General features: G+C 53.5%; 42 protein-coding genes and 1 pseudogene (1 of these 43 running past the window's edge). 15 read left to right on the top strand and 28 right to left on the bottom strand.

Annotation, left to right across the window (positions count from 1 at the left end):
• The 9 genes from tuf to fkpA all read right to left on the bottom strand — a co-directional run.
• The coding region (gene tuf, locus ABVN44_RS16320; protein WP_020979321.1) for an elongation factor Tu at positions 1-1,178 on the bottom strand (1,178 nt) is incomplete at its 3' end.
• A 71-nt stretch (positions 1,179-1,249) separates the two neighbouring features.
• Complete coding sequence (gene fusA, locus ABVN44_RS16315; RefSeq protein ID WP_000124693.1) at positions 1,250-3,364, bottom strand: elongation factor G; 2,115 nt, start codon at positions 3,362-3,364, stop codon at positions 1,250-1,252.
• A gap of 96 nt (positions 3,365-3,460) precedes the next feature.
• On the bottom strand, positions 3,461-3,931 hold the full coding sequence (gene rpsG / locus ABVN44_RS16310) for a 30S ribosomal protein S7 (protein ID WP_001138043.1): 471 nt from the start codon (positions 3,929-3,931) through the stop codon (positions 3,461-3,463).
• 95 nt (positions 3,932-4,026) lie between these two features.
• On the bottom strand, positions 4,027-4,401 hold the full coding sequence (gene rpsL / locus ABVN44_RS16305) for a 30S ribosomal protein S12 (protein ID WP_000246815.1): 375 nt from the start codon (positions 4,399-4,401) through the stop codon (positions 4,027-4,029).
• Positions 4,402-4,526: 125 nt separating this feature from the next.
• Positions 4,527-4,814, bottom strand: a complete 288-nt coding sequence (gene tusB / locus ABVN44_RS16300; RefSeq protein ID WP_000903400.1) for a sulfurtransferase complex subunit TusB — start codon at positions 4,812-4,814, stop codon at positions 4,527-4,529.
• Positions 4,815-4,821: 7 nt separating this feature from the next.
• Complete coding sequence (gene tusC / locus ABVN44_RS16295; RefSeq protein WP_000820705.1) at positions 4,822-5,178, bottom strand: sulfurtransferase complex subunit TusC; 357 nt, start codon at positions 5,176-5,178, stop codon at positions 4,822-4,824.
• Positions 5,178-5,564 carry a sulfurtransferase complex subunit TusD gene (gene tusD, locus ABVN44_RS16290; RefSeq protein ID WP_001268011.1) on the bottom strand — a complete coding sequence of 129 codons (387 nt, stop codon included), beginning with the start codon at positions 5,562-5,564 and terminating at the stop codon, positions 5,178-5,180. Before tusD ends, tusC begins: the two co-directional genes overlap by 1 nt.
• On the bottom strand, positions 5,564-6,286 hold the full coding sequence (locus ABVN44_RS16285) for a transcriptional regulator (RefSeq protein WP_000091471.1): 723 nt from the start codon (positions 6,284-6,286) through the stop codon (positions 5,564-5,566). The genes tusD and ABVN44_RS16285 overlap by 1 nt, the downstream gene beginning before the upstream one ends.
• Before the next feature lie 276 nt (positions 6,287-6,562).
• Positions 6,563-7,381, bottom strand: coding sequence for an FKBP-type peptidyl-prolyl cis-trans isomerase (fkpA, locus tag ABVN44_RS16280; protein WP_000838222.1), 819 nt, complete (start codon positions 7,379-7,381; stop codon positions 6,563-6,565).
• A gap of 219 nt (positions 7,382-7,600) precedes the next feature.
• Here fkpA and ABVN44_RS16275 point away from each other — a divergent pair, with 219 nt between their 5' ends.
• Positions 7,601-7,819: a protein SlyX gene (locus ABVN44_RS16275; RefSeq protein WP_001152701.1), complete on the top strand. Its 219-nt coding sequence runs from the start codon at positions 7,601-7,603 to the stop codon at positions 7,817-7,819.
• Between the two features lie 188 nt (positions 7,820-8,007).
• Here the strand turns inward: ABVN44_RS16275 and slyD are convergent, their stop codons facing one another.
• The 4 genes from slyD to kefG all read right to left on the bottom strand — a co-directional run bounded on the left by slyD (position 8,008) and on the right by kefG (position 11,259).
• Positions 8,008-8,598 carry a peptidylprolyl isomerase gene (slyD, locus tag ABVN44_RS16270; RefSeq protein WP_000861341.1) on the bottom strand — a complete coding sequence of 197 codons (591 nt, stop codon included), beginning with the start codon at positions 8,596-8,598 and terminating at the stop codon, positions 8,008-8,010.
• Positions 8,599-8,692: 94 nt separating this feature from the next.
• On the bottom strand, positions 8,693-8,893 hold the full coding sequence (locus ABVN44_RS16265) for a YheV family putative zinc ribbon protein (RefSeq protein ID WP_001007735.1): 201 nt from the start codon (positions 8,891-8,893) through the stop codon (positions 8,693-8,695).
• A gap of 9 nt (positions 8,894-8,902) precedes the next feature.
• The gene (gene kefB / locus ABVN44_RS16260) at positions 8,903-10,708 is read right to left on the bottom strand and encodes a glutathione-regulated potassium-efflux system protein KefB (RefSeq protein ID WP_000398133.1); all 1,806 of its coding nucleotides are present in this window, start codon (positions 10,706-10,708) and stop codon (positions 8,903-8,905) included.
• Positions 10,708-11,259: a glutathione-regulated potassium-efflux system ancillary protein KefG gene (gene kefG, locus ABVN44_RS16255; protein WP_000081820.1), complete on the bottom strand. Its 552-nt coding sequence runs from the start codon at positions 11,257-11,259 to the stop codon at positions 10,708-10,710. Before kefG ends, kefB begins: the two co-directional genes overlap by 1 nt.
• A gap of 265 nt (positions 11,260-11,524) precedes the next feature.
• Between kefG and ABVN44_RS16250 the strand changes: the two genes are divergently transcribed.
• Together ABVN44_RS16250 and ABVN44_RS16245 are read left to right on the top strand one after the other, a co-directional pair.
• Entirely contained in the window at positions 11,525-13,432 is a 1,908-nt protein-coding gene (locus tag ABVN44_RS16250) for an ABC transporter ATP-binding protein (protein ID WP_000634764.1), read from the top strand.
• Between the two features lie 162 nt (positions 13,433-13,594).
• Entirely contained in the window at positions 13,595-13,816 is a 222-nt protein-coding gene (locus ABVN44_RS16245) for a LysR family transcriptional regulator (RefSeq protein ID WP_023231898.1), read from the top strand.
• A gap of 1 nt (position 13,817) precedes the next feature.
• Here ABVN44_RS16245 and ABVN44_RS16240 read toward each other — a convergent pair whose 3' ends face one another.
• The gene (locus tag ABVN44_RS16240) at positions 13,818-14,129 is read right to left on the bottom strand and encodes a monooxygenase (RefSeq protein WP_000047689.1); all 312 of its coding nucleotides are present in this window, start codon (positions 14,127-14,129) and stop codon (positions 13,818-13,820) included.
• 197 nt (positions 14,130-14,326) lie between these two features.
• Here ABVN44_RS16240 and ABVN44_RS16235 point away from each other — a divergent pair, with 197 nt between their 5' ends.
• From ABVN44_RS16235 to ABVN44_RS16225, 3 genes are read left to right on the top strand one after another with little or no spacing between them, the layout of a single operon-like run.
• Positions 14,327-15,394, top strand: coding sequence for a hydrolase (locus tag ABVN44_RS16235; protein ID WP_077248395.1), 1,068 nt, complete (start codon positions 14,327-14,329; stop codon positions 15,392-15,394).
• Positions 15,391-15,609, top strand: a complete 219-nt coding sequence (locus ABVN44_RS16230; protein ID WP_000586568.1) for a YheU family protein — start codon at positions 15,391-15,393, stop codon at positions 15,607-15,609. The genes ABVN44_RS16235 and ABVN44_RS16230 overlap by 4 nt, the downstream gene beginning before the upstream one ends.
• Before the next feature lie 51 nt (positions 15,610-15,660).
• Positions 15,661-16,530 carry a phosphoribulokinase gene (locus ABVN44_RS16225; protein ID WP_001274690.1) on the top strand — a complete coding sequence of 290 codons (870 nt, stop codon included), beginning with the start codon at positions 15,661-15,663 and terminating at the stop codon, positions 16,528-16,530.
• 95 nt (positions 16,531-16,625) lie between these two features.
• Here the strand turns inward: ABVN44_RS16225 and ABVN44_RS16220 are convergent, their stop codons facing one another.
• Positions 16,626-17,030, bottom strand: coding sequence for an OsmC family protein (locus ABVN44_RS16220; RefSeq protein WP_001148919.1), 405 nt, complete (start codon positions 17,028-17,030; stop codon positions 16,626-16,628).
• 307 nt (positions 17,031-17,337) lie between these two features.
• Here ABVN44_RS16220 and crp point away from each other — a divergent pair, with 307 nt between their 5' ends.
• Both crp and ABVN44_RS16210 read left to right on the top strand, forming a co-directional pair.
• The gene (gene crp, locus ABVN44_RS16215; protein WP_000242758.1) at positions 17,338-17,970 is read left to right on the top strand and encodes a cAMP-activated global transcriptional regulator CRP; all 633 of its coding nucleotides are present in this window, start codon (positions 17,338-17,340) and stop codon (positions 17,968-17,970) included.
• Positions 17,971-18,018: 48 nt separating this feature from the next.
• Positions 18,019-20,106 carry a YccS/YhfK family putative transporter gene (locus ABVN44_RS16210; protein WP_000269312.1) on the top strand — a complete coding sequence of 696 codons (2,088 nt, stop codon included), beginning with the start codon at positions 18,019-18,021 and terminating at the stop codon, positions 20,104-20,106.
• A 42-nt stretch (positions 20,107-20,148) separates the two neighbouring features.
• Here the strand turns inward: ABVN44_RS16210 and ABVN44_RS16205 are convergent, their stop codons facing one another.
• From ABVN44_RS16205 to ppiA, 5 genes are all read right to left on the bottom strand, one after another.
• The gene (locus ABVN44_RS16205) at positions 20,149-21,366 is read right to left on the bottom strand and encodes an aspartate aminotransferase family protein (RefSeq protein ID WP_023181213.1); all 1,218 of its coding nucleotides are present in this window, start codon (positions 21,364-21,366) and stop codon (positions 20,149-20,151) included.
• Between the two features lie 85 nt (positions 21,367-21,451).
• Positions 21,452-22,015: an aminodeoxychorismate synthase component 2 gene (gene pabA, locus ABVN44_RS16200; protein WP_000601879.1), complete on the bottom strand. Its 564-nt coding sequence runs from the start codon at positions 22,013-22,015 to the stop codon at positions 21,452-21,454.
• Between the two features lie 31 nt (positions 22,016-22,046).
• Complete coding sequence (locus ABVN44_RS16195; protein ID WP_001280665.1) at positions 22,047-22,649, bottom strand: putative adenosine monophosphate-protein transferase Fic; 603 nt, start codon at positions 22,647-22,649, stop codon at positions 22,047-22,049.
• Complete coding sequence (locus ABVN44_RS16190; protein WP_001519136.1) at positions 22,639-22,806, bottom strand: YhfG family protein; 168 nt, start codon at positions 22,804-22,806, stop codon at positions 22,639-22,641. Before ABVN44_RS16190 ends, ABVN44_RS16195 begins: the two co-directional genes overlap by 11 nt.
• A gap of 108 nt (positions 22,807-22,914) precedes the next feature.
• The gene (gene ppiA / locus ABVN44_RS16185) at positions 22,915-23,487 is read right to left on the bottom strand and encodes a peptidylprolyl isomerase A (protein ID WP_000920478.1); all 573 of its coding nucleotides are present in this window, start codon (positions 23,485-23,487) and stop codon (positions 22,915-22,917) included.
• Positions 23,488-23,763: 276 nt separating this feature from the next.
• Between ppiA and tsgA the strand changes: the two genes are divergently transcribed.
• The 7 genes and pseudogenes from tsgA to ABVN44_RS16150 all read left to right on the top strand — a co-directional run bounded on the left by tsgA (position 23,764) and on the right by ABVN44_RS16150 (position 37,141).
• Positions 23,764-24,945, top strand: a complete 1,182-nt coding sequence (gene tsgA, locus ABVN44_RS16180; RefSeq protein ID WP_023231897.1) for an MFS transporter TsgA — start codon at positions 23,764-23,766, stop codon at positions 24,943-24,945.
• Positions 24,946-25,262: 317 nt separating this feature from the next.
• Positions 25,263-27,806: an NADPH-nitrite reductase large subunit gene (gene nirB / locus ABVN44_RS16175; RefSeq protein WP_023231896.1), complete on the top strand. Its 2,544-nt coding sequence runs from the start codon at positions 25,263-25,265 to the stop codon at positions 27,804-27,806.
• Positions 27,803-28,129, top strand: a complete 327-nt coding sequence (gene nirD / locus ABVN44_RS16170) for a nitrite reductase small subunit NirD (RefSeq protein ID WP_000084817.1) — start codon at positions 27,803-27,805, stop codon at positions 28,127-28,129. The genes nirB and nirD overlap by 4 nt, the downstream gene beginning before the upstream one ends.
• A gap of 265 nt (positions 28,130-28,394) precedes the next feature.
• The gene (gene nirC / locus ABVN44_RS16165) at positions 28,395-29,204 is read left to right on the top strand and encodes a nitrite transporter NirC (protein WP_023231895.1); all 810 of its coding nucleotides are present in this window, start codon (positions 28,395-28,397) and stop codon (positions 29,202-29,204) included.
• Between the two features lie 11 nt (positions 29,205-29,215).
• Positions 29,216-30,589 (top strand): siroheme synthase CysG, encoded by a 1,374-nt coding sequence (gene cysG / locus ABVN44_RS16160; RefSeq protein ID WP_020899313.1) that lies wholly within the window; start codon positions 29,216-29,218, stop codon positions 30,587-30,589.
• Positions 30,590-30,917: 328 nt separating this feature from the next.
• Positions 30,918-36,778 (top strand): annotated as a pseudogene (locus ABVN44_RS16155) (autotransporter adhesin BigA).
• A 192-nt stretch (positions 36,779-36,970) separates the two neighbouring features.
• Complete coding sequence (locus ABVN44_RS16150) at positions 36,971-37,141, top strand: YhfL family protein (protein ID WP_000472323.1); 171 nt, start codon at positions 36,971-36,973, stop codon at positions 37,139-37,141.
• Positions 37,142-37,285: 144 nt separating this feature from the next.
• Here ABVN44_RS16150 and trpS read toward each other — a convergent pair whose 3' ends face one another.
• The 8 genes from trpS to hofQ all read right to left on the bottom strand — a co-directional run.
• Complete coding sequence (trpS, locus tag ABVN44_RS16145; protein WP_198870408.1) at positions 37,286-38,290, bottom strand: tryptophan--tRNA ligase; 1,005 nt, start codon at positions 38,288-38,290, stop codon at positions 37,286-37,288.
• Positions 38,283-39,041 (bottom strand): phosphoglycolate phosphatase, encoded by a 759-nt coding sequence (gene gph, locus ABVN44_RS16140; protein WP_023232578.1) that lies wholly within the window; start codon positions 39,039-39,041, stop codon positions 38,283-38,285. Before gph ends, trpS begins: the two co-directional genes overlap by 8 nt.
• Entirely contained in the window at positions 39,034-39,711 is a 678-nt protein-coding gene (rpe, locus tag ABVN44_RS16135) for a ribulose-phosphate 3-epimerase (RefSeq protein WP_000816286.1), read from the bottom strand. Before rpe ends, gph begins: the two co-directional genes overlap by 8 nt.
• A 17-nt stretch (positions 39,712-39,728) precedes the next feature.
• Positions 39,729-40,565, bottom strand: a complete 837-nt coding sequence (gene dam / locus ABVN44_RS16130) for an adenine-specific DNA-methyltransferase (RefSeq protein ID WP_000742132.1) — start codon at positions 40,563-40,565, stop codon at positions 39,729-39,731.
• Positions 40,566-40,745: 180 nt separating this feature from the next.
• Positions 40,746-42,023, bottom strand: coding sequence for a cell division protein DamX (damX, locus tag ABVN44_RS16125; RefSeq protein ID WP_000343147.1), 1,278 nt, complete (start codon positions 42,021-42,023; stop codon positions 40,746-40,748).
• A gap of 97 nt (positions 42,024-42,120) precedes the next feature.
• The gene (gene aroB, locus ABVN44_RS16120) at positions 42,121-43,209 is read right to left on the bottom strand and encodes a 3-dehydroquinate synthase (protein WP_000439820.1); all 1,089 of its coding nucleotides are present in this window, start codon (positions 43,207-43,209) and stop codon (positions 42,121-42,123) included.
• Between the two features lie 56 nt (positions 43,210-43,265).
• Positions 43,266-43,787: a shikimate kinase AroK gene (aroK, locus tag ABVN44_RS16115; RefSeq protein ID WP_000818621.1), complete on the bottom strand. Its 522-nt coding sequence runs from the start codon at positions 43,785-43,787 to the stop codon at positions 43,266-43,268.
• A gap of 464 nt (positions 43,788-44,251) precedes the next feature.
• A protein-coding gene (gene hofQ / locus ABVN44_RS16110) for a DNA uptake porin HofQ (protein ID WP_023232579.1) crosses the window boundary here: on the bottom strand, positions 44,252-44,961 show its 3' portion. It continues 529 nt past the right edge of the window; only the last 710 of its 1,239 coding nucleotides appear in the window; the start codon falls outside the window, past its right edge; it ends in the stop codon at positions 44,252-44,254.

Here is a 44,961-nt window from a genome sequence, read left to right as displayed (position 1 = left end):
AGAACTTTAGCAACAACGCCCGCGCCAACGGTACGGCCGCCTTCACGGATTGCGAAACGCAGACCGTCGTCCATTGCGATCGGGTGGATCAGGGTAACAACCATTTTGATGTTGTCGCCCGGCATTACCATCTCTACGCCTTCCGGCAGTTCGATGGTACCAGTCACGTCAGTAGTACGGAAGTAGAACTGCGGACGGTAGCCTTTGAAGAACGGAGTATGACGGCCGCCTTCATCTTTGGACAGAATGTACACTTCAGATTCGAACTTGGTGTGCGGCTTGATGGTGCCCGGCTTAGCCAGTACCTGACCACGTTCGATTTCTTCACGTTTGATACCACGCAGCAGAACACCTACGTTCTCACCGGCACGGCCTTCGTCCAGCAGTTTGCGGAACATTTCAACGCCAGTACAGGTAGACTTCTGAGTCTCTTTGATACCAACGATTTCAACTTCTTCGCCCACTTTGATGATACCGCGTTCTACACGACCGGTAACAACGGTACCACGACCGGAGATGGAGAATACGTCTTCGATCGGCAGCAGGAACGGCTTGTCAATCGCACGCTCTGGTTCCGGAATGTAAGAATCCAGGAAGCCAGCCAGTTCGATGATTTTCGCTTCCCACTCTGCGTCGCCTTCCAGCGCTTTCAGAGCAGAACCACGAACGATCGGAGTGTCGTCGCCCGGGAAGTCGTACTGAGACAGAAGTTCACGAACTTCCATTTCAACCAGTTCCAGCAGCTCTTCGTCATCAACCATGTCGCATTTGTTCAGGAACACGATGATGTACGGAACGCCTACCTGACGACCCAGCAGGATGTGCTCACGGGTCTGCGGCATCGGGCCGTCAGTCGCAGCAACAACCAGGATCGCGCCGTCCATCTGAGCAGCACCGGTGATCATGTTTTTAACATAGTCGGCGTGCCCCGGGCAGTCTACGTGTGCGTAGTGGCGGGTCGGGGTATCGTATTCAACGTGAGAAGTGTTGATGGTGATACCACGCGCTTTTTCTTCCGGCGCGTTATCGATCTGGTCGAATGCACGAGCAGCACCGCCGTAGGTTTTAGCCAGTACGGTGGTGATTGCAGCGGTCAGGGTAGTTTTACCGTGGTCAACGTGGCCGATGGTGCCGACGTTAACGTGCGGTTTTGTACGTTCAAATTTTTCTTTAGACACGGCTATATTCCTTACTATAGCGCTCTCCCCTTCAGGAGAGAGCACGGGATTTTGGTTTTTAACCCTGCGGCTTATTTACCACGGGCTTCGATTACGGCCTGAGCAACGTTGTTCGGCGCATCATCATACTTCAGGAATTCCATAGTGTACGATGCGCGACCTTTGGTCAGAGAACGCAGCTGAGTTGCATATCCGAACATTTCAGACAGCGGTACTTCAGCGTGGATCTTAACGCCTGTAACTTCAGATTCCTGACCTTTGAGCATACCACGACGGCGGCTAAGGTCGCCGATAACGTCACCGGTATTCTCTTCAGGTGTTTCTACTTCAACCTTCATGATCGGCTCAAGCAGAACTGGTTTTGCTTTCTTAAAGCCTTCTTTAAAGGCGATAGACGCAGCCAGTTTAAACGCCAGCTCAGAGGAGTCAACGTCATGGTAAGAACCGAAGTGCAGACGCACACCGAGATCAACTACCGGATAACCCGCCAGCGGGCCAGATTTCAGCTGCTCCTGGATGCCTTTATCAACGGCCGGGATGTATTCGCCAGGAATTACACCACCTTTGATGTCGTTGATGAACTCGTAACCTTTCGGGTTAGAGCCCGGCTCCAGCGGGTACATGTCGATAACAACATGACCATACTGACCGCGACCACCAGACTGTTTCGCGTGTTTACCTTCGATGTCGGTAACTTTCGCGCGAATCGCTTCGCGGTAAGCAACCTGAGGTTTACCCACGTTAGCTTCAACGTTGAATTCACGCTTCATACGGTCAACGATGATATCCAGGTGAAGTTCACCCATACCAGCGATGATGGTCTGGTTAGATTCTTCATCAGTCCATACGCGGAATGACGGGTCTTCTTTCGCCAGACGGCCCAGAGCCAGACCCATTTTTTCCTGGTCAGCTTTGGTTTTCGGTTCTACCGCGATGGAGATTACCGGCTCAGGGAATTCCATACGTTCCAGAATGATCGGGTTTTCCGGATCACACAGGGTGTCACCGGTAGTCACGTCTTTCAGGCCGATAGCAGCCGCGATGTCGCCCGCGCGAACTTCTTTGATCTCTTCACGTTTGTTGGCGTGCATCTGAACGATACGACCGAAACGCTCACGTGCGGTTTTCACGGAGTTCAGTACGGTATCACCAGAGTTAACCACACCGGAGTACACACGGAAGAAGGTCAGGTTACCCACAAACGGGTCGGTAGCGATTTTGAACGCCAGCGCAGAGAACGGCTCGTCGTCGCTTGCGTGACGCTCAGCCGGAGTATCTTTACCGTCGTCCAGAATACCGTTGATCGCAGGTACGTCTACCGGGGATGGCAGGTAATCAATTACCGCATCCAGCATCGCCTGAACACCTTTGTTCTTGAATGCAGAACCACAGGTTACCAGGATGATTTCGTTGTTCAGAACGCGCTGACGCAGAGCTTGTTTGATCTCTTCTTCAGTCAGTTCTTCACCACCCAGGTATTTTTCCATCAGCTCTTCAGAAGCTTCTGCGGCGGACTCGATCAGGTTCTGGTGCCATTCGTTAGCCAGGTCCTGCATGTCAGCCGGGATATCTTCGTATTCGAAGGTAACGCCCTGGTCGGCATCGTTCCAGTTGATGGCTTTCATTTTCACCAGGTCAACAACGCCGGTGAAACCTTCTTCAGCACCAATTGCCAGCTGCAGCGGAACCGGGTTCGCGCCCAGACGGGTTTTGATCTGACCAACAACTTTCAGGAAGTTCGCGCCCATGCGGTCCATTTTGTTAACGAACGCAATACGCGGAACTTTGTATTTGTTTGCCTGACGCCATACGGTTTCAGACTGCGGCTGAACACCACCAACTGCGCAGTAAACCATTACCGCACCATCGAGAACACGCATGGAACGTTCTACTTCGATAGTGAAGTCAACGTGCCCCGGGGTGTCGATGATGTTGATGCGATGCGGTTCATACTGCTTAGCCATACCAGACCAGAATGCAGTAGTCGCTGCGGAGGTGATAGTAATACCACGCTCCTGCTCCTGCTCCATCCAGTCCATGGTAGCTGCGCCGTCATGAACTTCACCGATTTTGTGGTTTACACCGGTGTAGAACAGAATACGTTCGGTAGTAGTGGTTTTACCGGCGTCGATGTGCGCACTGATACCGATATTACGGTAGCGTGCGATGGGTGTTGTACGAGCCATTTGATTCCTCGTTGATATCTTTAGGCGTTCAGTTAAGTTATCCAAAACGGGCGACTTACCTGAAGCGCCCGCCTGGTGACTATGACTCCGAAGGGATTACCAACGGTAGTGTGCGAACGCCTTGTTGGCTTCTGCCATACGGTGAACGTCTTCACGTTTCTTAACTGCAGTACCTTTGTTTTCTGCAGCGTCAGAAAGTTCGTTCGCCAGGCGCAGAGCCATGGATTTATCACCGCGTTTACGAGCAGCTTCTACGATCCAACGCATTGCCAGAGCATTACGACGGACCGGACGGACTTCAACTGGTACCTGATAAGTAGAACCACCTACACGGCGGGATTTAACTTCTACAGTCGGGCGAACGTTTTCGAGAGCGACTTCGAAAGCTTCCAGTTCAGATTTACCAGAACGCTGAGCCAGGGTCTCCAGCGCGCTGTATACGATTGATTCTGCAGTAGATTTTTTACCATCTACCATCAGGATATTGACAAATTTAGCCAGCAGTTCTGATCCGAACTTCGGATCCGGCAGAATTTTACGCTGACCAATGACGCGACGACGTGGCATGGAAATACTCCGTTGTTAATTCAGGATTGTCCAAAACTCTACGAGTTTAGTTTGACATTAATTTAAAACGTTTGGCCTTACTTAACGGAGAACCATTAAGCCTTAGGACGCTTCACGCCGTACTTAGAACGAGCTTGCTTACGGTCTTTAACGCCGGAGCAGTCAAGCGCGCCACGAACGGTGTGGTAACGAACACCCGGGAGGTCTTTAACACGACCGCCACGGATCAGGATCACGGAGTGCTCCTGCAGGTTGTGACCTTCACCACCGATGTAGGAAGTCACTTCAAAACCGTTAGTCAGACGAACACGGCAAACTTTACGCAGTGCGGAGTTCGGTTTTTTAGGAGTGGTAGTATATACACGAGTACATACGCCACGTTTTTGCGGGCATGCTTCCAGCGCAGGCACGTTGCTTTTCGCAACTTTGCGAGCACGTGGTTTGCGTACCAGCTGGTTAACTGTTGCCATTAAATAGCTCCTGGTTTTAGCTTTTGCTTCGTAAACACGTAATAAAACGCCCTCACACAATATGAGGACGCCGAATTTTAGGGCGGTGTCGAAAAGGTGTCAAGAAATATACAACGATCCCGCCATCACCAGGCCATCTGGTTGGCATACTTAACCGTGAGTCTGACAAACTCAGTATAGTCAACCCTGACGACACTGTCTGAAATTTGACCACCCAGGCCACGGGCGTCAATATCTTCTTTCAAGGCATAGACCGTTATGGGGGCATCGCGCAGACTTTCAAGGAAGCGGTTACCTTCAATCGCGACGGTAACGCCATCCTGGAGCAACAAAAGCGCATCGCCCTCTTTTAGCAGGCGCAGCAAAGCGGGAAAATCAACGCTCGAAGCGCAATGAGGTAAGGTATGCAGCATAAACGCCTCAGAATCTCAGGATGACATCATAGTTGCCAAGCTCGCGGCGTAACGCCACGGGTTCCAGCGGCGTGGCGTCTACCACAAAATTAACGTTTTCCAGACCACGCTCGCGCAGCGATGCCGCGCAGATCCAGCATTGATCAATATCGTACAAATCAAAGAGCTTGAAAGTAGCAATATAGTCACGCGCCAGCACAGCGTCTGGTTTTTGTCCGGGTAATAACTGAAAGACGCCGTCGCTGATAAAAAAGACGCCCAGCGCTTCCGTTAGCGCTGACGTCGCCAGCAGCGCATCCAGCCCTTCACGACCTGAGGCGCTGCCGTGCGGCGCGGTGGAAAAGACAAATGCAATACGTTTCATTAAAACTGCACCACCCGATCGCAGGTGAGAGAAGCCTCCGCCAGCGCGCCCAGGCCGCTTAGCGTAAAGCCCGGCTGAAGATTGGCGGACGGCAACTCCAGTCTGCCGGCTTCAGTTTCATCAATAATACCGCGACGAAGCGCCGCCGCGACACAGATGTTCAGCGCTACGCCATGCTGCGTATTCAATTTCTGCCAGGCGCGTACCAGATCATATTCATCGCTCGCCGGCGAGGTCAGGAGATTGGCGTTATAGACCCCTTCCCGATAGAAAAAGACGCTGGCTAACTCATGCCCCTCATTGAGCAGCGCGTGGGCGAACTGCAATGCGCTGCTGGCCTGCTGGGTGCCATATGCCGGCCCGGTGACCATAATGGCATAACGCATTATTTATCCTGCCCCTGAAAATCGCCGCTTTTGAACTGGCGAATATAGAGGTAAACCGTGTGCTTTGAGATATTCAGACGATCGGCTACCTGATTAATGGCGTCTTTAATATCGAAAATGCCTTTTTCGTACAGGTTAAGGACGATCTGACGATTTTTCGCATTGTTAGAGACATTACGATCGGCATTCACTTCTTCGATCGTGAACTCCAGCGTCTGGGTGACTAAATCTTCGACTGAGGAGGCAAAATTAACCGCTGAGCCGACTTCCGGCGTTTCCGGCGGAATAAAGGTATTCATAATCTGTGAAAATGGCACATCAAGATTCATGTTGATGCACAGTAGACCAATGACGCGCTGCTCGCGGTTGCGAATGGCAATCGTCAACGACTTCATCAAGACACCGCTTTTCGCGCGCGTGAAATAGCATTTCGACACGCTACTGTCCGCCCCTGTCATGTCGTGCAACATACGCAACGCCAGGTCGGTAATCGGCGAGCCAATTTTACGGCCCGTATGTTCGCCATTGGCAATACGAATGGCTGAACATTTTAGATCCTGCAAAGAGTGCAATACGATTTCACAATGGGAACCTATAAGCATCGCTAACCCGTCCACTACCGCTTCGTAGGATTTCAGAATATCGAAGTCGGTTTGCTCGAAGGGACGCTGATCCAGCAAATCAAGTTCACTGGTTTCGTTGGTTAAAAGCGACCTGGACATGAAAAAAAACACTCCTTTTCAGGAGCCTGTCGTTATGTTTTCAGGGCAGGCTCATTATTTACGCGGATGATTAAATTAATACAGTGAGGGTTCATCTTTCCAGTACTAATTTGCTCGTCTATTTCAGACTACGTGTGCGTTGGCGGTCATTCAGCCTACGGTCTCGCCCTTAACGACCAGCACAAGCGCCGTTATCCGCAAATCAAATTATGGTGAGTAATATATCCGGCCTGAATAAAAAAAACCGCCGCTATTACAAGCGGCGGCTCTCAGTTTTTATTTTTTAGCAGCATCTGCGGCTTTAGCGTCAGCCGCATCGGCAGGTTTAGCATCCGCTTTCGGCGCTGGTTTGATATCCAGCAGCTCTACGTCGAATACCAGGGTGGAGTTCGCCGGGATACCCGGGACGCCCGTTTTACCGTAGGCCAGCGCCGGTGGGATAACCAGCTTGATCTTGCCGCCTTTCTTAATATTTTTCAGGCCTTCAGTCCAGCCTGGGATAACGCCGTCCAGACGGAAGGAGAGCGGTTCGCCGCGCGTGTAAGAGTTATCAAACTCTTTACCGTCGATCAGCGTACCTTTGTAGTTCACCACAACGGTATCGCTATCTTTCGGCGCCTCGCCTGTGCCTTCTTTCTCTACTTTGTAAAGCAGACCGGTAGAGGAGGTTTTCACGCCTTTCTCTTTAGCAAAAGCGTCGCGGAACGCTTTACCTTTTGCTTCGTTATCGGCAGCGTCTTTTTCCATCTTCGCCTGAGCAGCGCTCTTCACGCGTGCTTCAAACGTCTGCAGCGTTTGCTCAATTTCCTGATCGGACAGTTTGCTCTTATCGGCAAAGGCATCCTGAACGCCGGCAATCAACTGATCTTTATCCAGTTTGATGCCCAACTTTTCCTGCTCTTTAAGCGAATTTTCCATGTAACGACCCAGCGAGGCGCCCAGCGCATAAGCCGCTTTTTGATCGTCGTTTTTAAATGCTGCTTTGCTATCAGCGGTAGCTGCCGGTTTCGCCGCATCAGCAGCAAAAGTGATCGGTGCGTGCATAGCAACGGCCATCGTCGTTGCCAGCAGAGTGGCTTTAAACAGTGATTTCATCCATATCTCCAGGGCCGGGGCATCTCGCCCCATGTTAACTTACGTAAGAAGCGTACTATAAATCGTTGCAGAACAAATCAACATACGAACACGCCCTATTATCACTTCTTTTCAGACTCTTTTTGTTTAAATTAGTTTCGTAGGGCGCGTAATGGTTGCTGTGAAAGCCGGTAAAGTTAAGTAGAATCCGCCGACGGAGACAACATAAAGAGGTACATCATGCAGGATATCACGATGGAAGCTCGTCTGGCTGAACTGGAAAGCCGTCTGGCGTTCCAGGAGATTACCATAGAAGAACTAAACCTGACGGTAACCGCACATGAAATGGAGATGGCGAAGCTGCGCGATCATCTGCGTTTGCTCACGGAAAAGTTAAAAGCCAGTCAGCCGTCAAATATCGCCTCTCAGGCAGAAGAAACGCCGCCGCCGCATTATTGAGACGAAAAAAAAGCGGGGTTAACCCGCTTTTTTTGTGCCCGATGATTTATCGAACCAATGATAATACCCTAACGATTTCGAGTCACAGCAAGGCGGCAAGCTTGAAAATTCCCCGGGAGCATAGATAACTATGTGACCGGGGTTTGAAAGCGTAGCCAACACCGCGGTGGCTTGAAAGACGACGGGGATTAATGGCAACCGCAGCCGCCTTTACCACCACCGCCGCAGCAGCCTTCGCCGCCGTGCTCGTGACCATGGTCATGACCATGACCGCCACAGCAGCCATCTTCACCGTGATCGTGGTGGTGATCGTGCGCGCCGTGAACATGACCGTGAGCCAGTTCTTCTTCAGTCGCTTCACGAATCGCAACAACTTCTACGTTAAATTTCAGATTCTGGCCCGCCAGCATGTGGTTACCATCAACCACAACGTGATCGTCTTCCACTTCGGTAATCTCTACCGGTACCGGGCCCTGGTCGGTTTCCGCCAGGAAACGCATCCCTACCTGCAGTTCATCAACGCCCATAAAGACGTCTTTAGGCACACGCTGCACCAGATTTTCGTCATACTGGCCGTAAGCGTCGTTCGCGCCAACAGCGACATCAAATTTGTCGCCAACTTCATGGCCTTCCAGCGCGGTTTCCAGACCAGAGATCAGGGAGCCGTGACCGTGCAGGTAATCCAGCGGCGCACTCACCGGAGACTCATCAACCAACACACCGTCTTCTGTACGTACCTGATAGGCCAGGCTGACCACCAGGTCTTTTGCTACTTTCATGATATCTCCTGAGCATGGGAAGAATAGTGGCGCAGATTGTAGCGGAATTCTGCAGCCGTGTACCCCTTAGCTTAAAAAAACCTGCGGCATATCGCTAGTCCGGATGAAAAATCCCGATCACTTGCTCTTCTTTGCGAACATGCTCGCGAACGTCTTTATCCGCTTCCCGCATTTGATGCCCGCACTTAACGCATTCAACAATATCGACATTATTTTCACGCCACATCGCCATTGTATCCTGCGCCTGACAGGCCGGACATTTCGCGCCTGCAATAAAACGTTTACGGATTGCCATTGTTCACCTCTACTCAAATTCATCCCAGCCATCCAACTGGCGCCGTTCCTGTTGCATTTCGCGCTGAAAAATCTCCTCCAGTTCGCGTCGGGCCTCTCTGGCGCGCGAAATCTGTACCATGTCGCTATGCTCCGGGATCAGCTCCCGCAACATTCGCATATCCAGCCGACGAAAATGCAACTGCGCGCGTTGCGCCTGATGCGGATGCATACCTAACGACACCAGAGTTTTACGTCCCAGTTCCAGCGCGCTGGAAAACGTTTCACGGGAAAACTGCGTGACGCCAGCCTGTAATAACTCATGGGCCTCCACACGTCCACGCGCTCGCGCAAGAATATGCAGATGAGGAAAATGCTGCTGACACAGCGCCACCAGCTTCATCGTGTCTTCCGGTTCATTACACGTGATGACTATCGACTCCGCCGCTTCCGCGCCCGCAGAACGCAGCAGCTCGACTTGTGTAGCGTCGCCGTAATACACTTTATAACCATATTTGCGCATCAGATTAACGGCGCCGATATCGCGTTCCAGCACGGTGATACGCATCTTATTCGCCATCAATAAGCGAGCGATCACCTGACCAAAACGGCCAAAGCCGACGACAATTACCTGGGGCTTATCATCCTCAACCCACGGCTTTTCATCATTCTCTTCCGGGCCATTAAGGCGGCGCGATAACCACTTATCAATCCCTTTCATCAGTAGCGGCGTGGTCATCATTGATAACGTGACAGTCACCAATAATAACGCCATCTGATCGCCCTGAAACAGGCGCTGAGAAGAGGCGGTAGAAAAGAGCACAAAAGCGAACTCGCCCCCCTGACTCAGCACGCTGGCAAACTGCATCCGTTCAGAACTTCTTATTCCATATAACCGCGCCAGCAGATACAGCGTCAGCATTTTTATGACGACCAGAATAACAACGCTCGCCGCCACCCACAGTAAATGGGTATAAAGTACGCCGAGATTTAGCGACATACCGACGGAGATAAAGAACAGCCCAAGCAGTAAACCTTTAAAGGGATCGATAGCGTTTTCCAGCTCATGCCGGTATTCACTCTCTGCCAGTAAAACGCCGGCAATGAAGGTTCCTAGGGCCATCGACAGTCCCAGCGCGTCCATAAATAAGGCGGCGCTCAACACCAGCAACAGCGTCGCGGCAGTGAAGACCTCCCGCACGCCGGACGCAGCAATAAAACGAAATACCGGGCGCAACAGGTAACGACCGCCAATCAGCATTACCGCGAAAGCCAGTACCTTCATTGCCACTTTAAACCAGTCGAAATGCTCGTCGGCCGATCCCGCCAACAAAGGCACCAACGCCAGCGCGGGGATCACCGCTAAATCCTGAAACAGTAAGACGGAAAACCCTAACTGCCCGGACTCGCTACGGTTCATGCCTTTCTCGCGCATCAGTTGTAGCGCCATCGCCGTCGAAGACATCGCCAGGCCAATCCCGCCGACGACCGCCGCCTGCCATAAGAAATCAGCAAGCATCAATAATCCCGCCAGCACCGCCGCGCTTAACAGCACCTGAGCAGCGCCGACGCCGAAGATAGAGCGCCGCAGTTGCCAAAGCCGGGACGGATTGAGTTCGAGACCAATGATAAACATCAGAAACACGACGCCCAGTTCGGAAAAGTGCAGGATCTCGTCAACGTCGCTGATAAATCCCAGCCCCCACGGACCAATCGCGATTCCCGCCAGCAAATACCCTAGCACCGCGCCGATGCCCAGCCTCGCGGCCAGCGGCACCGCCGCTACCGCCGCGAAGAGGAACAACACTCCCGCGGTCAATAAATCAGCACCTTCCATCAATAGCCTCCCGCGCTCACAGGATTCGCCAGCCACTCGCCATAGGCTTTCGCATGGCTGGCCAGCGTCTGCGGCGACTGGCGGCGCGCCCAGTACACAATAATGGGCGGCATCCAGTGCATCCGGCACATGGCCGCGGTCAGTTCAAAAGGGCGGAGTACATCGCTCATTGGATAGCGGTTTAGCGCGTCATACCGGTAAGCGCTCTCCGGCTCGCCGGTCGTAATCACGCTACGCCAGTACTTTCCCACCAGTTGGTTTCCCCCTGGTCCGCTGGCGAACCCTCGACTCAAAACGCGATCAAGCCATTCTTTCAGTAAAGCCGGACAGCTATAGGTGTAAAGGGGATGCTGAAAAACAATGACGTCGTGCTCACGTAACAGGGCTTGTTCATAGGGCGTATCGATAAAAAAATCAGGATAGCGCGCATAAAGATCGTGCACGGTTACGTTATTGTGCTGTATGGCCGGTTTAAGCAGTACCCGGTTAGCAACCGAGTCCTGAGATTCCGGATGGGCATACAACAGCAAGACTTTCGCTGGCTGAGACATCAATCCCCCTCCCGGTTGTTTTGGGTCGATACATGCCATTCTTCAGGCCGCTTCTACGTTGACAGCGTTTGTTCAACTCAGAAACGTACTCCATGTCCGCCGCTGGGGATTAATGAGAGATATTCTTGTCCCTCACCAAAGGCGACCTGAATGATTTTGTGTATCGTTGTTGTTTTGAGCTACCATTGCGCTCCAGCGCGGCGGTACGCCCGAATATTACATTATCATAATGATAAATTAACATAGTCTGAACATACGGCGCCTTATGATTGTTTTCTCCTCGTTACAAATTCGTCGCGGCGTGCGCGTCCTACTGGACAATGCCTCGGCTACCATTAATCCAGGCCAGAAAGTCGGCCTGGTGGGTAAAAACGGCTGCGGTAAATCTACCCTGCTGGCATTGCTAAAAAATGAAATTAGCGCCGATGCCGGAAGTTTTACCCTGCCCGGAACCTGGCAATTAGCGTGGGTGAATCAGGAAACACCTGCGTTGCCTCAGCCAGCGATTGAGTATGTCATTGACGGCGACCGTGAATACCGGCAGCTGGAGGCGCAGCTTAACGACGCCAACGAACGTAACGACGGACATGCTATCGCCTCCATACATGGCAAGCTGGATGCCATCGACGCATGGACCGTTCGTTCGCGCGCCGCCAGCCTGTTACACGGCCTCGGCTTCTCTAACGATCAGCTGGAACGTCCGGTCAGCGACTTTTCCGGCGGCTGGCGGATGCGCCTTAACCTGGCTCAGGCGCTGATTTGCCGTTCCGATTTACTGCTGCTCGACGAACCGACCAACCACCTCGATCTGGATGCCGTTATCTGGCTGGAAAAATGGCTGAAGAGCTATCCGGGCACCCTGATTTTGATCTCCCACGATCGCGATTTTCTTGACCCGATAGTGGATAAAATTATCCATATCGAACAGCAGACTCTGTTCGAGTACACCGGCAACTACAGCGCGTTTGAAGTTCAGCGCGCCACGCGCCTGGCGCAGCAGCAGGCGATGTATGAGAGTCAGCAGGAGCGTGTGGCGCATCTGCAAAGCTACATCGACCGTTTCCGCGCTAAAGCGACCAAGGCCAAGCAGGCGCAAAGCCGTATCAAGATGCTGGAGCGTATGGAGCTGATTGCGCCGGCTCATGTCGACAACCCGTTCCATTTCAGCTTCCGCGCGCCGGAAAGCCTGCCGAACCCGCTGCTGAAGATGGAAAAAGTCAGCGCAGGTTATGGCGATCGCATCATTCTGGAATCCATCAAGCTGAACCTGGTGCCCGGCTCGCGTATCGGCCTGCTGGGTCGCAACGGCGCGGGGAAATCGACGCTGATCAAGCTGCTGGCGGGCGAACTGGAACCGTTGCACGGTGAAATCGGCCTCGCCAAAGGCATTAAGCTCGGCTACTTCGCCCAGCACCAACTGGAGTTCCTGCGCGCCGATGAATCCCCGCTGCAACATATGGCGCGTCTGGCGCCGCAGGAACTGGAGCAGAAGCTGCGCGACTATCTCGGCGGCTTCGGTTTCCAGGGCGACAAAGTAACGGAAGAGACGCAACGCTTCTCCGGCGGCGAGAAAGCGCGCCTGGTGCTGGCGCTGATCGTCTGGCAGCGTCCAAATCTGCTGTTGCTCGATGAACCAACCAACCACCTGGATCTCGACATGCGTCAGGCGCTCACCGAAGCGCTGATTGATTTTGAAGGCGCATTGGTCGTCGTGTCGCACGACCGCCACCTGATTCGCTCCACCACTGACGACCTCTATCTGGTTCACGACAAAAAGGTCGAACCGTTCGACGGCGACCTGGAAGATTATCAGCAGTGGCTGAGCGACGTGCAGAAGCAGGAAAACCAGGCCGACGACGCGCCGAAGGAAAACAACGCCAACAGCGCCCAGTCACGCAAAGATCAGAAGCGTCGCGAAGCCGAGCTACGCACTCTGACGCAGCCGCTGCGTAAAGAGATTACCCGTCTGGAAAAAGAGATGGAAAAGCTCAACGCCCAGTTAGCACAGGCGGAAGAGAAGCTCGGCGACAGCAGCCTGTATGACCCAAGCCGTAAAGCGGAGATGACCGAGTGCCTACAACTGCAGGCCAGCGCCAAATCCGGGCTGGAAGCGTGTGAAATGGCATGGCTTGAGGCGCAGGAGCAGCTTGAGCAGATGATGCAGAACGACTAAGAGCCTATCCCATTAGGCTATTTTATTCGCCATTTTAGGGCCGGGCAGTGCTCGAAATCCTCACGTACTATGTGTACGCTCCGGTTTCTGCGCGCTGTCCTGCCCCAAACTGGCTTCAACAATTACGCCTACTGGGATAGGCTCTAACGCACGGGGCGGACGATGAACCTGTCAATCACTGATGACATTACCTTCCGCAAGCTCACCATCTTCATGACCTTTATGGAGAAGGGTAACATCGCCCGCACCGCCGAGGCGCTGCACACGCTGGAAGAGAACGTTCGTTGTCCGCTGTTCGTCCATAAAGGCCTCTTCGGTACTCGTCCCGATATAAAGGTTACCGTTGCGGTCGGCAGCACCGGAACAGAAGCCTGCGTTATGTGATTTAGCGGCAAAGGTTGCCGTGATTTATTTTCGTCAGCGCGTCGTTCACGCCAAATAATTTAAACGTCACCTCATCAACGCCAAGATTTTTCAGACGCGCAGTGTGTTTTTTAATATAAGCCTGCGCCGTTTCTTCGGATTCAAACAAGTAAATGCCGCCAGCTTGCTGGTTTTTCTCGCTTTCTGTCCAGATTTTCCAGATGAAGCCCGGCTCCTCATTGATAGACTCCGCCAGCCCGACCAGTTGCTGAGTCATCTCCTCGCCAAAAGGGCCGCTAAAGTTAAAATGGATCTGTAAAAGTGTCTTCGACATGCCTTCTCCTTGAGTCGCATAACTATCGTGTTGCCACACTACCACGATTAATTCGGCTGATGCAGGGGTTCACGCGATTTCTGTGGGGTATTGCGCGCGCCTTGCATACCGCCCCCTCTGGTGAAATGAGGCGCAATTTTATTTCGCCAGACGACCAATTGAACGTAAAATCACATATTGACTAATCTGTGAACCTTATGCGCGGTATAGTATTGTTTCCAATTATCAATTGTTCTGGTGCTATGGTTGAGATCACGTCCACAGAAATGACCCCGCCTGTCAATGACTCGCATGAATTTATTCCCATGCGTGGCATTCGTAATCGCCATTTACAAACTATGCTGCCGCGTTTAATCCGCCGCAAAGTGAAGTTCAACGCCCACTGGCAGCGGCTGGAGCTACCGGACGGCGATTTTGTCGATCTGGCATGGAGCGAAGATCCGCAACAGGCAAAGCATAAACCGCGGCTGGTGGTCTTTCACGGTCTGGAAGGCAGCCTGAACAGCCCCTATGCCCACGGGCTGATTGAGGCGGCGCAAAAGCGCGGCTGGCTGGGCGTGGTGATGCACTTTCGCGGCTGTAGCGGCGAGCCCAACCGTCTGAATCGTATTTACCACTCCGGTGAAACGGAGGATGGAGCCTGGTTTTTACGCTGGCTACAGCGGGAGTTCGGCACCGTTCCGACAGCCGCCGTGGGCTATTCGCTCGGCGGTAATATGCTGGCGTGCCTGCTGGCGAAAGAAGGCCGCGATATTCCCATCGAGGCGGCGGTGATTGTTTCTGCGCCCTTTGTTCTCGAAGCCTGTAGCTACCACATGGACAAAGGGTTTTCCCGCGTCTATCAGCGTTATTTGCTTAATCTGTTAAAAGCGAATGCGTCACGCAAACTGGCGGCGTACCCCGGGTCGCTGCCGGTGAATCTGGCGCAACTGAAATCAATGCGCCGAATTCGTGAGTTTGACGACCTGATCACCGCGAAAATTCACGGCTTTGCCGACGCCATCGACTACTATCGTCAGTGTAGCGCCATGCCGTTGCTTAACCAGATTGCTAAACCGACGCTGATTATTCACGCTAAAGACGATCCGTTTATGGATCATCATGTGATCCCTAAAGCGGAAGATCTGCCCCCGCAGGTGGAGTATCAGCTAACTGAGCATGGCGGACACGTAGGATTTATCGGCGGTACGCCGCTGCGCCCTGAAATGTGGCTGGAACGCCGAATTCCTGACTGGCTGACAACGTACCTGGAGGCGTCATCATGATCATTCCCTGGCAGGGGCTCGCCCCCGACACGCTGGACAACCTGATCGAAAGCTTTGTGTTGCGCGAAGGCACCGATTATGGTGAACATGAACGTTCGCTTGAACAAAAAGTCGCTGACGTAAAACGCCAACTGCAATCCGGCGAGGCCGTGCTGGTATGGTCTGAATTACATGAAACGGTCAATATTATGCCGAAAAAGCAGTTTCGCGAATAAAACGCCTTTGCCGACAATACATTATTACTAAAGCTCAATCATGGAGTTGCCATGTCAGCCAAACATCCGGTGATAGCAGTAACAGGGTCAAGCGGCGCGGGGACCACCACCACCAGCCTCGCGTTTCGTAAAATTTTCGCGCAGTTAAATCTGCACGCCGCCGAGGTGGAAGGCGACAGTTTTCATCGTTACACCCGCCCGGAAATGGATATGGCGATCCGCAAAGCGCGTGACGCCGGGCGGCATATCAGCTATTTCGGGCCTGAAGCCAATGACTTCAGCCTACTGGAACATACCTTTATTGAGTACGGGCAGACGGGTAAAGGCCAGTCGCGTAAATATCTGCATACCTATGATGAAGCCGTACCGTGGAATCAGGTTCCCGGCACGTTTACGCCCTGGCAGCCGCTTCCCGAACCGACCGATGTGCTGTTTTATGAAGGACTGCACGGCGGCGTCGTCACCCCGCAACATGATGTCGCGCGTCATGTTGATCTGTTGGTTGGCGTGGTGCCTATCGTCAACCTCGAGTGGATTCAGAAACTGATTCGCGACACCAGCGAGCGCGGACACTCCCGTGAAGCGGTGATGGATTCCGTGGTGCGTTCCATGGACGACTACATCAATTACATTACGCCGCAGTTCTCGCGTACCCATATTAACTTCCAGCGCGTACCGACCGTCGATACATCCAATCCGTTCGCCGCAAAGGGTATTCCCTCGCTGGATGAGAGTTTTGTGGTGATCCATTTTCGCAACCTGGAAGGGATCGATTTTCCCTGGCTCCTGGCGATGCTCCAGGGCTCGTTTATTTCTCACATTAATACATTAGTGGTGCCGGGCGGCAAAATGGGGCTGGCGATGGAGCTGATTATGTTGCCGCTGGTGCAGCGATTAATGGAAGGCAAAAAAATCGAATAACCGCGGTGAAATGCCCGATGGCGCTACGCTTATCGGGCCTACGAGATAAAAACGGGTAGGCCGGATAAAGCCACGCCGCCATCCGGCATCACGTGTTACGCCGCAATCACTTCATACGAATGGGTAATATTGACCGCTTTTTCCAGCATTAGCGCCACCGAGCAATATTTTTCCGCGGAGAGATCGACAGCGCGCGCGACGGCAGCCTCTTTCAGATCGCTGCCGGTAACGATAAAATGCAGATTAATGTGCGTAAACAGGCGCGGCGCGTCTTCCCGGCGCTCGGATGTCAGCTTCACTTCGCAGTTGGTGACATTCTGACGGCCCTTTTGCAGGATTGATACCACATCAATAGCGCTACATCCGCCAGCCGCCATTAATACCATCTCCATCGGACTCGGCGCTTTGTCACCGGAGTTGCCATCCATTAAAATCTGGTGGCCGGAGGAGGACTCTCCGAGGAACGTGAGCCCTTCAACCCACTTTACACGCGCTTGCATATTTCGTAACTCCAATGTTTCAATTTTCCTGAAAGATTACGCGCATACAACAAAAGTCGCAATGGAAGGCGACCTGGGTCATGCTGAAGCGAGACACCAGGAGACACACGGCGAAAGCTATGCTAAAACAGACAAGATGCTACAGTAATACATTGACGTACTGCATGTATGCAGAGGACATCACATTACAGGCTACAATCTATTTTCGTAGCCCCCTTCCCAGGTAGCGGGAAGTATATTTTTGCAACCCCAGAGACAGTGCCGTTTTCTGGCTCTGGAGACAGCTTATAACAGAGGATAACCGCGCATGGTGCTTGGCAAACCGCAAACAGACCCGACTCTTGAATGGTTCTTGTCTCATTGCCACATTCATAAGTACCCGTCAAAGAGCACGCTGATTCACCAGGGTGAAAAAGCAGAAACGCTGTACTACATCGTTAAAGGCTCCGTGGCAGTGCTGATCAAAGATGAAGAAGGGAAAGAAATGATCCTTTCTTATCTGAATCAGGGTGATTTTATTGGTGAACTGGGCCTGTTTGAAGAAGGCCAGGAACGCAGCGCCTGGGTACGTGCGAAAACCGCATGTGAGGTCGCTGAAATTTCCTACAAAAAATTTCGCCAATTAATCCAGGTCAACCCGGATATTCTGATGCGCCTCTCTTCCCAGATGGCTCGTCGCTTACAAGTCACCTCTGAAAAAGTAGGTAACCTCGCCTTCCTTGACGTCACCGGGCGTATCGCTCAGACGCTGCTGAATCTGGCGAAACAGCCCGATGCCATGACGCACCCGGATGGGATGCAGATCAAAATCACCCGTCAGGAAATCGGCCAGATCGTCGGCTGCTCCCGCGAAACCGTTGGTCGTATTTTGAAAATGCTGGAAGATCAAAACCTGATCTCCGCGCATGGCAAGACCATCGTCGTCTACGGCACCCGTTAATTCCGTCAGAATGGCGCGTTTTATCATGCGCCATTTTTGTTTGCATCGATGTGGCGAAGACTGATTTATCACCCAGAGATTAATTACGCACTACGGCAAACGCTGGTGCTGTGCCTGCCTGTGGCTGTTGGTTTATTGATAGGCCAGCTACACCTGGGCTTGCTTTTCTCTCTCGTTCCCGCCTGCTGCAACATTGCAGGTCTGGATACCCCGCACAAACGCTTTTTTAAACGCCTGATCATCGGCGCATCGCTGTTCGCCGGATGCAGTCTGGTAACGCAACTTCTGCTGGCGGAATCCATCCCCCTTCCGTTGATCCTGACCGGGCTGACGCTGGTGCTTGGCGTGACGGCGGAAATTAGCCCGCTTCACGCGCGGTTACTGCCAGCGTCGCTGATTGCCGCCATCTTTACCCTGAGCCTTGCGGGATACATGCCCGTCTGGGAGCCGCTGCTCATTTATGCGCTGGGCACGCTATGGTACGGCGTGTTTAACTGGTTTTGGTTCTGGCTATGGCGCGAACAGCCGCTGCGCGAGTCATTGAGTTTGTTATACCGTGAACTGGCCGATTATTGTGAAGCGAAATACAGCCTGCTCACCCAACATATCGATCCGGAAAAAGCGCTGCCTCCCCTGCTGATACGCCAGCAAAAAGCGGTCGATCTCATTACCCAGTGTTACCAACAGATGCATATGCTTTCGGCGCACAACAATAATGATTACAAGCGTCTACTGCGGGCTTTTCAGGAAGCGATGGATTTGCAGGAGCACATCTCCGTCAGCTTGCATCAGCCGGAAGAGGTACAGAAACTGGTAGAGCGCAGCCATGCGGAAGAGGTGATTCGCTGGAATGCGCAAACGGTCGCCGCCCGTCTGCGCGTGCTGGCGGATGACATTCTTTATCATCGTCTGCCGACGCGCTTCTCCATGGAAAAACAGATTGGCGCTCTGGAGAAGATCGCCAATCAGCATCCTGAAAATCCGGTAGGCCAGTTCTGCTATTGGCACTTCAGTCGAATCGCCCGTGTGCTGCGTACTCAGCGACCGCTGTACGCCCGCGACCTGATGGCCGATAAACAGCGTCGTTTGCCGCTACTTCCGGCGCTGAAAAATTATATGTCTCTTAAATCGCCGGCGCTACGCAACGCCGGACGCATCAGCGTGATGATGAGCATCGCCAGTCTGATGGGCAGTGCGTTGCACCTGCCTAAACCGTACTGGATACTCATGACGGTGCTGTTTGTCACCCAAAACGGCTATGGCGCGACGCGCGTACGTATTCTGCACCGTTCGGTCGGAACGCTGGTCGGCCTGGTGATTGCCGGCGTCACGCTGCACTTACATATTCCCGAAAGCATTACGCTGGCGGTCATGCTGGTACTCACGCTGGCAAGTTATCTGATTATTCGTAAAAACTACGGCTGGGCGACGGTCGGCTTTACGGTGACGGCGGTATACACCATCCAGTTACTGACGCTAAACGGAGAGCAGTTTATTGTGCCGAGGCTGATCGATACGCTGATTGGCTGTTTAATTGCCTTTGGCGGCATGGTCTGGCTGTGGCCGCAATGGCAAAGCGGGCTATTACGTAAAAACGCCCATGATGCGCTGGAAGCCGATCAAGAAGCTATCCGACTGATCCTCAGTAACGATCCGCAGGCCACCCCGCTCGCTTATCAAAGAATGCGGGTCAACCAGGCGCATAACACGTTATTCAACTCGTTAAATCAGGCAATGCAGGAACCCGGATTCAATACCCACTATCTGTCGGATATGAAACTATGGGTCACGCACAGCCAGTTTATTGTCGAGCATATCAACGCCATGACGACGCTGGCGCGGGAACACACCATGCTGACGCCGGATCTGGCGCAGCGCTATCTGGAATCTTGCGAGATTGCGATTCAGCGCTGCCAGCAGCGCCTGGAGTACGACAGGCCAGGCGGCTCCGGCGATGTCAATATTCTGGAGTCGCCGGACATGCCGTCACATGGCTTATTGAGCACTCTGGAACAACATTTACAGCGCATCATTGGCCATCTGAACACCATGCACACCATTTCGTCGATGGCCTGGCGTCAGCGTCCGCATCACGGTATCTGGCTGAGTAAGCGGCTACGGGATACAAAAAGTTAAGACCGACTGCCGGATGCGCTACGCTTATCCGGCAATCCGCCATCAGGCAACCACCTTCCCTACCGCCTGCGCAAAGCGCTGCATTCCTTCATTGATATCCGCCTCTTCCACCACCAGCGACGGGGCAAAACGCATCACGTCGGCTCCGGCATTGAGCACCATCACGCCGGCCTCCGCGCCTGCGTACAGAAAATCGCGCGCCCGACCTTTGTACTTCGGCTTCAGTTCCGCGCCAATCAGCAGCCCCATGCCGCGAATATCGCTGAAAATGTCAAATTGCTCGTCAATCGCCTGCAAATGTTGCACAAACTGTTGCCGCTTAGTGTGAATGCCTTGTAGTACCTCTGGCGTATTAATAATATCGAATGCCGCGCCAGCCACCGCACAGGCCAGCGGATTACCGCCATAGGTTGAACCATGCGAACCGACATGAAAGGCCGAGGCGATTTCCTGCGTGGTCAGCATGGCGCTCACCGGAAAACCGCCGCCTAACGCTTTGGCGCTGGTGAGGATATCCGGCGTGACGCCGTAGTGCATATAGGCAAACAGGTCTCCGGTGCGCCCCATCCCGCACTGCACTTCATCAAACACCAGCAACGCCTGATGCTCGTCACACAGGTCGCGTAACCCTTTGAGGAATTCCGGTGTAGCCGCCTGCACGCCGCCTTCACCCTGAATCGGCTCGACCACCACCGCGCAGGTGTGGTCATCCATTACCGCTTTCACCGCATGAAGATCGTTGAAGGGAACGTGAATAATATCGGCGGGTTTTGGCCCAAAGCCGTCGGAATATTTCGGCTGCCCGCCTACAGAGACGGTAAACAAGGAACGGCCGTGAAAGGCGTTATGGAAGGCAATGATTTTCGTTTTGAACGGGCTATGGCGCACGCAGGCATAATGACGCGCCAGTTTAAAAGCGGTTTCGTTCGCTTCGGTGCCGGAATTCATAAACAGCACGCGCTCGGCAAACGTGGCGTCGATCAGTTTACGTCCCAGACGCAACGCCGGTTCATTGGTAAAAACGTTACTGGTATGCCACAAGATTTCCCCCTGGGATTTCAGCGCCTCGACCAGTGCCGGATGGCAATGGCCCAGCGCAGTCACTGCAATCCCGCCGGCGAAATCGATATACTCTTTGCCCTGCTGATCCCATACGCGGCTGCCTTTACCTTTGACCGGAATAAAGTCCGCCGGTGCATAAACAGGCAGAATCACCTCATCAAAAGTTGCGCGCGTAATAGCCGTTTGTTCAGTTGCCATATCATTACCACCCGGTTAAGTAGAAATACCAGTGAAATTATAATCACAAAATATGAATAAAAAATCACTCAATAGCAACCACAAATCAACGCCGGAGGAAATTTTCCAGCAGAGCGTGTCCTTGTTCGCTGAGAATACTTTCCGGGTGGAACTGCACGCCTTCCAGATCCCACTCGCGGTGGCGAATGCCCATAATCTCCTGCGTTTCGCTCCAGGCGGTGATCTCAAAACACTCAGGCAACGTGGCAGGGTCGACAATCAGCGAGTGGTAACGTGTCACGGTTAACGGGCTGGGCAATCCCCGAAACACGCCCTGTCCATTATGCGTAACAGGTGACGTTTTACCGTGCATCACCTTCGCTGCCCGCACCACCGACGCGCCAAAGGCCTGCGCCATCGCCTGATGACCCAGGCAAACGCCCAGCATCGGAATACGTCCGGCATAATGGCGGATGACCGCCAGTGAAATGCCAGCGTCATTCGGCGTACAGGGGCCAGGAGAGATAACGATTTTTTGCGGGTTCAAAGCGTCAATGTGCGCCAGCGTCAGCGCATCATTGCGCCGGACCTGCACTTCCGCGCCCAGTTCACAAAAATACTGGTAGAGGTTCCAGGTAAAGGAATCATAGTTATCGATAAGCAGGATCATGGCGGCTCCGGGTGAGTAGAACCGCACTATTTTACTCAGTTTCGCGAGCTTCGCTTATCGCTTTCTGAAAAATCGCCTGCAAAGCGGAGAGATCGCCCATCGCGCCGCTCTGGTTCGCCTGCTTCCATGTTTCAACCGCAATACCTTGCCAACTCAGCGCATAGCCTGCATGTAACGCCAGTTGTTCAAAGAAGATGCGCTGCGCCAGCCCGCTCCCCAAACGAAACGGATGAAGCACGTTAATTTCGCAGTAGTAATGCGCCAGCCGCTCGACAAACTTCTCGTGCGCCAGACCGACCAGATAGCCCTCTTCTTCCAGATCCTGCATCAGAGCGTTGCCCTCTTTTTCGATATAGGCAAAGTGGCAGAAACGGGTATCGCCCTGGTAAATATCGACCTCCCGCAGTTGCCCTGCCCAGTCGAAAATATCCTGATAGAGCTGGCGATGAATCGCGCACAGATGAGGCAAGCCGCGTATCAGCGGCCCCAGTTCAATCGTGGCGGCACGGAGCGCGGTCATTTCATATGCCGCTTGCGCCAGTCGCTGGGCCTGATGAATCCCCAGCCGATTACGCATCACATTCAGCCCCGGATAGAGGTACGGATCGCGCCCTTCGCCAAATTTATCGCTCATAGTGCCTCCGAAGCTCGTCAAGACGTGCCAGCGCTTCATCGGCGGTCAGAGTTACTAAGGGGATCTCAATACCTTCGAGACGGCGGCTTTGCTGGAAGTTAACGTTGCGCCGCTGTTCCCAAAAGCGTGACTTTTGTTTATCGGTAAGTTTCTTCACCGGGCCTCCCTGAATATGTCTGTGCTTGACCACAAGTATAAGCAGCAATTTCAGGTTACGCTGAGACAGGGAGAAAACGCGGGCGGCTCGCGCCCGCGCAGGCATGTTTTATGGCAGGACTTTCGCGGAAAGGATAACGACTGGTTTTGTCGGCACATTCTGGTAAGGCCCGACATCGTGCGTCGGTACCTGTGAGATTTTATCGGCGACATCCATACCTTTTACCACTTTACCAAATACCGCATAGCCAAAGTCGCGCTGGCCGTGGTCGAGAAAAGCGTTATCCGCGACGTTAATAAAGAACTGGCTGGTGGCGCTGTCTTTATCTGCGGTGCGCGCCATCGCGATCGTGCCGCGAGTATTACGCAGACCGTTGTCGGCTTCATTCTTAATCGGCGGATTCGGTTTCTTCTGCTGCATCTGCTCGTTAAAACCACCGCCCTGAATCATAAAGCCAGGAATAACGCGGTGAAACGTAGTGTTGTTATAGAAACCACTGTTGACGTAATCGACAAAGTTTTTCACAGAAACCGGCGCTTTCTGGCTGTTCAGCTCCAGCTCAATATTCCCGGCGGAGGTGGTTAACAGCACATGAGGATCGCCTTTTGCTGCCAACGCTGCGGGAGAAAGAGCAGAAAGAGCGAAAACAGCTGCGACAGCCGCCAGAGTCGATTTGAGCATGAGATTTCCTTAAAGAGAGCAGAAATAAAGCAAGTGGAGTGATTTTAAAGAGCCTTCCTGGGCCAGGCCAGCCCTTTACCTAATTTTACGTATATGAAACAAATGTAACGTTACGACGCAACGCCGTATTCTTGCAATATGATGTGACAAGCATCACATTAAAAAATGCAATGAACATTACTATCACTAATAATTATTTAAATACATCACAAAAGCGCCTAAAATCTGCCCGCTTAACGCGCCCTCCACGCGCTTCACTTCTCTTCAAGGCCAGACATGACTAACAGCAACCGCATCAAGCTCACATGGATCAGCTTTCTTTCCTACGCCCTGACCGGGGCGCTGGTGATTGTCACCGGGATGGTGATGGGAAATATCGCAGACTATTTTCAGCTGCCCGTTTCCAGCATGAGTAACACCTTTACTTTCCTGAACGCCGGGATTTTGATCTCGATCTTCCTCAATGCGTGGTTGATGGAAATCGTCCCGCTGAAAACACAGCTACGCTTTGGTTTTATCCTGATGGTGCTGGCGGTGGCCGGGCTGATGTTCAGCCACAGCCTGGCGTTGTTCTCAGCGGCGATGTTTGTGCTGGGGCTGGTCAGCGGGATCACCATGTCGATTGGCACCTTCCTGATTACGCAACTGTATGAAGGGCGTCAGCGCGGTTCCCGACTGCTGTTTACCGACTCCTTCTTCAGCATGGCGGGGATGATTTTTCCTATGGTCGCCGCCTTCCTGCTGGCGCGTAGTATTGAGTGGTACTGGGTCTACGCCTGCATCGGCCTGGTCTACCTGGCGATTTTCATCCTGACCTTCGGCTGTGAATTTCCGGCGCTGGGTAAACATGCGCAGCACTCTCAGGCGCCTGTCGCCAAAGAAAAATGGGGCATTGGCGTACTGTTTCTGGCCATCGCCGCGCTGTGCTATATCCTCGGTCAATTAGGCTTTATCTCCTGGGTGCCGGAATACGCTAAAGGCCTCGGCATGAGCCTGAATGACGCCGGGGCGCTGGTGAGTGATTTCTGGATGTCCTATATGTTTGGCATGTGGGCGTTCAGCTTTATCCTGCGCTTTTTCGATCTGCAACGCATTCTGACCGTACTGGCGGGTATGGCAGCGGTACTGATGTATCTGTTTATTACCGGCACGCAGGCGCATATGCCGTGGTTTATTCTGACGCTGGGCTTCTTCTCCAGCGCCATTTATACCTCCATCATTACGCTGGGATCGCAGCAAACGAAAGTGGCCTCGCCTAAGCTGGTTAACTTTATTCTGACCTGCGGCACCATAGGAACGATGCTGACCTTCGTCGTCACCGGCCCGATTGTGGCGCACAGCGGTCCACAGGCGGCGCTACTCACCGCGAATGGCCTGTATGCGGTGGTCTTTGTGATGTGCTTTGCGCTCGGCTTTGTGTCCCGTCATCGCCAGCATAGCGCGCCGGCTACGCATTGATAATGATTGCCGGATGGCGCCGCGATGCGTCTTATCCGGCCTACAGCGTAAGCTGTTGGTAGGCCGGATAAGGCGACGTCGCCCTCCGGCACTCTATCCCCCTCCTGACGAGGTAGGCCTGTTGGTCTAAAAACCCCTCATTTTGTATGTTATTTGTACAAACATGAAAAGCCTGACAATTCCGCCACTTATAAAAATCCAGACAAATCAGCCATATACCCATTAAGAGGTATATAAAGGTGAATTTGATTTACATCAATAAGCGGGGTTGCTGAATCGTTAAGGTAGGCGGTAATAGAAAAGAAATCGAGGCAAAAATGAGCAAAGTCAGACTCGCTATTATCGGTAATGGTATGGTCGGCCACCGCTTTATTGAGGATCTCCTTGATAAATCCGACGCTAGCCTGTTCGACATTACCGTGTTCTGTGAAGAACCCCGTAAAGCCTATGACCGTGTCCACCTGTCATCCTACTTCTCTCACCACACCGCGGAAGAGCTCTCTCTGGTGCGTGAAGGATTTTACGAGAAGCACGGCGTGAAGGTACTGGTTGGCGAACGCGCAATTACCATTAACCGTCAGGAGAAAGTGATTCACTCCAGCGCGGGTCGTACCGTTTATTATGACAAGTTGATCATGGCGACTGGCTCTTATCCGTGGATCCCGCCGATTAAAGGTTCGGAAACGCAGGACTGCTTCGTTTACCGCACCATTGAAGATCTCAACGCCATTGAGTCTTGTGCGCGCCGTAGCAAACGTGGTGCTGTCGTCGGCGGTGGTCTGCTGGGCCTGGAAGCCGCCGGTGCGCTGAAAAACCTCGGCGTTGAAACCCACGTGATTGAATTCGCTCCGATGCTGATGGCTGAACAGCTGGATCATATGGGTGGCGAGCAGTTACGTCGCAAAATTGAAAGCATGGGCGTGCGAGTGCACACCAGCAAAAACACGAAAGAGATTGTCCAGGAAGGCGTCGAAGCGCGCAAAACCATGCGTTTTGCCGATGGTAGCGAACTGGAGGTCGACTTTATCGTTTTCTCTACCGGTATTCGTCCACGCGACAAACTGGCTACCCAGTGCGGTCTGGACGTCGCTCCGCGCGGCGGGATCGTGATTAATGACACCTGCCAGACGTCTGACCCGGATATCTACGCTATCGGCGAGTGCGCCAGTTGGAACAACCGCGTTTACGGTCTGGTCGCACCAGGCTATAAAATGGCCCAGGTCGCCGTTGACCATATCCTCGGCAGTGAAAACGCCTTTGAAGGCGCGGATCTCAGCGCCAAGCTGAAGCTGCTGGGCGTGGACGTCGGCGGCATCGGCGACGCGCATGGCCGCACGCCGGGCGCGCGTAGCTACGTTTACCTCGATGAAAGCAAAGAAGTCTACAAACGTCTTATTGTCAGCGAAGATAACAAAACGCTGCTCGGCGCAGTACTGGTCGGCGACACCAGCGATTACGGCAATTTGCTGCAACTGGTACTGAACGCCATCGAACTGCCGGAAAACCCGGATTCGCTGATCCTGCCGTCGCACGCGGGCAGTGGTAAACCCGCTATCGGCGTGGATAAACTGCCGGACAGCGCGCAGATCTGCTCCTGCTTCGATGTGACTAAAGGCGATCTGATCGCCGCTATCAATAAAGGCTGCCATACCGTGGCGGCGCTGAAAGCGGAAACCAAAGCCGGCACCGGCTGCGGCGGCTGCATCCCGCTGGTGACGCAGGTACTGAACGCCGAACTGGCGAAACAGGGTATTGAAGTCAACAACAACCTGTGCGAGCACTTTGCTTATTCTCGTCAGGAACTGTTCCACTTAATCCGCGTGGAAGGTATCAAAACCTTTGAAGAACTGCTGGCGAAACACGGTAAAGGCTACGGCTGCGAAGTGTGTAAGCCAACCGTCGGTTCGCTGCTGGCGTCGTGCTGGAACGAATACATCCTCAAGCCGCAGCACACGCCGCTACAGGATACTAACGACAACTTCCTGGCGAATATCCAGAAAGACGGCACCTACTCGGTGATCCCGCGCTCGGCGGGCGGTGAAATCACCCCGGAAGGTCTGGTGGCCGTGGGTCGTATCGCCCGCGAGTTTAACCTCTATACCAAAATCACCGGTTCTCAGCGTATCGGTCTGTTTGGCGCGCAAAAAGACGATCTGCCGGAAATCTGGCGTCAGCTGATTGAAGCGGGCTTCGAAACCGGTCACGCGTATGCCAAAGCGCTGCGGATGGCGAAAACCTGCGTCGGCAGCACCTGGTGCCGCTACGGCGTGGGCGACAGCGTCGGTTTCGGCGTCGAGCTGGAAAACCGCTACAAAGGCATTCGTACCCCGCACAAAATGAAATTCGGCGTCTCCGGCTGTACCCGTGAATGTGCGGAAGCGCAGGGCAAAGATGTCGGCATTATCGCCACGGAGAAAGGCTGGAACCTGTACGTCTGCGGTAACGGCGGGATGAAACCGCGTCATGCGGATCTGCTGGCAGCCGATCTCGATCGCGACACGCTGATCAAGTACCTCGACCGCTTTATGATGTTCTACATCCGTACCGCCGATAAGCTGACGCGTACCGCGCCGTGGCTGGATAACCTGGAAGGCGGCATCGAGTATCTGAAATCGGTCATCATCGACGACAAGCTGGGCCTGAACGAACATCTGGAAGAAGAGATGGCGCGCCTGCGTGCAGCGGTGGTCTGCGAGTGGACAGAAACCGTTAACACGCCAGCGGCGCAGGTTCGCTTTAAGCACTTTATCAACAGCGACAAACGCGACCCGAACGTCCAGGTTGTGCCTGAACGTGAACAGCATCGTCCGGCCACGCCGTATGAACGTATCCCGGTCACTCTGGTGGAGGAAAACGCATGAGTCAGTGGCAAAACATCTGCAAAATCGATGACATCCTGCCGGGAACCGGCGTCTGCGCGCTGTCAGGCGGCGAACAGGTGGCGATTTTCCGTCCTTACCATAGCGATCAGGTGTTTGCGATCAGCAACATCGACCCGTTCTTTGAGGCCAGTGTGCTGTCTCGTGGACTGATTGCGGAACACCAGGGCGAACTGTGGGTCGCCAGCCCGCTGAAAAAGCAGCGCTTCCGCCTGAGCGATGGTTTGTGCATGGAAGATGAGCAGTTCTCTGTGAAACAGTACGACGCGCGGGTAAAAGACGGCGTGGTGCAGTTGCGCGGTTAATTATTTTTGGGAGGCGCAACGCCTCCCCTTTTTTGTATTTTTTTTCATTTTAATTGTTATCACAAAATCATTTGTACTGCATCGCGGCGGCAACTGAGCAACAAATTCGTCAGGAACGAATTTGAACAGCCGCTGGCTGCCTTCGGTGAGGGACAAGGATGTCCCTCATTAATCCCCAGGAGCATAGTTCACTATGTGACTGGGGTGAGCGAGGGCAGCCAACAAAGAGGCAGTGCAAAGGATGAAGTGAGAAAAGGATAATCAAATGTTTACAGACACTATCAATAAGTGTGCGGCTAACGCTGCGCGCATCGCACGCCTGTCGGCGAATAATCCGCTCGGCTTCTGGGTCAGTTCGGCAATGGCCGGGGCTTATGTCGGTCTCGGCATCATTCTTATTTTCACCCTCGGCAATCTGCTCGACCCGTCCGTGCGTCCTTTGGTGATGGGAGCCACCTTCGGTATCGCCTTAACGCTGGTCATCATCGCCGGTTCCGAACTGTTTACCGGCCACACCATGTTCCTGACGCTAGGCGTCAAAGCAGGCACCATCAGCCACGGTCAAATGTGGGCTATCCTGCCGCAAACCTGGCTCGGCAACCTGATCGGTTCCGTGTTTGTCGCCCTGCTTTACAGCTGGGGCGGCGGCAGTTTGTTGCCGGTCGATACCAGCATCGTTCACTCAGTCGCGCTGGCGAAAATCACCGCGCCCGCCACGGTACTGTTCTTCAAAGGCGCGCTGTGTAACTGGCTGGTTTGTCTGGCAATCTGGATGGCAATCCGCACCGAAGGCACGGCAAAATTTCTTGCTATCTGGTGGTGTCTGCTGGCGTTTATCGCTTCCGGCTACGAGCACTCCGTCGCGAATATGACGCTGTTCGCCCTCTCCTGGTTTGGTCATCACAGCGACGCCTATACCCTGTCCGGAATCGGACACAACCTGTTATGGGTCACTCTGGGTAATACTTTGTCCGGCGTCGTGTTCATGGGATTGGGTTATTGGTATGCTACGCCGAAATCGGAGCGTCCTGTTCCGCAAAAAACCAACCAAATTAAGGTTACAGCCAACCATTAAGGGGTAATGTCGTGGACCATTTGCCTATATTTTGTCAATTACGCGACCGCGACTGTCTGATCGTCGGCGGTGGCGATGTCGCAGAACGCAAAGCACGGTTACTGCTGGAAGCAGGCGCACGTTTAACGGTCAATGCGCTAACCTTTATTCCACAGTTCACCGTATGGGCAAATGAAGGCATGTTGACTCTGGTTGAAGGACCGTTCGACGAAGCGCTTCTCGACTCGTGTTGGCTGGCGATCGCGGCCACTGACGACGATACCGTCAACCAGCGTGTCAGCGACGCGGCGGAGTCACGCCGTATCTTTTGCAACGTGGTGGATGCGCCGAAAGCCGCCAGCTTTATCATGCCCTCCATTATTGACCGCTCGCCGCTGATGGTCGCCGTCTCCTCGGGCGGCACTTCCCCGGTGCTGGCGCGTCTGCTGCGCGAGAAGCTGGAATCGCTGCTGCCGCAGCATCTGGGGCAGGTCGCGCGCTATGCCGGGCAACTCCGCGCCCGAGTGAAAAAGCAGTTTGCCACGATGGGCGAGCGTCGTCGCTTCTGGGAAAAATTTTTCGTCAATGACCGGCTGGCGCAGTCGCTGGCGAATGCCGATGAGAAAGCGGTTAACGCGACAACCGAACGCCTGTTTAGCGAACCGCTGGATCACCGTGGCGAAGTCGTGCTGGTCGGCGCCGGGCCGGGCGATGCCGGACTGCTGACGCTGAAAGGGTTACAACAAATCCAACAGGCGGATATCGTGGTTTACGATCGCCTCGTCTCCGACGACATTATGAACCTGGTACGCCGCGATGCCGATCGGGTCTTTGTGGGGAAACGCGCAGGTTACCACTGCGTCCCACAGGAAGAAATCAACCAGATCCTGCTGCGTGAAGCGCAAAAAGGTAAACGCGTGGTACGCCTGAAAGGCGGCGATCCCTTTATCTTTGGTCGCGGCGGTGAAGAGCTGGAAACGCTGTGTCATGCCGGTATTCCTTTCTCGGTAGTGCCGGGGATTACCGCGGCTTCCGGTTGCTCCGCCTACTCCGGTATTCCGCTAACCCATCGCGATTACGCCCAGAGCGTACGTCTGGTCACGGGTCACCTGAAAACCGGCGGCGAGCTGGACTGGGAAAACCTGGCGGCAGAAAAACAGACGCTGGTGTTCTACATGGGGCTGAATCAGGCAGCGACTATTCAGGAAAAACTGATCGCATTCGGTATGCAGGCCGATATGCCGGTTGCGCTGGTAGAAAACGGTACCTCTGTGAAGCAACGCGTCGTCCACGGTGTGCTGACGCAGCTTGGTGAATTAGCGCAACAGGTTGAAAGCCCAGCGCTGATTATCGTTGGCCGGGTCGTTGGCTTACGCGATAAATTAAATTGGTTCTCTAATTATTAATTAAAATAACGCCCTGAATAACAGGGCTTTATTTTACAACTACTCGTAATCTCAAATTATTTTTACTTAAAAGTGAATTAAGAAATCAACTTTAAATACACCAGAAAAATTTAAATAGTAATAATTCTGCCTAAAAACCCTTTTATTCGTCAAATTCACCTCTTATTCATTCATACAATAAATAACACCGTTAAGCACTCAATTTGACCTGACCTGGTTATCGGGTGATAAAATAAACACTAAAGCATAATTTTTCTTCTGGCCATTTCATCATTGCCTGTACCGCTCTCTGCATATGTTTAGTACGCAAGGAAAATATTAATTAAGGATGAACCCTATGCAAAAGAAAAAACTTATTTCTATCGCTATCGCTTTAACGCTACAAAGTTATTACATTCCGGCCATCGCCGCAGAAAATAACGATGATGAAAAAGAATGTCCCAGTAATATCTCCTCCCTGCCTAAAGAAAAACGCGCAAAACTCTCACCGACCTGCCTTGCTACACCTGAAAATGATAATCACTGGGGCTGGGTTGCTGGCGGCGTTGCTGCACTGGTCGCAGGTGTGGCTATTGGCGTTGAAAATAACGGTGGCGGAGATTCTACTCATTCTTATACCCCCCTACGCCCGATAATGGCGGCGACGTTACCCCACCCGACGATGGCGGCAACGTCACCCCGCCTGACGATGGCGGCGATGACAATGTGATCCCGCCCGACGATAGCGGCGATGACGATGTAACCCCACCCGACGATAGCGGCGATGACGATGTAACCCCACCCGATGATAGCGGCGATGACGATGTGACCCCACCCGACGATAGCGGCGATGACGATGTAACCCCGCCTGACGATAGCGGCGATGACGATGTGACCCCGCCCGACGATAGCGGCGATGACGATGTGACCCCGCCCGACGATAGCGGCGATGACGATGTAACCCCGCCCGACGATAGCGGCGATGACGATGTAACCCCGCCCGACGATAGCGGCGATGACGATGTAACCCCGCCCGATGATAGCGGCGATGACGACGACACGCCCCCAGATGACTCTGTTATTACCTTCAGCAACGGCGTCACCATAGATAAAGGCAAAGACACCCTGACCTTCGATAGCTTCAAACTGGATAACGGCAGCGTTCTCGAGGGTGCCGTGTGGAATTATTCAGAACAGGACAACCAGTGGCAGCTCACCACCGCAGACGGCAAAACGCTGAACGTCACCAGCTGGGACGTGACCGACGCCAATGCCGCCGTGATTGAAGGCACCCAGGAAAACGGTCTCTACTGGAAGTACGACAGCCGTGGCTATCTGATTATTGCCGACGATAACACCACGGTTATCAGCGGCGATGACCAGGCGCATAACTCCGATCGCGGCATGGATATCAGCGGCCAGGATCGCACCGGCGTGATTATTTCCGGCGATAGAACCGTCAACACGCTCACCGGGGACTCCAGTGTGACCGACGGCGCCACCGGCATGGTTATCTCCGGTGACGGCACCACCAACACCATTTCGGGCCACTCCACGGTGGACAACGCCACCGGCGCGCTGATTTCCGGCAACGGCACCACCACCAATTTCGCCGGTGACATTGCCGTGAGCGGCGGCGGCACCGCCATCATCATCGACGGCGACAACGCCACGATTAAAAATACCGGTACCTCTGACATCAGCGGCGCAGGCTCCACCGGCACCGTCATTAACGGCAATAACGCCCGCGTCAACAACGACGGTGATATGACCATCACCGACGGCGGTACCGGCGCCCACATTACCGGCGATAACGTGGTTATCGATAACGCCGGGAGCACCACCGTCAGCGGCGCAGACGCCACGGCGCTGTATATCGATGGCGACAACGCGCTCGTTATCAACGAAGGTAATCAAACTATCTCTGGCGGCGCCGTCGGTACGCGCATTGACGGCGACGACGCCCATACCACCAATACCGGTGATATCGCGGTGGATGGCGCGGGCTCTGCCGCCGTGATTATCAACGGCGACAACGGCAGCCTGACCCAGGCGGGCGATCTGCTGGTCACCGACGGCGCGATGGGCATCATCACCTACGGTACCGGAAATGAAGCAAAAAATACCGGCAACGCCACCGTACGTGATGCGGACTCGGTGGGTTTTGTGGTTGCAGGCGAAAAAAACACCTTCAAAAACAAAGGGGATATTGACGTCAGCCTTAACGGCACCGGCGCGCTGGTGAGCGGCGATATGTCGCAGGTTACGCTGGATGGCGATATTAACGTTGTCTCAGTCCAGGACAGCGAAGGCGTGTTTAGCTCAGCGACAGGGGTGAGCGTGAGCGGCGACAGCAACGCCGTTGATATCACCGGCAACGTAAATATCAGCGCCGACTACGGGCAGGATGATCTGGCTGCCGGGGCTCCCCCGTTAACCGGCGTTGTCGTCGGCGGTAACGGCAATACCGTTACCCTTAATGGCGCGCTGAATATTGATGACAACGATCTGTCCGCCACCGGCGGACAATACCTGGACGTTGTTGGCCTGAGCGTAACAGGTGATGATAACGACGTTGAGATTGACGGCGGTATTAATATCACCCACAGCGAGGATCCATTTGATGGAACCTCTGCAGACATTACCGGCATCAGCGTCAGCGGTAACAGTACCGTTACGCTAAACGGTCATTCTACCATTGATACCAACACGGTAGTGGGGGGTCACGTTGTACTGGCGCGGGTCAACAACGGCGGCTCCCTGATTCTGGGTGATGACTCAGTTGTTGACGTTAATGTCAGTTATATACCCACAGGCTATTACACCTACAACGCGTTGCTGATGGCTGATGGCGAAGGCACATCAATTGAAAATAAAGGCGATATTACAAGCCATGGCGTGTATTCCGTCATTCGCGCAGATAACGGCGCGGAAGTCAGCAACAGCGGAGATATTTTTGTCTACGCGACCAGTAGCAACAGCAGTGAGGATCGTGCAGCCATCACAAGGGCTAGTGGCGAGGGAGCGGCTGTTCATAACAAAGCTGGCGGCGATATCACCATCATTTCTAACCAGACGCCGCAGGGCAATGGCGGTATTGGCACATACCCACTGGAATGGTACACCCACACCTTTTACGCCATGATGGCTTCGGATTATGGCGATGTCGTTAACGATGAGGGCGCCACTATCCATTTGCAGGGCGCGGGCGTATATGGCGTCGCTGCCAGCAAAGGAACAGCGTCAAACGCAGGCGATATCTATCTGGACGGCTTTGTCCCGACGCTGGATGATGAAAACAACATCACCGACACAAATTACTGGAAACCATCGCAGCTTTATCTCACCAGTTCGGGGATGGTGGTCGGCTCCACCAACAGTGGCGAAGGCGACGCCACCGCAATCAACACCGGCAACATTACCGTTAATAACGCCGGGTTCGGCATGATGGCGCTCAAGGACGGCACCGCCATTAACCAGGGCACAATCACCCTGACCGCCGATGACGGCGTGACCGGCCAGGCAAACGAGCTGGTCGGGATGGCGGCGCTCAACGGCGGCGTCGTCATCAACGACACCACCGGCATCATCAATATTGATGCCGATTACGGCCAGCCCTTCCTGACCGACAGCAGTAGCACCGTAGTTAACTACGGCACCGTTTGCTATGACAGCGCTTGCCAGAACAGTGACGAGTACAACCCAACCGATAGCAATGTATCCCTTTCCTTTAGAGATGGTGATGAGATTACCGCCGAGGGTGAAACGCTGACCGGTGAAACCATCATCACCAATCCGATCGCAACGCAGACCGTACACGTCACCAACGCAGGCATCGTCAGCGGCGGCAAGGTCACCGTCAGAAATTACGGTGATGTCACCAACGAGTCCACCGGCAGCATCAGCAGCGTCGGCATCGACAAAGGCGGCGTCTATACCAACGAGGGAACAACGGCTGCCGTTTCCGTAGACGGCGGCGTGTTCAACAATACCGGCACCGTGACCGGGAAAACGGGGACCACGGTAGCGGGTTCCATTATCAACAACAGCGGCTCCATGAACGCGGTTGAGCAGTGGGCCAGCACCATGAATAACATAGGCACAGTGTCGGCCTGGGTCGGCGCATCGGGCAGCACGGTACTGAATAACTACTCAGGCGGCGAAATCGATAAGCTGAACTTTACCGGTGCCGCAACCGTTAATAACGCAGGGATCATCAACAATGGTTCTGTTGATAAAGGCGGTACGTTTAATAACCTCGAAGGCGGCGTTGTAACGCTAATAAACGACGGCCTGTGGGCTGGCGCCTTCAATAACTGGGGAACGGTGAATAGCGATGCCGATATCGCCACCGGCGGGAGCGGGCACACCCTGTATAACGGCAGCACCGGTGTTATTAACGGGCAGATCACCACGGCGAAAAATAACGGCGGCAGCAAGGCGATTAACGACGGCACCATCAACATTGATAAAACCGGCAATGTGGCGATGTCGGCGCATGGCAGCGCGAAGATGGTCAATAACGGCACTATCAATGTGGGTACAGTCGGCACCACGCAAACCGGAATGGTCGGGATGCAGTTGGAATCAGATGCAAAATCCGATGCAGTGATCGAGAACAATGGCACCATCAATATTTACGCCAGCAACTCCTACGCCTTCAGCCAGTTGGGCAGCAACGGCCATATCGTCAACAACGGCACGGTCTACATTGATGACAGCGTGACCGGTTCCGGCTTTATCAAGCAGGACGGTAAAACCATTGAAGGCAGCGGCGAAAACGGCGACGGTACGGAAGTGCATTATGTTGACTTCACTGCCCCCACGGAACCCACCATTACCGATGGCACGACGACCGTTACCACCAGCGACAGTGCAGATTCATCTGCCACCAACAACCTGTCGGGCTACGTAGTCGGCACCAGCGCTGATGGCAGCGCCGGTAAATTGATGGTCAGCAATGCCAGCATGAACGGTGTGGAAATTAACACCGGGTTCACCGCAGGCACCGCCGACACCACCGTCAGCTTTGACAACGTGGTTGAGGGCAGCAACCTGTCCGACGCAGGCGCGATTCAGTCCACTTCCGTCGTCTGGAACGCCCAGGGTAGCCAGGATGCCGACGGCAACGTTGACGTCACCATGACCAAAAACGCCTATGCCGATGTGGCGACCGACGGCTCGGTAAGCGACGTGGCGCAGGCGCTGGACGCCGGTTACACCAACAACGAGCTGTACACCAGCCTTAATGTGGGGACTACCGCCGAGCTGAACAGAGCGCTGAAGCAGGTGAGCGGTGCTCAAGCCACCACGGTATTCCGTGAAGCGCGTGTACTCAGCAACCGCTTTACCATGCTGGCCGACGCCGCGCCGCAAATTAAAGATGGTCTGGCGTTCAACGTGGTGGCGAAAGGCGACCCACGTGCGGAGCTGGGCAACGACACCCAGTACGACATGCTGGCATTACGCCAGACGTTGGATCTCACCGCCAGCCAGAATCTGACGCTGGAGTACGGTATTGCGCGTCTGGATGGCGACGGTTCGAAAACTGCGGGCGATAACGGCCTGACCGGCGGCTACAGCCAGTTCTTTGGCCTGAAGCACAGCATGGCGTTTGATGAAGGTCTGGCGTGGAACAACAGCCTGCGTTATGACGTGCACAACCTCGACAGCAGTCGTTCTGTCGCTTATGGCGATGTCAACAAAATTGCCGATTCCGACATGCGTCAGCAGTACCTTGAGTTTCGCAGTGAAGGGGCGAAAACTTTCACCATGATGAGTGATACGCTGAAAGTCACGCCGTATGCCGGGGTGAAATTCCGTCACACCATGGAAGGAGGCTACAAAGAGCGCAGCGCCGGAGATTTTAACCTGTCCATGAACTCTGGCAACGAAACGGCGGTAGACTCTATTGTCGGCCTGAAGCTGGATTACGCCGGGAAAGACGGCTGGAGCGCCACCGCTACCCTAGAAGGCGGCCCGAACCTGAGCTACAGCAAGAGCCAGCGTACAGCGTCATTACAGGGTGCGGCGGGTCAATCGTTCGGCGTGGATGACGGTCAAAAAGGCGGCGGCGTTAATGGTCTGGCAACCATCGGCGTGAAATACAGCAGCAATGATACCGCGCTACATCTGGATGCCTACCAGTGGAAGGAAGACGGTATCAGCGATAAAGGCTTTATGCTTAACGTTAAGAAAACATTTCGTTAAATAAACGACATTATATAACACTAATAAAGGCCGCTTATTATTAAGCGGCCTTTTTAAATCATATCCCCTGGTAAAGATAAAGTCCTTATTTGGACTACCTGTATAGTTTAATAATTGCTATCGTACTATACGCTAAATAGATCTTATATTTATTCCACCAGTAGTGCTCGTTTTATCAACAAGGATTTTGAAATGTTTAAATTTGTAAAAATTGCCGTTGTGGCAGGGGTTCTGGCGACGCTCACTGCTTGTACTGGTCATATCGAAAACAAAAAAAATAACTGCAGCTACGATTATTTGCTGCACCCTGCAATTTCTATTTCTAAAATTATTGGCGGTTGCGGCCCGGCTGCCGATCAATAATAGAAACGACTGCGCAGATACAAAAAAACCGGGATTTTCCCGGTTTTTTTACAGGTCTGATAAACGGTACGGCGCAGATGCCTTGTCCAACTTACGCTCGTTTGTAGGCCCGATAAGCTCGCGCCATCGGGCAAGCAATAACCCTTACGGTTTCGCCACAAAGCCAATGGCTTCGTAAACGGCTTTCAGCGTTTCGGCCGCACGTGCGCTGGCTTTTTCCGCCCCGTCTTTCATCACCTTCTGCAAGAACGCTTCGTCGTTGCGGAAACGGTGATAGCGCTCCTGCAACTCAGACAGCATTCCGGAAACCGCCTCCGCCACTTCGCCTTTCAAATGGCCATACATTTTACCTTCAAACTGTTTTTCCAGTTCAGGAATGCTCTGACCGGTCACGGCGGAAAGAATATCCAGCAGGTTAGAGACACCCGCTTTCTCTTTCACATCATAACGCACTACCGGCGGCTCGTCGGAGTCAGTGACCGCACGTTTGATTTTCTTCACTACCGATTTCGGATCTTCCAGCAGGCCGATCACGTTATTACGGTTATCGTCCGATTTGGACATTTTCTTTGTCGGCTCCAGCAGCGACATCACGCGCGCGCCGGATTTTGGAATAAACGGTTCCGGTACTTTGAAAATATCGCCATACAGCCCGTTGAAACGCTGGGCGATATCGCGGCTCAGTTCCAGATGCTGCTTCTGATCTTCGCCTACCGGCACCAGATTGGTTTGGTACAACAGGATGTCTGCCGCCATCAGCACCGGGTAATCAAACAGGCCGGCGTTAATGTTTTCCGCATAGCGCGCAGATTTATCTTTAAACTGCGTCATACGGCTCAGCTCGCCGAAATAGGTATAGCAGTTCAGCGCCCAGCCAAGCTGCGCATGTTCCGGCACATGGGACTGAACAAAAATAGTGCTCTTTTCAGGATCAATACCACATGCCAGGTACTGCGCCAGCGTATCCAGCGTCGCTTTACGTAGCTGCTGCGCGTCCTGACGCACGGTAATAGCATGTTGGTCTACGATGCAGTAGATGCAATGATAGTCATCCTGCATGTTTACCCACTGACGCAATGCCCCCATATAGTTGCCAATGGTCAATTCACCTGAGGGCTGTGCGCCACTAAAAACGATGGGCTTAGTCATTTTTTATTTCCTGGTTATCGCTATGCGGAAGCCCAAGTGCGGGCAAAAGATCGTTAAAACTGTCATAAATGACGTCCGGCTCGCTAAGGGCGATCGCTTCGCCATAATTGTAGCCGTATGTCAGGCCAACCGAAGGGCAGCCCGCCGCTTTTGCAGCCTGAATATCATTACGCGAATCGCCGACAAAAAGCATCTGCTCCGGCATCATGCCCAGCCGGCTTGCCACCAGCAACAGCGGCTCCGGATGCGGCTTCTTATTTTGCACATCATCGCCGCCGATAACCACACCAAAGTATTTGGCGATATCAAGCGATTCCAGCAACGGCGCGACGAACGGCGTCGGCTTATTCGTCACCAGACCTAATGACAATCCGCTGGCGTGCAGCGCGCCCAGCGTGTCGGCGACATGCGGAAATAAAAAGGTGCCCTCTTCCGCCACTTCGCCATAATACCTGTCGAACAGCTTACGCAGAATACGTACCTGTTCCTCGGCAGGAATATCTTCATCAACGGGCGGTTTACCCATCGTCTTACGCAGCGTGGCGCGCTCCTCACGAGCCCAGGTCAGCGCGCGTTCCATCAATACGTCTGCGCCGTTACCAATCCAGGTAATCACGCGCTCCTCGCCCGCGACCGGCAGTTCCAGCGCATACAGCGCCATATCTACCGCCGCGGCAAGACCCGGCGCGCTATCCACCAGCGTACCGTCAAGATCAAAGGCGACGCCCCGAATATTCTTTAACTTATCCATGACTTACCTTTGCCAGCTCACTGCGCATTTCATCAATCACTTTTTTGTAGTCGGGTTTATCGAAAATTGCCGACCCCGCAACAAACATGTCCGCACCTGCTGCGGCGATCTCGCCGATATTGTTCACCTTCACGCCGCCGTCCACTTCCAGGCGAATGTCGTAACCGGACGCATCAATGCGGCGACGCACTTCGCGCAGTTTATCCAGCGTCTGCGGAATAAAAGACTGGCCGCCGAAGCCTGGGTTCACGGACATCAGCAGGATCACATCCAGTTTGTCCATGACGTAATCGAGATAACTGAGCGACGTTGCCGGGTTGAATACCAGCCCCGCTTTACAGCCGTGTTCTTTAATCAACTGTAGCGTGCGGTCAACATGTTCGGAGGCTTCCGGGTGAAAAGTAATGATGCTCGCGCCAGCGGCGGCAAAGTCGGGCACGATACGGTCGACTGGCTTGACCATCAGGTGGACATCAATAGGCGCGGTAATACCGTATTGACGTAGAGATTTCAGCACCATCGGGCCGATAGTCAGGTTCGGCACATAGTGATTATCCATGACGTCAAAGTGTACAACATCAGCACCGGCAGCCAGCGCTTTGGCGGTGTCTTCACCCAGGCGAGCAAAATCAGCCGACAGAATTGAGGGGGCAATCAAATACTGTTTCATCCGCTTCTCCTTGAGAATTATTTTCTTGCAGGCGTTGCGACTCCTGGTTGGTACAGAGCCAGCAGTTCGTCCACCTTTTTACGTGTGCCGCCGTTGCTGCTTATACTGCGTCTAACTTTGACGACATGCAATTTTGCGAGTTGATACCACTCGCGTGTGAGCGCCGTATCATGGTTGGAAATGAGCACCGGTATCCGGTTACTGACCAGATTCTCAGCGATTTCCGCCAGATGCGCTTGTTGCGTCAGGCTAAAACTATTGGTGTGATACGCTGTGAAGTTAGCCGTGGCGGACAGCGGCGCATAAGGCGGATCGCAATAGACCACCGACGACTTGTCCGCACGCGCCATACTGTCTGCGTATGACTCACAGTAAAAGAACGCATTCTGCGCTTTTTCTGCAAAGTGGTACAACTCCGCTTCCGGGAAGTAAGGTCTTTTATAACGACCAAACGGTACATTAAATTCCCCGCGTAAGTTATAGCGACAGAGTCCGTTATAACCGTAGCGGTTCAGATATAAAAACAGTACCGCCCGACGAAAGGGGTCCTGGCAGGTGTTGAACTCCTCACGGAGTTGGTAATAGACCTCAGCCTGGTTAGTTTCAGGCATAAACAGCTCGCGCGAAGCCTGTACATACTCGTCAGTACGTAACTTCACGATGTTATAGAGGCTAATAAGGTCGCTGTTGATATCGGCGAGGATATAACGAGAAAAGTCGGTGTTAAGAAACACCGATCCGGCACCCACAAAAGGTTCGACAAGGCACTCGCCTTTTGGCAAATGTCGTTTGATATCATCAAGCAGAGGGTATTTTCCCCCTGCCCACTTCAAAAAAGCGCGATTTTTTTTCATGCTGACTAACTAATTACACCTTCTCCGGCTGTGGAGAAAGCTCCGACAGCATCCTGCGCTTTAGGCTGTGCCGCGTTGCTTTACGGCGCATTTGACGGTAGCAAATGCGCCCCTCGCGCCTGTCCTGAACAAAAATAGCTGTCAGCGACACTCACAGGCAATTGCAGGACACAGCCTGGATTATTTCAGATCGGCCTGAACCTGATGCAACGGTTTTGCCCACGGGTTTTTCGCCTGCACATCGGCAGGTAAGGTGGACACCGCACGTTTAGCATCTTCTTTCGAAGCATACATCCCCGTTACCAGCACATACCACGGTTGTCCATTACGCGTCGTCTCGTATACCACATAATTTTTCAGGTTCTCTTTCTTCGCCCAACCGTTCAGGTTGTCGTAATTTGAAGAACTACTGAGCTGCAATGTGTAGTGGCTGGATGGCGCGCTCTTTAATGCGCCAACGTTGCCGGCGCTTTTCCCGCCGCCTGCGACAGGCGTCGTCGAGGCTTGCGCTGGCTTCGCGGTTTGTACCGGCGCAGCGCTTGCCGTCGCTGTCGGCGCAGCCGTCGTGGTGGTCGCTTTCGGCGTCGCGGCTGGCGCTGCCGGTTCCGTGCGTTTCACTGGCGCGACCGGTTTCTTCGGTTCCGCAGTGGTGGTTTTCGCCGTGGTCTGCGGTTTCTTAGGTTCAATGACGGCCTGTTTACGTTCCGGACGCGTGGTATGACGCTCGGTAGGTTCGCTAACCGCCGCCTGACGCGTCGTGCTGCCATTGCGAACTGGCGCGACGGTTGCAGGCTCTGTCGGCAACGTAGAGTTCACCGCAACATTGTTCATCTGCTCTGGATTCTGCGTCAGCGCATTATTCAGATCGCCCTGCACTTCCACGCGCTGCTGACCGTCAGCGACCACAGGCGACTGTCCCTGCGTCGGCGTTGAAGAAATCGGCGGCAACGAAATATCCTGCGACGTATTGCCCGCGGTTTGTTCTGCGGAGGTGGCGCCCGGCGCAGGCTGGGTCGCATTCGCCTGATCGGCGGCGTTACCGGAAAGATCGATACTCTTTTCGCCAGAGGCCGACGGCTCGCTGGAAGACGTAGAGGGGGCTTTCAGCGCGGAGCCGATACCGATAATCAACAGCAGCAGCACCAGTACGCCAACGCCCATCATCATGTACTGACGAGAGGCTGGCTTATGGGCCGCTTTTTTACGCTTACGTGGACGGCGTTCAACACGCTCTTCGTCCACCGTATCGTCTTCATCGGATTCGTACTCTTCTTCAACTTCAGGTTCTTCACTACGCGCTTTACGCGTACGCGTCGGACGGCGATCGTCGGCGTCCAGATCAACGTCATCAAAGTTGATCTGCGGCTCATTATCGCGTTCTGAAGATTGACGAGAACGACCAGTACGACGATCGCTGGGATCGGGTTTCAGCTCGTCTTCTGGTTTGAATTCATCCATTTAACACCCCACTCAAAGGTTAATGCTTACGACATTGCACATAACCTGAAGCTAAAAGACTGACATCTACGCAATATCAGTCTGACCTTTCTTGTTGTTACGCCTGCTGACAGTCAGCAATCGCGCTAAGAACGACTTCGTGCGACACTCCGCCGCGCACTTCACTTTTCCCTATGGCCAGCGGAAGCACTAAACGCAGCTCCCCCGCTAACACTTTTTTATCTCGCAGCATGTGCGGCAAATAGTCCTGAGCGGACATCTCGCAAGGGCCATTGACTGGCAGCCCGGCCCGTTCGAGTAGAGCGATGATGCGCTGCGTATCAGCAGAACTGAACTGCCCCAAACGCTCGGATGCGCGCGCAGCCATCACTATACCTGCGGCAACGGCTTCACCATGTAACCAATTGCCATATCCCATTTCCGCTTCAATGGCGTGGCCAAAGGTATGTCCAAGATTCAGTAAAGCACGTAAGCCCGCTTCACGCTCGTCGGCGGCAACAACTTCGGCTTTCAGCTCGCAACAACGACGAATACAGTACGCCATCGCCGGGCCGTCCAGACGCAATAGCGCATCCAGATTATCCTCAAGCCAGGTGAAGAAGTCCGCGTCAAGTATAATGCCGTATTTGATCACCTCTGCCAGTCCCGATGCCAGTTCGCGTGCGGGGAGCGTTTTCAGGCAATCAAGATCGACAACCACAGAAGCGGGTTGGTAAAACGCGCCAATCATGTTTTTGCCAAGGGGATGGTTGACGGCGGTCTTCCCGCCCACGGAAGAATCAACCTGCGACAGTAAGGTAGTTGGCACCTGGATGAAACGAACGCCTCGCTGGTAGCTGGCCGCCGCAAAACCGGTGAGATCGCCAATCACGCCGCCGCCAAGCGCGACCAGCGTGGTATCACGACCATGCGGTTTTTTCAGTAACGCCGTAAACACCGTATCCAGCACCGTCAGGCTCTTATACTGCTCGCCGTCAGGAAGAATCACGCTGTCTACGTTAACGCCCGCCCGTTCGAGTACGCCGCGAACCTTGTCCAGATAAAGCGGCGCCAGGGTTTCGTTGGTCACTAACATGACCTGATCGCCTGATTTCAGCGGCAAGAATGAAGCTGGTTCGTTAAACAAACCAGCCGCGATGGTGATCGGGTAACTACGTTCCCCGAGAGTGACTGTAATCCTCTCCATGACGCGACATCCACCTTAGTTACTTGTGCCCGCTTACCCAGCGTATTCTGCTTGAATTAGTTGCTTTCCAGCATATGAATAATCTGGTTTGCCACAACCTTAGCGCTTTGATCGTCGGTGCGAATGGTGACGTCGGCAATCTCTTCGTACAGCGGATTGCGTTCGTTAGCCAGCGCTTCCAGAACTTCGCGAGGCGGTGCTTCAACCTGCAACAGCGGGCGTTTTTTATCACGCTGCGTGCGCGCCAGTTGTTTTTCGATGGTCGTTTCAAGGTAGACCACGACGCCACGCGCGGAGAGACGGTTACGCGTTTCACGCGATTTTACAGAGCCACCGCCGGTTGCCAGCACAATACCCTGTTTTTCCGTCAATTCGTTGATAACTTTTTCTTCACGATTACGGAAGCCGTCTTCACCTTCAACATCGAAGACCCAGCCCACATCAGCTCCGGTTCGTTTCTCAATCTCTTGATCAGAATCGTAAAATTCCATATTGAGTTGTTGAGCTAACTGGCGCCCAATAGTGCTTTTTCCGGCACCCATAGGCCCAACCAGAAAGATATTGCGTTTCTCTGCCATTTTTTCGGTACTACTAAGACTATTCGTTAATGGTAAACCCGCTTCACAGACACCCAGCGCAGCAGGACATGAACTGAAACCTCATAAGATATTGCGAGAGTCAGACTGAAAATTATCTCAATACTCAAGCGGGTTTGGCAACTGAATAAATCACCAAGCCTGATTGTTGCAAAACCCGAGTTAGCGTTGCCGGATGGCGACCAGAACAACATATCCGGCCTACAAATTGCTCTACTTTCAAACAATTGTGCGCAATCCGCAGAACCAATACGTCTGCATCAGCGGACATTCAGCCGTTTATCATCGGTCTTATGCACACCTTCGGCAAGGCAAAGCGCATTAATCAATGCGTAAGCAACGAAAAGCACGACTCTCAAATCGGTACTCCTTGTATGCTAAATACATCCGCACGTCAAATCCCGCAGATGCGTTCAGTGCAAAAACAGCGCTTTTTTATGCATAAATTATTCTGTCGCCACCAGTCTGGGGGTGATAAACACCACTAATTCGCGTCGCTCGTCCTCTTTGCCGTCATGGCGGAAGAGCTGACCAAGCCAGGGAATATCCCCCAATAGCGGCACGCTATCGCTACCCGATTTATTTTTTCGCGAAAAAATACCGCCCAGCGCCAGCGTCTCGCCGCTTTTTACCTCTACCTGCGTTTCAATTTCCTGTTTATCTATCGCCAGCACTTCGCCGTCAGCCTGTTGTAGTACCTGACCGGGGACATTCTGGCTGATATGTAACTTCAGGCGGATGCGCCCTTTTTGCAAAACGGTGGGCGTCACCTCCATTCCCAGCACCGCTTCTTTAAATTCCACGGAGGTCGCGCCGCTTTCGCCGCTGGAAACCTGATAAGGAATTTCGCTGCCTTGCTTGATACTGGCTGGCTGCAGATGGGAAGCCAGCAGCCGGGGGCTGGCGATAATATCCAACTGCTGCTTTTGCTCCAGCGCTGACAGCTCCAGATCCAGCAAGCGTCCGTTAATGCGCCCGATGTTAAACCCGACGCGTGAGGTGGCGGCGGCGACGGATAAATCACTGGAAAGCGTCGTCACGTCACCCACCGCGCCCGCTTGCTTCGCGTCAGCCAGCGTCCACTTTACGCCCAGTTCCCGTAGACTCTTTTCGTTAATGGTGACGATATGCGCCGCCAGCTCCACCTGCGCCACCG

Source organism: Salmonella sp. SJTUF15570, from assembly GCF_043357055.1.
GTDB classification, from domain to species: Bacteria; Pseudomonadota; Gammaproteobacteria; order Enterobacterales; family Enterobacteriaceae; genus Salmonella; species Salmonella enterica.
Note: the sequence above shows the minus strand (reverse complement) of the source record. Positions and strands in the feature narration are given on the sequence as shown.

Excerpts from the sequence above, each read along its gene's own strand:
- fusA (WP_000124693.1), bottom strand. The coding sequence starts at position 3,364 with ATGGCTCGTACAACACCCATCGCACGCTACCGTAATATCGGTATCAGT.
- rpsG (WP_001138043.1), bottom strand. The coding sequence starts at position 3,931 with ATGCCACGTCGTCGCGTCATTGGTCAGCGTAAAATTCTGCCGGATCCG.
- rpsL (WP_000246815.1), bottom strand. The coding sequence starts at position 4,401 with ATGGCAACAGTTAACCAGCTGGTACGCAAACCACGTGCTCGCAAAGTT.
- tusB (WP_000903400.1), bottom strand. The coding sequence starts at position 4,814 with ATGCTGCATACCTTACCTCATTGCGCTTCGAGCGTTGATTTTCCCGCT.
- tusC (WP_000820705.1), bottom strand. The coding sequence starts at position 5,178 with ATGAAACGTATTGCATTTGTCTTTTCCACCGCGCCGCACGGCAGCGCC.
- tusD (WP_001268011.1), bottom strand. The coding sequence starts at position 5,564 with ATGCGTTATGCCATTATGGTCACCGGGCCGGCATATGGCACCCAGCAG.
- ABVN44_RS16285 (WP_000091471.1), bottom strand. The coding sequence starts at position 6,286 with ATGTCCAGGTCGCTTTTAACCAACGAAACCAGTGAACTTGATTTGCTG.
- fkpA (WP_000838222.1), bottom strand. The coding sequence starts at position 7,381 with ATGAAATCACTGTTTAAAGCCACTCTGCTGGCAACGACGATGGCCGTT.
- ABVN44_RS16275 (WP_001152701.1), top strand. The coding sequence starts at position 7,601 with ATGCAGGATATCACGATGGAAGCTCGTCTGGCTGAACTGGAAAGCCGT.
- slyD (WP_000861341.1), bottom strand. The coding sequence starts at position 8,598 with ATGAAAGTAGCAAAAGACCTGGTGGTCAGCCTGGCCTATCAGGTACGT.
- ABVN44_RS16265 (WP_001007735.1), bottom strand. The coding sequence starts at position 8,893 with ATGGCAATCCGTAAACGTTTTATTGCAGGCGCGAAATGTCCGGCCTGT.
- kefB (WP_000398133.1), bottom strand. The coding sequence starts at position 10,708 with ATGGAAGGTGCTGATTTATTGACCGCGGGAGTGTTGTTCCTCTTCGCG.
- kefG (WP_000081820.1), bottom strand. The coding sequence starts at position 11,259 with ATGTCTCAGCCAGCGAAAGTCTTGCTGTTGTATGCCCATCCGGAATCT.
- ABVN44_RS16250 (WP_000634764.1), top strand. The coding sequence starts at position 11,525 with ATGATTGTTTTCTCCTCGTTACAAATTCGTCGCGGCGTGCGCGTCCTA.
- ABVN44_RS16245 (WP_023231898.1), top strand. The coding sequence starts at position 13,595 with ATGAACCTGTCAATCACTGATGACATTACCTTCCGCAAGCTCACCATC.
- ABVN44_RS16240 (WP_000047689.1), bottom strand. The coding sequence starts at position 14,129 with ATGTCGAAGACACTTTTACAGATCCATTTTAACTTTAGCGGCCCTTTT.
- ABVN44_RS16235 (WP_077248395.1), top strand. The coding sequence starts at position 14,327 with ATGCGCGGTATAGTATTGTTTCCAATTATCAATTGTTCTGGTGCTATG.
- ABVN44_RS16230 (WP_000586568.1), top strand. The coding sequence starts at position 15,391 with ATGATCATTCCCTGGCAGGGGCTCGCCCCCGACACGCTGGACAACCTG.
- ABVN44_RS16225 (WP_001274690.1), top strand. The coding sequence starts at position 15,661 with ATGTCAGCCAAACATCCGGTGATAGCAGTAACAGGGTCAAGCGGCGCG.
- ABVN44_RS16220 (WP_001148919.1), bottom strand. The coding sequence starts at position 17,030 with ATGCAAGCGCGTGTAAAGTGGGTTGAAGGGCTCACGTTCCTCGGAGAG.
- crp (WP_000242758.1), top strand. The coding sequence starts at position 17,338 with ATGGTGCTTGGCAAACCGCAAACAGACCCGACTCTTGAATGGTTCTTG.
- ABVN44_RS16210 (WP_000269312.1), top strand. The coding sequence starts at position 18,019 with ATGTGGCGAAGACTGATTTATCACCCAGAGATTAATTACGCACTACGG.
- ABVN44_RS16205 (WP_023181213.1), bottom strand. The coding sequence starts at position 21,366 with ATGGCAACTGAACAAACGGCTATTACGCGCGCAACTTTTGATGAGGTG.
- pabA (WP_000601879.1), bottom strand. The coding sequence starts at position 22,015 with ATGATCCTGCTTATCGATAACTATGATTCCTTTACCTGGAACCTCTAC.
- ABVN44_RS16195 (WP_001280665.1), bottom strand. The coding sequence starts at position 22,649 with ATGAGCGATAAATTTGGCGAAGGGCGCGATCCGTACCTCTATCCGGGG.
- ppiA (WP_000920478.1), bottom strand. The coding sequence starts at position 23,487 with ATGCTCAAATCGACTCTGGCGGCTGTCGCAGCTGTTTTCGCTCTTTCT.
- tsgA (WP_023231897.1), top strand. The coding sequence starts at position 23,764 with ATGACTAACAGCAACCGCATCAAGCTCACATGGATCAGCTTTCTTTCC.
- nirB (WP_023231896.1), top strand. The coding sequence starts at position 25,263 with ATGAGCAAAGTCAGACTCGCTATTATCGGTAATGGTATGGTCGGCCAC.
- nirD (WP_000084817.1), top strand. The coding sequence starts at position 27,803 with ATGAGTCAGTGGCAAAACATCTGCAAAATCGATGACATCCTGCCGGGA.
- nirC (WP_023231895.1), top strand. The coding sequence starts at position 28,395 with ATGTTTACAGACACTATCAATAAGTGTGCGGCTAACGCTGCGCGCATC.
- ABVN44_RS16150 (WP_000472323.1), top strand. The coding sequence starts at position 36,971 with ATGTTTAAATTTGTAAAAATTGCCGTTGTGGCAGGGGTTCTGGCGACG.
- trpS (WP_198870408.1), bottom strand. The coding sequence starts at position 38,290 with ATGACTAAGCCCATCGTTTTTAGTGGCGCACAGCCCTCAGGTGAATTG.
- gph (WP_023232578.1), bottom strand. The coding sequence starts at position 39,041 with ATGGATAAGTTAAAGAATATTCGGGGCGTCGCCTTTGATCTTGACGGT.
- rpe (WP_000816286.1), bottom strand. The coding sequence starts at position 39,711 with ATGAAACAGTATTTGATTGCCCCCTCAATTCTGTCGGCTGATTTTGCT.
- dam (WP_000742132.1), bottom strand. The coding sequence starts at position 40,565 with ATGAAAAAAAATCGCGCTTTTTTGAAGTGGGCAGGGGGAAAATACCCT.
- damX (WP_000343147.1), bottom strand. The coding sequence starts at position 42,023 with ATGGATGAATTCAAACCAGAAGACGAGCTGAAACCCGATCCCAGCGAT.
- aroB (WP_000439820.1), bottom strand. The coding sequence starts at position 43,209 with ATGGAGAGGATTACAGTCACTCTCGGGGAACGTAGTTACCCGATCACC.
- aroK (WP_000818621.1), bottom strand. The coding sequence starts at position 43,787 with ATGGCAGAGAAACGCAATATCTTTCTGGTTGGGCCTATGGGTGCCGGA.